Source organism: Castellaniella sp. (assembly GCF_036379515.1).
Lineage (GTDB): Bacteria > Pseudomonadota > Gammaproteobacteria > Burkholderiales > Burkholderiaceae_B > Castellaniella.
Window position 1 is genome coordinate 57,672 of record NZ_DASVGN010000011.1, and the last position, 55,404, is coordinate 113,075.

At 62.5% G+C, this 55,404-nt stretch carries 63 protein-coding genes (2 of these 63 running past the window's edge); 40 read left to right on the forward strand and 23 right to left on the reverse strand.

All coding sequences use genetic code 11. From position 1 onward, the window contains the following. From VF285_RS03665 to xerC, 16 genes are all read left to right on the forward strand, one after another. On the forward strand, window positions 1-828 hold the 3' portion of the coding sequence (locus tag VF285_RS03665) for a lysophospholipid acyltransferase family protein (RefSeq protein ID WP_346951268.1). The gene continues 27 nt to the left of window position 1, outside the view; the window shows 828 of its 855 coding nt (coding positions 28-855); the start codon falls outside the window, past its left edge; its stop codon occupies window positions 826-828. After that, a complete protein-coding gene (locus VF285_RS03670) occupies window positions 825-1,715 on the forward strand; it encodes an acyltransferase (RefSeq protein ID WP_346951269.1) in 891 nt (296 codons plus the stop codon). Before VF285_RS03665 ends, VF285_RS03670 begins: the two co-directional genes overlap by 4 nt. A gap of 228 nt (window positions 1,716-1,943) precedes the next feature. Further along, complete coding sequence (locus VF285_RS03675) at window positions 1,944-2,711, forward strand: SDR family NAD(P)-dependent oxidoreductase (protein WP_346951270.1); 768 nt, start codon at window positions 1,944-1,946, stop codon at window positions 2,709-2,711. Window positions 2,712-2,723: 12 nt separating this feature from the next. Next, window positions 2,724-3,938, forward strand: a complete 1,215-nt coding sequence (locus VF285_RS03680; protein ID WP_346951271.1) for an acyl-CoA dehydrogenase family protein — start codon at window positions 2,724-2,726, stop codon at window positions 3,936-3,938. After that, a complete protein-coding gene (locus VF285_RS03685; RefSeq protein ID WP_346951272.1) occupies window positions 3,925-4,962 on the forward strand; it encodes a phosphotransferase family protein in 1,038 nt (345 codons plus the stop codon). Before VF285_RS03680 ends, VF285_RS03685 begins: the two co-directional genes overlap by 14 nt. After that, entirely contained in the window at window positions 4,959-5,309 is a 351-nt protein-coding gene (locus VF285_RS03690) for a DUF6285 domain-containing protein (RefSeq protein WP_346951273.1), read from the forward strand. Before VF285_RS03685 ends, VF285_RS03690 begins: the two co-directional genes overlap by 4 nt. Before the next feature lie 23 nt (window positions 5,310-5,332). Then, window positions 5,333-6,979: an AMP-binding protein gene (locus VF285_RS03695; RefSeq protein ID WP_346951274.1), complete on the forward strand. Its 1,647-nt coding sequence runs from the start codon at window positions 5,333-5,335 to the stop codon at window positions 6,977-6,979. A 1-nt stretch (window position 6,980) separates the two neighbouring features. Further along, window positions 6,981-7,673, forward strand: coding sequence for a TetR/AcrR family transcriptional regulator (locus VF285_RS03700; protein ID WP_346951275.1), 693 nt, complete (start codon window positions 6,981-6,983; stop codon window positions 7,671-7,673). A gap of 136 nt (window positions 7,674-7,809) precedes the next feature. Beyond that, entirely contained in the window at window positions 7,810-9,030 is a 1,221-nt protein-coding gene (locus VF285_RS03705; protein ID WP_346951276.1) for an ABC transporter substrate-binding protein, read from the forward strand. 4 nt (window positions 9,031-9,034) lie between these two features. Then, entirely contained in the window at window positions 9,035-9,907 is an 873-nt protein-coding gene (locus VF285_RS03710) for a branched-chain amino acid ABC transporter permease (RefSeq protein WP_346951277.1), read from the forward strand. Beyond that, window positions 9,904-10,857: a branched-chain amino acid ABC transporter permease gene (locus VF285_RS03715; protein WP_346951278.1), complete on the forward strand. Its 954-nt coding sequence runs from the start codon at window positions 9,904-9,906 to the stop codon at window positions 10,855-10,857. Before VF285_RS03710 ends, VF285_RS03715 begins: the two co-directional genes overlap by 4 nt. Before the next feature lie 3 nt (window positions 10,858-10,860). Further along, window positions 10,861-11,640 (forward strand): ABC transporter ATP-binding protein, encoded by a 780-nt coding sequence (locus tag VF285_RS03720; protein WP_346951279.1) that lies wholly within the window; start codon window positions 10,861-10,863, stop codon window positions 11,638-11,640. Then, window positions 11,637-12,338 carry an ABC transporter ATP-binding protein gene (locus VF285_RS03725; RefSeq protein ID WP_346951280.1) on the forward strand — a complete coding sequence of 234 codons (702 nt, stop codon included), beginning with the start codon at window positions 11,637-11,639 and terminating at the stop codon, window positions 12,336-12,338. Before VF285_RS03720 ends, VF285_RS03725 begins: the two co-directional genes overlap by 4 nt. Window positions 12,339-12,428: 90 nt before the next feature. Continuing rightward, window positions 12,429-13,304 carry a diaminopimelate epimerase gene (gene dapF / locus VF285_RS03730; RefSeq protein ID WP_346951281.1) on the forward strand — a complete coding sequence of 292 codons (876 nt, stop codon included), beginning with the start codon at window positions 12,429-12,431 and terminating at the stop codon, window positions 13,302-13,304. 28 nt (window positions 13,305-13,332) lie between these two features. Next, window positions 13,333-14,013 (forward strand): DUF484 family protein, encoded by a 681-nt coding sequence (locus VF285_RS03735; protein WP_346951282.1) that lies wholly within the window; start codon window positions 13,333-13,335, stop codon window positions 14,011-14,013. A gap of 7 nt (window positions 14,014-14,020) precedes the next feature. After that, entirely contained in the window at window positions 14,021-14,983 is a 963-nt protein-coding gene (gene xerC, locus VF285_RS03740) for a tyrosine recombinase XerC (RefSeq protein WP_346951283.1), read from the forward strand. A gap of 33 nt (window positions 14,984-15,016) precedes the next feature. Here the strand turns inward: xerC and VF285_RS03745 are convergent, their stop codons facing one another. The 4 genes from VF285_RS03745 to VF285_RS03760 are packed head-to-tail and all read right to left on the reverse strand — an operon-like array spanning window position 15,017 to window position 17,731. After that, window positions 15,017-15,958, reverse strand: a complete 942-nt coding sequence (locus VF285_RS03745) for a metal ABC transporter solute-binding protein, Zn/Mn family (protein ID WP_346951284.1) — start codon at window positions 15,956-15,958, stop codon at window positions 15,017-15,019. A gap of 2 nt (window positions 15,959-15,960) precedes the next feature. After that, window positions 15,961-16,857, reverse strand: a complete 897-nt coding sequence (locus VF285_RS03750; protein WP_346951285.1) for a metal ABC transporter permease — start codon at window positions 16,855-16,857, stop codon at window positions 15,961-15,963. Continuing rightward, window positions 16,857-17,609: an ABC transporter ATP-binding protein gene (locus tag VF285_RS03755; protein WP_346951286.1), complete on the reverse strand. Its 753-nt coding sequence runs from the start codon at window positions 17,607-17,609 to the stop codon at window positions 16,857-16,859. Before VF285_RS03755 ends, VF285_RS03750 begins: the two co-directional genes overlap by 1 nt. Next, window positions 17,588-17,731 carry a hypothetical protein gene (locus VF285_RS03760; RefSeq protein ID WP_346951287.1) on the reverse strand — a complete coding sequence of 48 codons (144 nt, stop codon included), beginning with the start codon at window positions 17,729-17,731 and terminating at the stop codon, window positions 17,588-17,590. Before VF285_RS03760 ends, VF285_RS03755 begins: the two co-directional genes overlap by 22 nt. 59 nt (window positions 17,732-17,790) lie before the next feature. Here VF285_RS03760 and VF285_RS03765 point away from each other — a divergent pair, with 59 nt between their 5' ends. From VF285_RS03765 to hslU, 7 genes are all read left to right on the forward strand, one after another. Continuing rightward, entirely contained in the window at window positions 17,791-18,264 is a 474-nt protein-coding gene (locus VF285_RS03765) for a Fur family transcriptional regulator (RefSeq protein WP_346951288.1), read from the forward strand. A gap of 203 nt (window positions 18,265-18,467) precedes the next feature. Continuing rightward, window positions 18,468-19,175, forward strand: coding sequence for a c-type cytochrome (locus VF285_RS03770; protein ID WP_346951289.1), 708 nt, complete (start codon window positions 18,468-18,470; stop codon window positions 19,173-19,175). Beyond that, the gene (locus VF285_RS03775; protein ID WP_346951290.1) at window positions 19,172-20,098 is read left to right on the forward strand and encodes a c-type cytochrome; all 927 of its coding nucleotides are present in this window, start codon (window positions 19,172-19,174) and stop codon (window positions 20,096-20,098) included. The genes VF285_RS03770 and VF285_RS03775 overlap by 4 nt, the downstream gene beginning before the upstream one ends. A gap of 112 nt (window positions 20,099-20,210) precedes the next feature. Beyond that, window positions 20,211-21,314, forward strand: a complete 1,104-nt coding sequence (locus VF285_RS03780) for a GTP-binding protein (protein WP_346951291.1) — start codon at window positions 20,211-20,213, stop codon at window positions 21,312-21,314. Between the two features lie 30 nt (window positions 21,315-21,344). After that, entirely contained in the window at window positions 21,345-21,785 is a 441-nt protein-coding gene (dksA, locus tag VF285_RS03785; protein WP_346951292.1) for an RNA polymerase-binding protein DksA, read from the forward strand. A gap of 105 nt (window positions 21,786-21,890) precedes the next feature. After that, entirely contained in the window at window positions 21,891-22,424 is a 534-nt protein-coding gene (gene hslV / locus VF285_RS03790) for an ATP-dependent protease subunit HslV (protein ID WP_346951293.1), read from the forward strand. Window positions 22,425-22,433: 9 nt separating this feature from the next. Then, window positions 22,434-23,765, forward strand: a complete 1,332-nt coding sequence (gene hslU / locus VF285_RS03795; RefSeq protein WP_346951294.1) for an ATP-dependent protease ATPase subunit HslU — start codon at window positions 22,434-22,436, stop codon at window positions 23,763-23,765. A gap of 54 nt (window positions 23,766-23,819) precedes the next feature. On the opposite strand, the gene VF285_RS03800 is transcribed toward hslU, so the two are convergent. Next, window positions 23,820-24,122, reverse strand: coding sequence for a copper-binding protein (locus tag VF285_RS03800; protein ID WP_346951295.1), 303 nt, complete (start codon window positions 24,120-24,122; stop codon window positions 23,820-23,822). Between the two features lie 193 nt (window positions 24,123-24,315). On the opposite strand from VF285_RS03800, the gene VF285_RS03805 reads away from it, so the two are divergent. Beyond that, complete coding sequence (locus VF285_RS03805; RefSeq protein WP_346951349.1) at window positions 24,316-24,750, forward strand: GNAT family N-acetyltransferase; 435 nt, start codon at window positions 24,316-24,318, stop codon at window positions 24,748-24,750. A 14-nt stretch (window positions 24,751-24,764) separates the two neighbouring features. Then, window positions 24,765-25,334 carry a cob(I)yrinic acid a,c-diamide adenosyltransferase gene (locus VF285_RS03810; RefSeq protein ID WP_346951296.1) on the forward strand — a complete coding sequence of 190 codons (570 nt, stop codon included), beginning with the start codon at window positions 24,765-24,767 and terminating at the stop codon, window positions 25,332-25,334. Here VF285_RS03810 and lipB read toward each other — a convergent pair. From lipB to VF285_RS03830, 4 genes are all read right to left on the reverse strand, one after another. Beyond that, on the reverse strand, window positions 25,309-25,947 hold the full coding sequence (gene lipB / locus VF285_RS03815; protein WP_346951297.1) for a lipoyl(octanoyl) transferase LipB: 639 nt from the start codon (window positions 25,945-25,947) through the stop codon (window positions 25,309-25,311). The two genes, VF285_RS03810 and lipB, sit on opposite strands and share 26 nt — an antisense overlap. Window positions 25,948-25,955: 8 nt before the next feature. Continuing rightward, window positions 25,956-26,231: a DUF493 family protein gene (locus tag VF285_RS03820; protein WP_346951298.1), complete on the reverse strand. Its 276-nt coding sequence runs from the start codon at window positions 26,229-26,231 to the stop codon at window positions 25,956-25,958. A 56-nt stretch (window positions 26,232-26,287) separates the two neighbouring features. After that, window positions 26,288-27,559, reverse strand: coding sequence for a D-alanyl-D-alanine carboxypeptidase family protein (locus VF285_RS03825; RefSeq protein WP_346951299.1), 1,272 nt, complete (start codon window positions 27,557-27,559; stop codon window positions 26,288-26,290). A 138-nt stretch (window positions 27,560-27,697) separates the two neighbouring features. Further along, complete coding sequence (locus VF285_RS03830) at window positions 27,698-28,342, reverse strand: alpha/beta hydrolase (protein WP_346951300.1); 645 nt, start codon at window positions 28,340-28,342, stop codon at window positions 27,698-27,700. 78 nt (window positions 28,343-28,420) lie between these two features. Between VF285_RS03830 and VF285_RS03835 the strand changes: the two genes are divergently transcribed. Genes VF285_RS03835 through galU form a run of 4 tightly spaced genes read left to right on the forward strand, consistent with a single transcriptional unit; the run spans window position 28,421 to window position 31,195 of the window. Next, window positions 28,421-29,293 carry a biotin--[acetyl-CoA-carboxylase] ligase gene (locus VF285_RS03835; RefSeq protein WP_346951301.1) on the forward strand — a complete coding sequence of 291 codons (873 nt, stop codon included), beginning with the start codon at window positions 28,421-28,423 and terminating at the stop codon, window positions 29,291-29,293. Further along, on the forward strand, window positions 29,290-30,114 hold the full coding sequence (locus VF285_RS03840) for a type III pantothenate kinase (RefSeq protein ID WP_346951302.1): 825 nt from the start codon (window positions 29,290-29,292) through the stop codon (window positions 30,112-30,114). Before VF285_RS03835 ends, VF285_RS03840 begins: the two co-directional genes overlap by 4 nt. 23 nt (window positions 30,115-30,137) lie before the next feature. Then, window positions 30,138-30,359, forward strand: coding sequence for a hypothetical protein (locus tag VF285_RS03845; protein ID WP_346951303.1), 222 nt, complete (start codon window positions 30,138-30,140; stop codon window positions 30,357-30,359). Beyond that, entirely contained in the window at window positions 30,356-31,195 is an 840-nt protein-coding gene (gene galU / locus VF285_RS03850; protein WP_346951304.1) for a UTP--glucose-1-phosphate uridylyltransferase GalU, read from the forward strand. Before VF285_RS03845 ends, galU begins: the two co-directional genes overlap by 4 nt. Before the next feature lie 68 nt (window positions 31,196-31,263). On the opposite strand, the gene VF285_RS03855 is transcribed toward galU, so the two are convergent. Both VF285_RS03855 and waaC read right to left on the reverse strand, forming a co-directional pair. Further along, entirely contained in the window at window positions 31,264-32,610 is a 1,347-nt protein-coding gene (locus VF285_RS03855; protein ID WP_346951305.1) for a 3-deoxy-D-manno-octulosonic acid transferase, read from the reverse strand. A 47-nt stretch (window positions 32,611-32,657) separates the two neighbouring features. After that, window positions 32,658-33,611, reverse strand: a complete 954-nt coding sequence (gene waaC / locus VF285_RS03860) for a lipopolysaccharide heptosyltransferase I (protein ID WP_346951306.1) — start codon at window positions 33,609-33,611, stop codon at window positions 32,658-32,660. A 63-nt stretch (window positions 33,612-33,674) separates the two neighbouring features. Here waaC and VF285_RS03865 point away from each other — a divergent pair, with 63 nt between their 5' ends. Further along, window positions 33,675-34,196, forward strand: coding sequence for a gamma carbonic anhydrase family protein (locus VF285_RS03865; protein WP_346951307.1), 522 nt, complete (start codon window positions 33,675-33,677; stop codon window positions 34,194-34,196). A gap of 47 nt (window positions 34,197-34,243) precedes the next feature. On the opposite strand, the gene VF285_RS03870 is transcribed toward VF285_RS03865, so the two are convergent. From VF285_RS03870 to VF285_RS03885, 4 genes are all read right to left on the reverse strand, one after another. Further along, the gene (locus VF285_RS03870) at window positions 34,244-35,299 is read right to left on the reverse strand and encodes a glycosyltransferase family 4 protein (RefSeq protein WP_346951308.1); all 1,056 of its coding nucleotides are present in this window, start codon (window positions 35,297-35,299) and stop codon (window positions 34,244-34,246) included. A 79-nt stretch (window positions 35,300-35,378) separates the two neighbouring features. Next, window positions 35,379-36,746 (reverse strand): bifunctional UDP-N-acetylglucosamine diphosphorylase/glucosamine-1-phosphate N-acetyltransferase GlmU, encoded by a 1,368-nt coding sequence (glmU, locus tag VF285_RS03875; RefSeq protein ID WP_346951309.1) that lies wholly within the window; start codon window positions 36,744-36,746, stop codon window positions 35,379-35,381. 22 nt (window positions 36,747-36,768) lie between these two features. Further along, a complete protein-coding gene (locus VF285_RS03880) occupies window positions 36,769-37,341 on the reverse strand; it encodes a PhaM family polyhydroxyalkanoate granule multifunctional regulatory protein (protein ID WP_346951310.1) in 573 nt (190 codons plus the stop codon). Window positions 37,342-37,378: 37 nt separating this feature from the next. After that, window positions 37,379-38,221 carry an NUDIX hydrolase gene (locus VF285_RS03885; protein WP_346951311.1) on the reverse strand — a complete coding sequence of 281 codons (843 nt, stop codon included), beginning with the start codon at window positions 38,219-38,221 and terminating at the stop codon, window positions 37,379-37,381. Between the two features lie 258 nt (window positions 38,222-38,479). Here VF285_RS03885 and coxB point away from each other — a divergent pair, with 258 nt between their 5' ends. The 5 genes from coxB (at window position 38,480) to VF285_RS03910 (ending at window position 42,571) form a co-directional block, all read left to right on the forward strand. Further along, window positions 38,480-39,649 (forward strand): cytochrome c oxidase subunit II, encoded by a 1,170-nt coding sequence (gene coxB, locus VF285_RS03890; protein WP_346951312.1) that lies wholly within the window; start codon window positions 38,480-38,482, stop codon window positions 39,647-39,649. A 72-nt stretch (window positions 39,650-39,721) separates the two neighbouring features. Then, window positions 39,722-41,353, forward strand: a complete 1,632-nt coding sequence (gene ctaD, locus VF285_RS03895; RefSeq protein WP_346951313.1) for a cytochrome c oxidase subunit I — start codon at window positions 39,722-39,724, stop codon at window positions 41,351-41,353. Next, window positions 41,353-41,481, forward strand: coding sequence for a cytochrome oxidase small assembly protein (locus VF285_RS03900; RefSeq protein ID WP_346951314.1), 129 nt, complete (start codon window positions 41,353-41,355; stop codon window positions 41,479-41,481). Before ctaD ends, VF285_RS03900 begins: the two co-directional genes overlap by 1 nt. Continuing rightward, window positions 41,478-41,669 (forward strand): DUF2970 domain-containing protein, encoded by a 192-nt coding sequence (locus VF285_RS03905; RefSeq protein WP_346951315.1) that lies wholly within the window; start codon window positions 41,478-41,480, stop codon window positions 41,667-41,669. Before VF285_RS03900 ends, VF285_RS03905 begins: the two co-directional genes overlap by 4 nt. 26 nt (window positions 41,670-41,695) lie before the next feature. Continuing rightward, window positions 41,696-42,571 carry a cytochrome c oxidase subunit 3 gene (locus VF285_RS03910; protein ID WP_346951316.1) on the forward strand — a complete coding sequence of 292 codons (876 nt, stop codon included), beginning with the start codon at window positions 41,696-41,698 and terminating at the stop codon, window positions 42,569-42,571. A 49-nt stretch (window positions 42,572-42,620) separates the two neighbouring features. On the opposite strand, the gene VF285_RS03915 is transcribed toward VF285_RS03910, so the two are convergent. Next, the gene (locus VF285_RS03915; RefSeq protein ID WP_346951317.1) at window positions 42,621-42,827 is read right to left on the reverse strand and encodes a twin transmembrane helix small protein; all 207 of its coding nucleotides are present in this window, start codon (window positions 42,825-42,827) and stop codon (window positions 42,621-42,623) included. Window positions 42,828-42,861: 34 nt separating this feature from the next. On the opposite strand from VF285_RS03915, the gene VF285_RS03920 reads away from it, so the two are divergent. Genes VF285_RS03920 through VF285_RS03940 form a run of 5 tightly spaced genes read left to right on the forward strand, consistent with a single transcriptional unit; the run spans window position 42,862 to window position 46,824 of the window. After that, entirely contained in the window at window positions 42,862-43,659 is a 798-nt protein-coding gene (locus VF285_RS03920) for an SURF1 family protein (protein ID WP_346951318.1), read from the forward strand. Further along, a complete protein-coding gene (locus VF285_RS03925; RefSeq protein WP_346951319.1) occupies window positions 43,656-44,267 on the forward strand; it encodes a hypothetical protein in 612 nt (203 codons plus the stop codon). The genes VF285_RS03920 and VF285_RS03925 overlap by 4 nt, the downstream gene beginning before the upstream one ends. A 9-nt stretch (window positions 44,268-44,276) precedes the next feature. Then, window positions 44,277-45,287, forward strand: coding sequence for a COX15/CtaA family protein (locus VF285_RS03930; RefSeq protein ID WP_346951320.1), 1,011 nt, complete (start codon window positions 44,277-44,279; stop codon window positions 45,285-45,287). Continuing rightward, entirely contained in the window at window positions 45,284-46,210 is a 927-nt protein-coding gene (gene cyoE, locus VF285_RS03935) for a heme o synthase (RefSeq protein ID WP_346951321.1), read from the forward strand. Before VF285_RS03930 ends, cyoE begins: the two co-directional genes overlap by 4 nt. Further along, window positions 46,210-46,824 carry an SCO family protein gene (locus tag VF285_RS03940; RefSeq protein ID WP_346951350.1) on the forward strand — a complete coding sequence of 205 codons (615 nt, stop codon included), beginning with the start codon at window positions 46,210-46,212 and terminating at the stop codon, window positions 46,822-46,824. The genes cyoE and VF285_RS03940 overlap by 1 nt, the downstream gene beginning before the upstream one ends. Here VF285_RS03940 and VF285_RS03945 read toward each other — a convergent pair. The 7 genes from VF285_RS03945 to VF285_RS03975 all read right to left on the reverse strand — a co-directional run. Next, entirely contained in the window at window positions 46,809-49,367 is a 2,559-nt protein-coding gene (locus VF285_RS03945) for a cation:proton antiporter (RefSeq protein ID WP_346951322.1), read from the reverse strand. The two genes, VF285_RS03940 and VF285_RS03945, sit on opposite strands and share 16 nt — an antisense overlap. A gap of 257 nt (window positions 49,368-49,624) precedes the next feature. Further along, entirely contained in the window at window positions 49,625-50,533 is a 909-nt protein-coding gene (rpoH, locus tag VF285_RS03950; RefSeq protein ID WP_346951323.1) for an RNA polymerase sigma factor RpoH, read from the reverse strand. 116 nt (window positions 50,534-50,649) lie between these two features. Continuing rightward, window positions 50,650-51,501: an endonuclease/exonuclease/phosphatase family protein gene (locus tag VF285_RS03955; RefSeq protein ID WP_346951324.1), complete on the reverse strand. Its 852-nt coding sequence runs from the start codon at window positions 51,499-51,501 to the stop codon at window positions 50,650-50,652. Between the two features lie 12 nt (window positions 51,502-51,513). Beyond that, window positions 51,514-53,307, reverse strand: coding sequence for an aspartate--tRNA ligase (gene aspS / locus VF285_RS03960; RefSeq protein WP_346951325.1), 1,794 nt, complete (start codon window positions 53,305-53,307; stop codon window positions 51,514-51,516). Between the two features lie 31 nt (window positions 53,308-53,338). Then, on the reverse strand, window positions 53,339-53,989 hold the full coding sequence (locus VF285_RS03965) for a DUF502 domain-containing protein (RefSeq protein ID WP_346951326.1): 651 nt from the start codon (window positions 53,987-53,989) through the stop codon (window positions 53,339-53,341). An 18-nt stretch (window positions 53,990-54,007) separates the two neighbouring features. Further along, window positions 54,008-54,238, reverse strand: a complete 231-nt coding sequence (locus VF285_RS03970; RefSeq protein ID WP_346951351.1) for a zinc ribbon domain-containing protein — start codon at window positions 54,236-54,238, stop codon at window positions 54,008-54,010. A 104-nt stretch (window positions 54,239-54,342) separates the two neighbouring features. Then, window positions 54,343-55,404, reverse strand: the 3' portion of a protein-coding gene (locus VF285_RS03975; protein ID WP_346951327.1) for a putative Na+/H+ antiporter. Its footprint extends 216 nt past the window's final position; only the last 1,062 of its 1,278 coding nucleotides appear in the window; the start codon falls outside the window, past its right edge — the gene reads right to left on this strand; it ends in the stop codon at window positions 54,343-54,345.

Consider the following 55,404-nt stretch of genomic DNA (forward strand, 5'->3'; position numbering starts at 1 on the left):
GCCTATTTGCCGCTTTCCTGGCTCCAATCACTGGGCCGAGGCCTGGGGCTGCTCGTCTATCTGTTCCCGGGACGCTATCGTCGCCGCCTGCAGGCCAACGCCCGACAAGCAGGCTACACCGACTCCGCATTCGCCCGCCGCGCAGCCGCTGAATCGGGGGCCATGATCCTGGAAATGCCCAAGATCTGGTGGCGTTCGGAACAATGCCTGGCCCGTGTTTACTGCGATGAAGAAGAACGTATCGCTCAAGAGGCTGTCGGCGAGCATCGTGGCATTCTGTACCTCACGCCGCACCTGGGCGGCTTCGAGATCACCGCGCGCTACATGACCAAATACGGGCCGACCACCGTCATGTTCCGGCCGTCGCGCAGCCGCCTGCTCGATCCCATTATCGAATCCGCGCGCGACATGCCCAACATGCGGGCTGTCCCGGCCAATCGCCAGGGCATACGCGAATTCGTGCGCGCCCTGCGGCGCGGCGAAGCCATCGGCATGCTGCCCGACCAGGTCCCCCGTGAGGGCGATGGCATCTGGCTGCCCGTTTTCGGCCGCCAGGCGCTCACGATCACCCTGGCAGCCCGACTGGCCTTGCAGACCGGGGCTCCCGTCCTGCTCGGGGCAGCCGAACGTCTGCCACGCGGACAAGGCTGGCGCATGCACTACCTGCGGATTCCAGAACCCATGCCCACGGAAGTCGAGACCCTGGCAGCCGCCATCAATCAGGCCATGGAAGCCCTGATCCGGCGTTTCCCTGAACAATATTTGTGGAGCTACAACCGCTACAAATGGCCAGATAACGCCCCACCACGTCCAGAGGAATCCGCATGAAATTCGACAAAAAGGCCCTGCTGCGCGCTGCACTGGGCTACTTTGGACGCTGTTCTACACCGACGCGATTGCGCTGGGGTCGGTTTCTGGGGTGGCTCACCCCGCGGCTGTTGCGTTCCCGCGCTCACATCGTCCGAGTGAATCTGGCACTCTGCTTCCCCGATCTGACCCCCCAGGCGCGCGAAGCGCTGGCACGCCGCCATTTCCATCTGCTCGCCCAGTCCTTCGTCGACCGAGGCCTGTGCTGGTTCGGCGACCCGGCACGCATCGAGGACATGGTAGAGCTTCAGGGAGGGGAACTCCTGAAGGATCTGGTCGCCCAAGACCGGCCCGTCCTGATGCTGGCCCCACACTTCGTCGCCCTGGACGCTGCCGCCACTCGGATCGCGATGTATCTGAAGGAGACTGCCTCCTTTTACACGCGGCAGAGCGATCCTGATGTAGACGAGGTCGTGCTCGCGGGGCGCATCCGCTTCAACCGCGTGCATATGGTCAGCCGCCACGATGGCGTACGGGAACTCATCCGCCTGCTGCGCAAGCGCATCCCCGTCTACTACCTGCCCGACATGGACTTCGGCCGCGAGGGCAGTGCCTTCGTTCCGTTCTTCGGCGTTCAGGCCGCGACCCTGTTGTCCACTGCCCATATTGCGAAGGCCAGAAACGCCGTTGTCATCCCGGCCATCACGCATCTGGACTTGGATACGGGACGCTACCACGTGAAAATCGGACCAGTCATAGACAATTTCCCCGGCGACGATTCTCTGGAAGCCGCGACCGCCCGTCTGAACACCCTGATCGAGGACGCAATCCGCCGCGACCCCGCTCAATACTACTGGGTACACCGCCGGTTCAAGACACGACCCGAGGGCGAGGCTGGGTTTTACTGAAGACGCTCGAAAATCGCGGCGATCCCCTGTCCACCACCAATGCACAGGCCTGGGCCACAAAAGCCTCATTGGCTTCAATCACATCCATCTGCTCCAATGACAGGCAGCCCGCTTGAGTGCAGCACGGCAGCAGCGCGCACACCCACGGAAGTGATAGCGCATTGCTGCACTCGCAAATTGAATAAATAGAACGATCGTTCTACAATTATTCCAAGAGGGGATGGGCGCATGGACAACAGATTCGGGCTGACAGGCAAAACTGTCCTGATCACGGGCGCGTCGGGCGGCCTGGGTGCGCACTTTGCACGCACGCTGGGCCTGGCGGGCGCACAAATCATTCTTTCGGGCCGCCATCGCGAGCCACTGGACCAGTTGGCCGAAACACTGACCACGACGGGCATCACCACCTTTGTGCAGCCACTGGACGTAGCCGACGCCGACAGCCTCCGCCATGGGCTGGACGAGGTCCAGCAGCGTGCAGGTCTCATCGACACCGCCGTGTGTGCCGCCGGCATCGCTACCCACAAGCCAGCGCTCGATCTGTCTGTCGAGGATTGGGACCGTGTCATCGCGGTCAACCTGAAAGGCTGCTGGCTGACCGCCCGTGAAATCGCGCAGCGCCTGGTCGCGGCGAAACATCCGGGGTCCATCATCCTGGTGTCCTCCATCCTGGGCCACCGCGTGGCGGGCAACGTGATGCCCTACACCGTGTCCAAGGCCGGGTTGGAGCACATGACACGCGCCCTGGCTCTCGAATGGGCGCGCTATGACATTCGCGTCAATGCCTTGGCGCCCGGCTACATAGACACCGAGCTGAACCACGAGTTCTTCACCACCGAGGCCGGGCACGCCCTGATCCGCCGCATTCCCCAGCGCCGACTGGGCCAGGGGCAAGACCTGGACGGACCCTTGTTGCTCCTTGCCTCAGAAGCCTCCGCCTACATGACAGGCACCTCACTGGTGGTCGACGGCGGTCACCTGCAATCCACTCTATAAGCGGTCATCCCCATGGATTTCACCCTCTCCGACACCGCCCAGGATTTTTGCACCCGCATTCGGCAATTCGTAGACACCGAGCTTATTCCGCTCGAAGCAACCCCGGCCGCGTTCGACGCGCACGAGAACCTAGAACCAGCGCACTTGCAATCGCTGCGTGCCAAGGCACGTGCGCAGGGTCTCTGGTGCCTGCAAATGCCACGCGAACGGGGTGGACAGGGGCTGAGCATGGCCGACATGGCGCCCTGCTACGAAGAAATGAACCGTTCGATCTTCGGGCCTGTGGTGTTCAACTCCGCCGCTCCCGACGATGGCAATATGATGGTGCTGAACAAAATCGCCACACCGGCACAAAAGGACCGCTGGCTGCAACCCATCGTCGATGGCGCCGTGCGCTCTTCATTTGCCATGACTGAACCTGCTCCCGGCTCAGGGTCGGACCCATCGATGATGCAGACACGCGCCACTCGCGAGGGCGACCATTGGCGCATTCGGGGCGTCAAGCATTTCATCACAGGGGCGGGGGTGGCCGAGCACTTCATCCTGATGGCGCGCACATCAGACGACACGCGCAAAGGGCTGACGGCCTTCCTGTTCCACAAAAACGACCCAGGCTGGAAGATCGTGCGGCGCATCCCCATCATGGGCCCCGAAGAACACGGCGGGCACTGTGAACTGCATTTCGACGGCCTGCTCATCCCGGATGAAAACCGGCTCATGGAGGTGGGCGACGGGCTCAAAGTCACGCAGATCCGTCTAGGGCCCGCACGGCTCACGCACTGCATGCGTTGGCTGGGGCTGGCGCGCCGCTCGCTCGAGATCGCCAGCGACTACGTCACGCAACGGCAGGCCTTTGGCCAGACATTGGCCGATCACGAGGGTGTCCAATGGATGCTGGGTGAAGCGGCGCTGCAAATCCGCACGGGACGCCTGCTCACCATGCACGCTGCCTGGAAGCTCGATCAGGGCGACTACGCGCAAGCCGAAGTGTCCATGGCCAAAGTGGCGGTGGCCGACGTCCTGCACAAGGCCGTGGATACGGCCATCCAGCTCTGCGGCGCGCGCGGCTATTCGCGCGACACGCCTCTTGAATGGATTTACCGGTACGCGCGCCAGGCCCGCCTGGTGGATGGGGCGTCAGAAGTCCACAAAATGGTGCTGTCGCGTCGATTGCTGTCCCAGGGCAGCGCCTTTTGGCAGTGGGGAGCCTCACATGGCCACACCTGAATCCTCTCTGGCCACGTTCCTCAGCCATCAATGCAATGCGCAGTCCGTCGATGTCGTCGAATTCACGAGGCTCACAGGCGGCGCCATCCAGAACAATTACGCCCTGACCGTCCGCATGACGGGCGGCACTTATCCGGGGGAACACCGGCTCGTCGTCCGTAGCGACGCCCCTTCCCGCATTGCCTCCAGCCTGGACCGAATCCAAGAGTTTCATGTCCTGAAGGTAGCCCATGCAGCGGGGCTCACAGTCCCCGAGCCTCTGTGGCTGTGCACAGACCCCGCCGTACTGAGCCGCAATTTCTTCATCATGCAACGGGCGGAAGGGTCCAGTGCTCCGCGAACCTTTTTGCGAGATGCGCTCACGGCTGGCCAGGCACAGGCACTGACGCAACGGCTAGGCGAAGAACTGGCGCGCCTGCATCGCGTGCGGCCGCCATTACCCGAACTGGCGTTCCTTCCCATCCCCAAAGAATTACCTGCCCTGCACCGCGTGCACATCTACCAACAGGCCTTGCGACAAATCGACGAGCCGCACCCGGTGCTGGATTGGGCCCTGAACTGGCTGACCGACCACGTACCCACCTCGCACGACTTGGTGCTCTGCCACTGCGACTTTCGAACCGGGAACTACATGGTGCAGAACGGCCGCCTGACCGCGGTTCTGGATTGGGAATTCGCAGCCTGGAGTGACCCTTACGAAGATCTGGGATGGCTCTGCTGCAAAAGCTGGCGCTTCGGGGCCCCCGTGCATGAGGTGGGCGGCTTGGGAGACAAGGCCGATCTCTTCAAAGGCTACACCCGCATCTCTGGCCGCCCCGTAGACGCATCCGCCGTGGCGTACTGGGAAATCATGGGGCTGGTTCGCTGGGCAGTTGTCGCGTTGCAGCAGGCCCAACGCCACCTTTCAGGTGAAGAACCCTCGATAGAGCTTGCACTGACCGGACGCATGGTGCCCGAAATGGAATACGACCTGCTGACACAGATCGAAGGGCTCACCCAAACACCCCCTGGAGCGACATCATGATCAATCAGCCCGACGGCGCTGCCCTGCTGCACGAGGCCCGACGCACCTTGATGGAACAGCTGTTGCCTGCACTTCCCCCGAATCAGGCCTACACGGCTCGCATGGTAGCTCGCGCCATGGGTATCGCGGCACGCGAGTTGCAGTACAAAGACCACACCGCAGCAGCCCTCTCGGACTTCCTGGATGCCTACGGCTTCGATGATCTGCCCGTGAACGAGCGCAGCCTCTGCAGCTTGATCCGCGAGCGAAAACTGACCGATGAAAGCCGACCTTCACTCGTCGCGCTCCTGATGCTGCTCACGCGCAGTAAGCTTGAACTCAGCAACCCCAAGTACTTGCAGTCTTGAATTCCCCCAAGGAAGGGACTTCCATGGCAAACCACCCGTACGACACTGATCTGGACCCGCAGGAAGCCAACTATTCAGCCCTGACTCCCTTAAGTTTTCTCAAACGTTCGGCCTGGGTCTTCCCACAAAAGATCGCCATCATGGACGATGACGGCAATCTCACCTACGCCCAGTTCTATGACCGCTGCCTGCGCCTGGCAAGCGCACTGCAGTCGCTGGGCATCGCCCGCAACGACACCGTATCGGTGCTGTGCTTCAACAATCACGAACTGCTGGAAAGCCATTATTCCGTCCCCATGGCGGGAGCCGTGCTCAATGCTCTCAACACGCGCCTGGACGCAGCGACCATCCGTTTCATTCTGCAGCACGGCGAAGCGCGGGCACTGCTCTACGACACCGAATTCGAACCTCTAGTGGCTGAGGCCCTGCAGGGGTTGGACCAACATCCTATCTTGATTGCGATCGCCCACCGGCAGGCGGCGACCCCGGGCATGGCGGCATACGACTATGAAGCACTGATTGCCTCTGGCAGCCCCGAGTTCAATTGGCAGAAGCCGCACAGCGAGTGGGATGCCATTTCACTGTGCTACACCTCGGGCACCACGGGCGACCCCAAGGGGGTCGTCTACCACCACAGGGGCGCCTACTTGTCGAGCCTGGGCAACGCCATGGCGTTCAACATGACGCCCGACACCGTCTACCTGTGGACCCTGCCCATGTTCCACTGCAACGGCTGGTGCTACACCTGGGCCATCACGGCTGTGGGCGGCACCCACGTATGTCTACGCAAAGTACAGTCCGACACTGTACTGGCTCACTTGCGTGATGACCATATCACCCATATGTGTGGCGCACCAGTCGTACTGAACCTGCTGGTCAACGACTTCAGCCGCGCCGACATTGTGCTGCCTGAAAAGGTTCAGTTTGCCTTGGGGGGCGCGGCACCTCCCAACGCCGTCATTGCCAAGGCTGCCCAGGTGGGGTTTGTAATCACGCACCTGTATGGCCTGACGGAAAGCTACGGTCCTTCGACTGTCTGTGTCTGGCAAAATGAGTGGGAGAGTTTGAATCTGGACGACCTGTCCGCCAAAATGGCCCGCCAGGGCGTCGGGCTTTACGCCATGGACGACGTCCAGGTACTCGACGCCGCCACCGGCGCCCCCGTGCCCGCTGACGGCAAAACCTTGGGCGAGCTGGTCCATCGTGGCAACACCCTTATGAAGGGCTACCTGAAAAACCCAGCCAGTACCCGGAAGGCCTTCCAGGACGGGTGGTTTCACACGGGCGATTTAGCGGTTATGCACCCCGACGGCTACGCCGAGGTCAAGGACCGAGCCAAAGACATCATTATCTCGGGCGGCGAGAACATCTCCAGCAAAGAAGTCGAAGATGTGCTGTATCGCCATCCTCAGGTGCTGGAAGCCGCCGTAGTCGCCCGGCCCGATGACCACTGGGGCGAAGTCCCTTGTGCTTTCGTCTGCCTGAAGGACGACGCCCCGACCACCAGTGAACAGGACATCGTGGACTTCTGCCGCAAAGGAATGGCCTCGTTCAAGGTCCCCAAACAGGTCGTCTTCGGCGCATTACCTAAAACGTCCACCGGTAAAATTCGCAAGAACATCTTAAGAGATCAGGTGCGAGGCCAACCGCCAGGAACCCCCCATCGCTGATATGACAGCAGACTACGAGAGCTTCCGGGCGCGACTGAGCCTGACCCGGAACGACATCTATGCGGCCCTCCTGCAAGAGAACCAGGACCACATCCGCATCAAAAAACCGGCCGTCGCGATCAAGGGCCTGGGCAACATCGTCGAAGCCACGCTGCGCCTGGCAGCCTCAAGGGGCTTTCACGCCATGTCGCTGCGCGACCTATGTGCAGAATCCGGGTTCAGCATCGGGGGCATCTACGCCTACATCAAGAATAAAGATGATCTGATTCGCCTCATCCAGAACTACGGCTTTCTGCTGACCCACAGAACACTACTCGCCGCCATACAAAATCAATCGCCCGGGACAGGGAAACTGCAAGCAGCCATCTGCACGCACCTGTTCCTCAGCGAAATGATGCCCGACTGGTTCAGCTTTTCTTTCATGGAAGCCAAGAACATGCCTCCACGGGAGAAACAGGAGGCCATCCGCGCCGCGCGCCAGATCGAAGACATCTTCTTCGACATCCTGGAAGAAGGTATTGCAGCGAATGCCTTTGGGCCCGTGAACACACGACTGCTGGCGTCCTTGATCAAGGCACTCATGCAAGACTGGTACCTCAAACGCAGCAAATATCGCCGCCAGAAGATTGACGTAAATGCCTATGCGCAAACGGTTTGCAACTTACTCGGATCTTATCTGCAAAGCCCACTCTGAATTTTGCCCACAATCTTTGACTTTAGCGAACAAGTGTTTTATTGTTTTCTGGCAATAAGGCCACATTCATAGTGGCCGCACTTTCACGCACTAGCTGGGTTCACCAGCCACCCGTGCAAAGACAGAGGAGACTTTCATGAACAAATTTTCGCCTTCCATGGTGCTGGGCGCGCTTGCGGTTGCAGGCATGCTCTCCAGCGCTCCCGCACAAGCCCAAGACCCCATCCGCATCGGCGGCATCTACCTGATGTCCGGCAGCGCCGCCACCTATGGCGAATTCGCCAAACAGGGAGCCACGCTCGCCATCGACGAAGTCAATGCCAAGGGCGGTGTGCTCGGCCGCCAGCTGCACCTTCAGCTCGAGGACGGCCAAGGCAAGGCTGCCACAGCCATCCAGCTCGCCCGCAAAATGGTCTACCAGGACAAGGTCGACTTCATGATGGGGCTGGATAGCTCCGGGGTCGCGCAAGGTCTGGTACCCGTACTGCCCGAACTGGGCAAGCCCTTCATCATCACTCACGCAGCCACACCCGACGCAACCGGCAAGCTCTGCAACAAATACACATTCCGCGATAGCGTCAACGTTGCGCAAATGATGGCGGGTGGCGCAGAAATCGCAGCCAAGACGGACGCCATCAAATGGACCACCATCGGGCCCGACTACGCCTTCGGTCACCAGTCCTGGGAATACTTCAGCGACAATCTGAAAGCGCACAATCCAAAGGTCGTCCTCATGAGCGACCAGCTTGCTTTCCCGCGATTCGGCGCTGAAGACTACACCCCCTTCATCAACAGCGTCATGCAGAGTAAACCCGATGGCGTGCTGATTTCACTCTGGGGGGGCGATCTGGTGAACTTCGTGCGCCAGGCCAATGAGCGTGGCTTCTTCAAGCAGGGCTACAAGGTCTTCATGAACGTTGGTGCCGCCACCGAGGTCCTCACGGCCCTGGGCGACCAAATGCCGGCAGGCGTGTGGCTGGGCACGCGGTACTGGTACGCATCATGGGACAACCCCATGAACAAGCACTTTGTCGAAGCCTACAAAAAAGCCTACAACCACCCGCCCAGCTATAACGCCGAAGGCGCCTACACGGCCATCTACGCGTTCAAGGCAGGCATTGAAAAGGCTGGCTCGGTGGACAGCGAAAAATTCATCAACGCACTGTCCGGCTTGACCATCCAGGCGCCTACCGGCAACCTGACCTTCCGCAAGGGCGACCACCAGGCACTTATCGGACCAACCTGGGGGCTGACGAGCGCCATGAACACTGAAGACAAGATTCGGTCGCTCACGCAGATCCATAACTTCGACGGTGCAAAGGTCACGCCACCCGTCGACCCAGCCTGCAAGCTGTGACGACATGGGGGGCCTCGGTCTGGCGCTGCTGAACAGCCTGGATATCGGCCTGCTGCTCTTCATCATTGCAGTAGGCCTCAATATCATCTTCGGCGTTCTCAACGTCATCAACTTCGCGCATGGTGCACTCTACATGTTGGGTGCGTATCTGGCCTATACATGCATCGTCAGCCTGGGGTTCCCATTCTGGCTGACGCTGCTGTTCGCGCCGCTGATAGTGGCCGCCCTGGCAGTCGCCATCGACCGAGGCATGCTGCGCTTCATCTACCAACGTGAAGTCACCGACAGCCTGCTGCTCACCTTCGCATTGCTGCTCATCCTCAACGAAGCCACGCGGCTCATCTGGGGGCCCGGAATCCACATCATCGACCCCCCTGCAGTGCTACAGGGTGCCATCCAACTTGGGGGCGATCTAAGCTACCCACGCTACAGCGCCTTCGTACTGGTGGTGGGGGGACTGACGCTGCTGGGGCTGTGGCTGCTCTTTAACCGCACACGCATCGGCAAGATCATGCGCGCGGCGGCTCTGGATCGCGAAATGGCTCAGGTGCTGTGCATCAACACGCGGCTGATGATCACCGGGGTCTTCGCCTTCGGTGCCTGGCTGGCCGCCGTTGGCGGGGTTGTTGCAGCCCCCATGCGGGCCATAGACCCCGGCATGGGGGACAAGATCATCATCGAAAGCTTCATCGTGGTGGTGATCGGCGGGCTGGGCAGCTTTCCGGGCGCCCTGCTGGGGGCCATCATCCTGGGCCTCATTCATGGTTTAGGAGGGCGGTATTTGCCCGATATCAACTTGGTGCTGCCTTTCATCGGTATGGCACTCGTGCTGCTCATCAAACCCCACGGCCTGCTGGGGTCAAGGAAATCGGCATGAATACGCTCACGGGCCGTATCGGGCTCGCCATCTTGCTGGCCCTGCTGGTCGCCCTACCCTGGATCGCTCCCTTCTTCTATATTTTCATCGCGACGCAGATCCTCATCCTGGGGCTGTTCGCTGCCAGCTTCAATCTCATCTTCGGCTATACCGGCATGTTGAGCTTCGGGCATGCCGCGTTCTACGGCATAGGCGCCTACGCCACGGCTCTGCTGCTGCAATCACTGCACTGGCCACTGCTCGCCTGCCTGCTGGTATCTTTCCTGGCGGGCGCCGTTCTGGCCCTGATCATCGGTTTCTTCTGCGTACGTCTGGACCAAGTCTATTTCGCCATGCTGACACTTGCCTTCGGCATGATGGTGTTCGCCGTGGTGCATCAGTGGCGCTCGGTCACCAACGGCAGCGACGGCATCTCAGGCTTCACAGTGGGCTCACTTGGCCTGGGCTTGAATGTCACCCTGGGCAATCCTGCCGTGTATTACCACGTCGCTCTTATAGTGGTCGTGGTCGCCGGGCTCGTCCTGTACCGAATCTGCGGTTCGTCCTTTGGCATGGTTCTGCGCGCCATCCGCCAGAACCCGGAGCGAGTCGCTTTCTGCGGTCTCAACGTACGCCGCTATCGGTTGGCCGCGTTCACCATCGCTGGCGGCTTTGCAGGGCTCGCAGGTGGGTTGATGGCGCCTTTCCTGCGCATCGCCAGCCCTGAACTCGCCCACTGGACGATGTCGGCCGAACCGGTCCTCATGACGATTCTCGGCGGCAGCGGCTACTTCCTGGGGCCATTCCTGGGTGCCGGCATTTTCGTGTTGCTCGAGACCTGGATCAGCAGCCTTACCCAGGCCTGGATGCTGTTTCTCGGCATCATCCTTGCGCTCATGGTGATGTTCTTCAGAAACGGGGCGCTGGGTGTGGTCATGGGCGCCCTGCAGGCGCACCGGAACAAGGGCTAGGCCATGGCACACGACTGCATCCTGCGCATCCAGCACCTGAGCAAACACTTTGGCGGCGTGAAGGCCGTCACGGACATCGACCTGGACGTCGATACGGGCGAGACCCTGGCCATCATAGGCCCCAACGGAGCGGGCAAGACCACCTTCTACAACCTGCTGTCAGGGCGGCTTGCACCCAGCAGCGGCAGCATTCAGTTCAAGGGCCGCGACATCACGGGGCTGCCGCCTCACGTCATCAGTCGCCTGGGCATCTCACGTTCTTTCCAGATCAACAACATTTTCACCGAGATGACAGTGCGTGAAAACGTAGAGGTCGCGGTAACCGCGCAGCGACGCGAAGGCGGGCGTTGGGCCAACCGCGCCGCCACGAATGGCGCCGTCCAGCACGAAGCCGACGCGCTCCTCACCAAGCTGTCACTTGCTCACCTGTCGGACCGCACCGCAGGCACCATCAGCTATGGTGACAAACGCCTGGTTGAAATTGCCATGGTGCTCGCCACGCAGCCTGAGCTGGTGCTGCTGGATGAGCCCACCGCCGGCATGACACCCGACGAAACCGGGCGAGTCGTCGAGCTCGTCCGCACCCTCGCCCGCACGGGTGATTACACATTCCTGGTCACCGAACACGACATGGGGGTAGTGTTCGACCTGGCTGACCGCATCTTGGTCATGCACCATGGCAGCCGTCTTGCTCTCGACGCGCCCGCCGTTGTGCGGGCCAACCCCGAAGTCCGCAAAGCCTATCTGGGCGACGAAGCGGCCGACATGGTGGAACCGGCATGATCCTCGACGTCCAGAACATCCACACTTATTATGGCGAGAGCCACGCACTGCAAGGTGTTTCTCTCTCTCTGGAGGCTGGCGAAACTGTCTGCCTGCTGGGGCGCAACGGCGCAGGCAAAAGCACGACCCTGCGCAGCATCATGGGCCTCACGCCGCCGCGACAGGGCCAAATCTTATTCGATGGCAAAGACATCGCAGGCCACGCGGCCTGGCGCATCGCCCGTCAGGGCATAGGCCTGGTTCCCGAAGACCGGCGTATTTTCCCAGGGTTGTCCGTCCGCGAAAACCTTGAGATCAGCGAATACCACCGCCCGGGCAGCACCCGCACCTGGAGCACGGAACGCATCTTCGACCAATACCCCATGCTGGCAGAACTGGCCGACCGCGACGGCGGCAATCTGTCAGGAGGGCAGCAACAAATGCTGGCGGTGGCGCGCTCACTCATGAGCGAGCCGCGCGTTCTTCTGCTCGACGAACCCAACGAAGGCCTGGCCCCCGTCATCGTCAAGCAAATCGGCGAGCTCATCGACACACTCTCCAAGACCACCACCATCCTGTTCACTGATCAGAGCGTGCACTTCGCGTTGCGCCACGCGCGCCGCGCCTACATCCTCGAAAAGGGTCGCATCGTGCACACGGCCACCAGCGGTGACCTGTTGCAAGACACTGATACCCAACACCGGTATTTGTCGGTTTAAGCTTTAGCCCGATTTGCAGGATAATCCGTAGGCGACGCACTGACACGGTGCGTGCAAACCGACGTTCATCGATGAAAGGATCGGCAGCTCATGATCTGGAATTTCACGAAAATGCACGGCGCAGGCAATGATTTCGTCGTGCTCGATGGCGTGAGTCAATCCATAGATCTCACGGCAGAACGCGCACGGGCGCTGGCCGACCGGCATTTCGGGGTGGGCGCCGACCAGCTCCTGCTTGTAGAGCGGGCACGCCAGCCCGACACCGACTTCCGCTACCGCATCTTCAATGCAGACGGCGGCGAGGTCGAACACTGCGGCAACGGTGCGCGCTGCTTCGTGCGTTTCGTGCACGAGCAGGGGCTATCGCAACGCAATCCGCTGCGCGCCGAGATCGCAACCGGGGTCATCGTGCTCCACGAATCCGTGAACGGGGACGTCACGGTCGAGATGGGGCGCACGGGCTTTGGCCCGGAACGCGTGGCTTTCGATGCCTCGAACCTGCCCACGCGCCCCAGTGGAAACGACACGCAATACGGTCTGGACCTGGAGGGTGAAGCCGCTCCCGTCTGGTGCTCGCTGGTCGCCATTTCAAACCCCCACGCGGTGGTGCAGGTCGAAAACGTCGAGACCTACCCGGTGCACCGCATCGGACCGCTCATGGAGCAGCACGTGCGCTTCGCGCATCGGGTCAACGCAGGGTTCATGCAGGTGTGTGATCGCCATCACATCCAACTGCGTGTGTACGAACGCGGGGCAGGCGAAACCCTGGCCTGCGGCACAGGGGCTTGCGCCGCCGTCGCTGCGGGGATTCGCCGCGGGTTGCTGGACAGCCCGGTACGGGTGGACACGCACGGTGGCACGCTGCAGGTAGAATGGGACGGTGACAATCTGCACCTGAAAGGTCCGGCCACGACTGTCTTTCAGGGCCAGATCGACATCGACACCCTTACGAACCCCAAACCCTAGCCGGCGACTGCCGCTGCACCAAATTCCCATGACCCAGGACACCCTGACAGCTGAAGCCATCGCCGACTACCTCAGCCAGAACCCCGATTTTTTCGAGGCTCATGCTGACGTCTTCGCCAACCTGAGCGTGCCGCACCCGCACCAGGCGCGAGCCATTTCACTAGGCGAGCGGCAGATCCTCACCTTGCGCAGCCGCTTGCGCGAGTACGAGCAGCGTCTGAAGACGCTGCTGCAGAACGCCGGCAGCAACGAACGCATCAATCTCGACGTCATGCAGTGGTGCGCGCGCATGCTGGGCGAGCCCGATGCCACGCAGATTCCGGCGCACATCATCCGCAGCCTGGGTGATCAATTCGACCTCAACGCCATCGCGCTGCGAGTCTGGGATTTGCCACGGCTTGCCGACAGCGAATTCACCGAAGACGTGACGCCTGCCATCCGAAACTACGCCAAAGCGCTGGAACACCCCTATTGCGGGCCCCTCAAAGACCAGGAAGCCGCTGCCTGGCTGGGCTCACAGCCGGCCTCATTGGCCATTGTTCCGCTACGCACGCTCAACAGAGCAGAGCCGATAGGGCTCCTGGTGCTGGGGTCCGACGAACCCCAGCGCTTCGCGCCCGACATGGGCACCACGTTCCTGGAAATGATCGCCACGCTGGCAGGTGCAGCGCTGGGGCGCCTGGCCACCGCGGCGCCCGAGGTCGCCTGACTCGTCCATGGCTGACGCGACCGACTCCAGCTGCATCCAGACCTGGTTGGCCGAGCTCGCCGGCCAGCAACGCTACTCGAGTCACACCGTCGACGCCTACCGCCGCGACCTGCAGTCGCTACAAGAATGCTTTCCCCAACGTTCGCTCGATACCTTGCGCGAACTCGACATCCGCCAGGCGCTGGGGCGCCTGCACGCGCAGGGGCACCAACCGCGCAGCCTGGCCCGGGCGCTGTCTGCCTGGCGCAGCTACTTCGAATGGCGGGCGCCCAAAGCAGGGCTCGCCTGCAACCCGGCACATGGAGTCCGCGCGCCCAAGATTCCACGCAGCCTGCCCAAGGCACTGTCGGTCGACCAGGCGCAGGCGCTGCTGGACCGTCCACAAATGCCCCCTGCCGAGACACCAATCGAACGGCGCGACATGGCGATGTTCGAAGTGCTGTATTCCAGCGGCCTGCGGCTTTCTGAGCTCGTCAGCCTGGATTGGCAGCCTCTGCGCGAACGCGACTACGAGTCCCACAGCTGGATTCAACTGGATGAGGCCGAGGCCACGGTGCTGGGCAAGGGGCAGAAAACCCGCGCGGTGCCGCTGGGGCGCCATGCGATTGCCGCGTTGCAGGCCTGGCTGCAGGTGCGTGCGCAGCTGCTGCCTCCAGAGCCCGACGCCAACACACGGGCTGCTCTGTTTCTGGGCGCGCGCGGCCGACGCATCAGCCCCCGCGTGGTTGAGCTGCAGCTGGACCGCCTTGCCAGGCAGGTGGGTCTGCCCATGCACGTGCACCCCCACAGCTTGCGGCACAGCTTCGCCAGCCACCTGCTGCAATCGGCCCAAGACCTGCGCGCCGTGCAAGAGTTGCTGGGGCACGCCAACATCTCGACGACCCAGATCTACACGCGATTGGATTTTCAGCACCTGGCCACCAGCTACGACCAGGCGCATCCGCGCGCGCACCGAAAATCCAAGGATTAGTGTGCCGTTTGGTTAGTGCGTGCAGCAGGCGCGTTACTGCGCCGTGAACGCCTTCAACAACAGGCCGGTATTCCAGCGAAACATGCCCAGATAGGTCGAGGCCTTGTGTCCCGGGGTATCCAGGGTGTCGGCAAACAGCTCGCCGCCTATTTTCACGCCGGTTTCAGCAGCGATCTGATTCATCGCTCGGGTATTGCTGCCGTGCTCGAGAAACAGGGCACGAATATGATGTTTGCGAATCTGGCGGACCAGATCAGCCATCACCCGCGCCGAGGGCTCGGCCTCGGACGAGACCCCCACGACAGACAGGACGCGAATGCCGTACGCCGCCCCAAAGTAGCCGAAAGCGTCGTGAGACGTCGCCAGCACGCGACGATCAGAAGGAACCGACGCCAACTGCTCGCGCCACTGCGTGTCAGCCGTTTTCAGGCGAGCCACATACGCCTGCGCACGGGCTTCATAGGCAGCCGCATGGGTGGGGTCGGCCTGCGAGAGGCCGCCCGCAATGTTCTGCACGTAGAGCATGCCATTGCTCAGGTCCTGCCAGGCATGAGGGTCCAGCGTCCCCCCCTTCACGGCAGCGTGCGCGGGCGCCAGAATTTCATGCTCATTTCCGCTGTCGTCGTCTTTCAGCTCGCGGGCATGCACGCCTTGCGAGGCCACGATCTTCAAGCCGCCAAAGCCCGATGCCTGAATCAGGCGTGGCATCCAGGATTCGAACCCCAGGCCGTTGACCACCAACACCTTGGCCGCCCCCAGTGCCCGCGCATCCTTGGGGGACGGCTCGAACGTATGCGGATCTCCGAGAGGCGGGACGATCACCGTGACATGAACGTCGTCGCCGCCGACTTCGCGCACCATGTCCCCCAGAATCGAGAACGAGGTCACCACCGGCAGCGGGGAAGCCGCCACCGCGGCCTGCGCGAACGCGGGCATGCAGAGCGTTACAAGCGCGCCCACCCAGAACTTTTTCATGATCATTCCTCCAGGGATTGCAGCAGGCGCAAACGCCGCGCACGTGCCTGGCGAGCCACCTGCAACACCCCGCCAAACGGTCCAAACGCGACTGAGATGAAATAGGCAGCGCCTGCAGCCAGAATGATGGCGGGCGATGCAGGCACGTTCGTGTAATACGAAGCCAGGAGCCCTGCATACGAGGCGGCCGCCCCCAAAATGGCGGACAGCACCATCTGTGCCCCCACAGCCCGCACCCAGAAGCGTGCAGCCGTGGCCGGCAACATCATGATGCCCACGACCATGAGCGTGCCCAGCACTTGAAACCCCGCCACCAGATTCAGGACCAGCAACAGCAGAAACCCGATATGGGCCCAGGCGCCTGCCCGCCCCTGGGTGCGTAGAAACTGGGGGTCCAGGCATTCGGCGACCAGCACTCGGAACAGACCGGCCAATGCCAGCAGCGTGATACTGCTGACCGCCGTGACCAGGAGCAAGGCGGCGTCGCCCAGACCCAGCACCGTGCCAAAGAGCACGTGGATCAGATCCATGTTGCTGCCTTTGAGCGAGACAAGGAGCACCCCCAGCCCCAGCGAAACCAGATAGAACGCCGCAAAGCTTGCGTCCTCGCGCAAAGGCGTCAGGCGCGACACCAGGCCGGCCAACACTGCGACCACCACGCCTGTCACCAGCCCGCCGACCATCATGGCGGTCATGGACAGGCCCGCCGTGAGAAACCCGACGGCCACTCCAGGCAAGATGGCGTGCGCCATGGCGTCGCCCATCAGGCTCATGCGCCGCAACACGAGAAAGACCCCCAAGGGCCCAGCCGCGAACGCCAGCGCCCAGGACCCCGCCAACGCGCGGCGCATAAAGCTGAAGTCGATGAAGGGCTGAACCATGAAAGACCAGAAATGCATCACGCCCCCCCCGTCGCGCACAGGTGGCGCGCCAGATGAAGGTTGGCCGACGTGAGCACCTCGGCACTGCCCCCCCAGGCCACGACCTGTCCAGCGAGCAAGAGCGCACGCGGAAAATGGGACCGCACCATGTCCAGGTCATGCAGTACCGCAATCAGCGTCCGGCCTTCTGCATGCCATTGGTGCAGCAAGCCCAGCAGGTCTTCCGTCGTTGCGCGGTCGACGGCCGCGAAGGGTTCATCAAGCAGGATGACCTGAGCATCGCGCAACATGAGGCGCGCGAACAAGGCCCGCTGCAATTGCCCCCCCGAGAGCGTAGACACGGATTGGCGCCCCAGGCCGGCGAGGCCTACGGCCTCCAGCGCAGCCTCGACTGCATCGCGACCCGTGCGATCCATCCCCCGCCAGGCACCCATTTGATGCCAAGCCCCGAGCGCCACCAGATCGAAGGTGCTGATCGGGAAACTCAGATCCAGCTCCGCGCGCTGAGGCAGGCAGACCAGGTGACGGCCGACCGTTGGCGCAATGCGAATGCGTCCCCGCATGGGGCTGAGCTGCCCGGTCATGGCCTTGACCAGCGTCGACTTGCCCGCCCCGTTGGGCCCCACGATGGCCGTCAGAGAGCCTTCGTCGAATGTGCCGCTGGCATCACGCACGGCAACGCGGTCATGCCATCCCAGCCATACTTGCTGCAATTCGACCGCCACGCGCGCAGCGGGCCGCGCATCGGTCACCACCATTGCATGGCCCATCCGGTCAGAAGCCACAACCCCAGCACCACCAGCACCACACGCCCCATCCGCCGTCCGGCGGACGACAATAGGGCAGAACCCCGATAGCGATCGGAGCGAGGAGACAGGGGAAACAACGGCATGAAGGGACGATCCGTAAGGGATCAACGAGACCAATTTGTTATGTTATAACATACTCATCATGAACCATCCGACTCATTCGTCGAACGAGACACTGACGACCCGGCGCCTCGCGTTGGCCGAGAACCTGTGTGCACAACGGGGGTCTCGACTGACCCCGCTACGCCGTCTGGTACTGGAAACGCTGCTGCGCCACCCTGGCAGCCTCAAGGCCTACGAGTTGCTGGACGCCTTGCGGCCTGTACAGCCCAACGCAGCCCCACCCACCGTCTACCGGGCGCTGGAATTCCTGACGGCTCAGGGGCTGATCCACCGCCTGGACGCCCTCAATGCCTGGAGCGCATGTACCGACGCTGGCGGGCACCCCCATGACGTCCTGGTGGTGTGCACGCGCTGCGGCAGCGTGGCCGAGCTCTCCGATCCTTCACTCAGCGAACAGCTGACGCAGTGTGTGGCGCAGGCCGGCTACGTGCTGGACGGCCACCTCACCGAGCTCAAGGGCCTGTGCCCCCGATGCCAGCAGGCCGAGGCCTAGTGGCCCATTCGGCCAATTCAAATACGTATTTTCGGCGCTTGAACTCGCCATAGCGTTGGCCACCTCACCGCTTGCAAGCAGTTCGGATCCGCCAGGCTGCGGCGGCGCAAGCCTGCCGTGAGGTGCGCGACTTGCCGCAGCAATAACGCTTATTGGATAATGGTATTTCTAAAAGAAATAAGCTTATTCTGGAGTGGAATACCATGAATTTTTCGCACAGGCGCGCGAATGCCTGCTGGGCTTCTCTGCTGGCGGCCGGCTTGCTGGTCGCCAGCACCGGGCTCGCACAGGCCGAATCGGCCATTGACCAAGGCAAGCAGATCTACACCCAGGGCACCCAAGGCGCTACCGCCTGCATCACCTGCCACGGAGCCCAAGGCCAGGGAATGGCGGCAGCCAACTTCCCGTACCTGGCAGGCCAGGGCTCGGATTATCTGGAGGCACAGCTGCAGGCGTTTGCCGATGGCGCACGCAGCAACCCTATCATGCAGCCCATTGCCTCGGCCTTGTCGACACCGCAACGCGCGGCCGTCGTCGCCTACATCGACACCTTGCCGCGCCCCTGGGATGCCGTCAAACTGGCGGCACAGGCCACGACACAACCAGACGCCAAAGACATGGGGGCCTGGATCGCCAGTCGAGGGGACTGGGCACACGACGTTCCTGCCTGTACTCAATGTCACGCAGCCGGCGGCACGGGCGTCGCCCCGCACTTTCCAGCCATCGCGGGGCTGAGCAAGAACTATATCGTCGAGCAGTTCACGCAATGGCGCAACGGTCACCGTCCAGCGGGCCCGCAAGACCTCATGGGCACCATCGCCAAGCACATGGACGAGGCCCAGATCGATGCCGTCGCCACGTATTTCTCTGCCTTGCCCCAAGCCGCCGCCTCGACCGAAGGAGCCAAATGATGAACCGGACACTTCTTTCGACAGGCATTGCCCTGAGCACACTGCTATTGACCGTGACGGTCGCCCGCGCGGCCGAGCCAGCTGTCACCACGACGCCGCAATTCACCCCGCAGCCGGCCAGCGCCATCCCCAGTGGCCCGTTCGGCGATGCGGTCCGCCTCGGGCAAAATATCTTTCTGAACCCGCAAAAATACGCCGGTCAATTCGTGGGCAACTCCATGAACTGCGCGAGCTGCCACCTGGATGCGGGCCGCAAGGCCGATTCGGCTCCCATGTGGGCAGCCTATGTGCTGTACCCGGCTTATCGATCCAAGAACGGCCACGTCAACACGCTGGCTGAACGCTTGCAGGGGTGTTTCGCCTACAGCATGAACGGCAAGATACCGCCCGCCACCAGTGAAACCATCGTGGCCCTCGAAAGCTACATGTACTGGATGGCCAAGGGTGCTCCCACCGGCGTGAAGCTGGCTGGCCAGGGGTTCCCCGCATTGAAGGAACCGGCCCAGGCCCCCGACTACGTTCGGGGCGGCAAGGTCTATACCCAGCATTGTGCGCTGTGCCACGGCGCCAACGGTGCAGGTCAGCATGACGCCACCGGCCGTGCCGTGTTCCCTGCGCTGTGGGGCGATGACTCCTACAACTGGGGCGCGGGCATGCACTCGGTGAAGACGGCTGCAGCGTTCATTCACGCCAACATGCCCTTGAGCCAGGGAGGCACGCTCAGCGAACAAGAGGCCTGGGACGTGGCTTACTTCGTCGACGGCCACGAGCGCCCGCAAGATCCACGCTACGCCGGTGACTTGCAGGCGACCATCAAGGCACATCACGGCGGAAAATACGATCTTTACGGAAAAACGGTGAACGGGGTAGTGTTGGGGGCGCATTCCACGCCTTCCACCAGCCAACTCGCTGCAAAACCGTAGCAACCGACAGCCCATTTGCCCTTGTGGCTGCACTATGATGTAATCGGTCGTTTATCGTCTGCACGGTGGCTGGTTTCGGTCGAGGCCGCCCGTGCGGACTCAGAGAATGGCCATGAATGCTGCAAACCCTTCTGTATCCGTTGACACCCTGATTCCCGTGACCGTGCTCACGGGATTTCTGGGTGCGGGCAAGACCACGCTGTTGCGCCGGATTCTCACGGAATACCACGGTCAGCGCATTGCCGTCATCGAAAACGAATACGGCGAAGAAAACATCGACAACGACGTGCTCGTGCAAGACAGCGAAGAGCAGATCGTGCAGCTGAGCAACGGCTGCGTCTGCTGCACGGTGCGCGGCGATCTGGTCAACGCGCTCAACGACCTTGCCGTGCAACGCGAGGCGGGCACCCTGCACTTTGACCGCGTCATCATTGAAACCACCGGCATGGCGAACCCGGGCCCGGTGTGCCAGACCTTCTTCATGGACGACGACGTAGCCGAGACATACAAGCTCGACGCCGTCGTCACGGTGGTGGATGCCAAGCACGGCATGGCCACCCTGGATCGCCAGGAAGAGGCGCAGCAGCAGGTGGGCTTTGCCGACCGCATCCTGATTTCCAAAAAAGACCTGGTCAACGACGCCGACTACGAAGCGTTGCGTTCACGCATCATGCACATCAACCCGCGTGCGACCATCGCGCCGGTTAATTTCGGCGAAACCGACCTGCACACGCTGCTGGACGTGAGCGGCTTCAACATCGACGACATCCTGAACATCGACCCGGAATTCCTGAGCGAACAGGACGAAGACCACCACGATCATGAGCACCACCACCATGATCACGGTCACGACGACGAAGACGGGCACCACGAATGCGGCCCCAGCTGCAGCCACGATCACCACCACTCTCACCACGACGACGCCATCGGGACCTTCCTGTTCCGCTCTGACCGGCCCTTTGATCCCGAGCGCCTGGAAGACTTCCTGAGCGGCATCGTGCAGGTCTATGGCACCGACCTGCTGCGCTACAAGGGCATTCTGTACATCAAAGGCATCAAGCGCCGCATGGTGTTCCAGGGTGTCCACATGCTGATGGGAGCCGAGCCCGGCAAGGCTTGGCAAGCCAGTGAAAAACCGAATACCCGTATGGTGTTCATCGGCCGTAAACTGCCCCGAGAGATCTTTACTCAGGGGCTCGAACAATGCCTGGCCTAACGGGGCCAGGCACACAAAGAGGGACGCAACATGGCTAGCAAATCCAGCACCAAATCCCCGGTCCGGCTGCTGACCGAAACCGAACTGTTGGCAATGCCGGAAAAGGACTACATGAACGAGGCCCAGCTAGCGTTCTTCCGCGACCGCCTGCACCAGCTCGAACACGAAATCCTCACCAACGCGGGCGCCACCACCGAAAACCTGCGCGAAACCCAGTACGTTCCCGATCCCGCCGACCGCGCCACGATCGAGGAAGAGCACGCGCTCGAACTGCGCACGCGCGACCGCGAACGCAAGCTCCTGAAAAAGGTCCAGCAGGCCATCGCCCGCATCGACGCCGGCGAATACGGTTACTGCGAAGAAACCGGTGAACCCATCGGCATCGCCCGGCTGTTGGCACGCCCCACGGCCACTCTGTCACTCGAAGCGCAAGAGCGTCGCGAGATGCGCCAGAAGCTCTACGGCGACTGACCTCGCGCATCCTGCACACAGAACCTTACAAGAGAAGCCCAGGCGGCTTCTCTTGTATTTTGGCGCCTCGACCCCCATATGCTGTTCTCAACACTCGAGAACCCTATGGAACAATTTCACGCCACCACCATCGTCTGCGTTCGTCGCGGTGACGCCGTTGCCTTGGGTGGCGACGGCCAGGTCACCCTGGGCAATATCGTCATCAAGGGCACGGCACGCAAGATTCGCCGCCTGTATCACGACAAGGTGCTCGCGGGTTTTGCCGGGGCTACGGCCGACGCCTTCACGTTGCAAGAGCGTTTCGAGGCCAAGCTCGAAAAGCACCAGGGTCACCTCATGCGCGCCGCCGTCGAACTCACCCGAGACTGGCGTACTGATCGGGTGCTGCGCCGGCTGGAAGCCATGCTCATCGTGGCCGATCAGGAACACACGCTGATTCTTTCCGGAAACGGTGACGTGCTGGAGCCCGAACACGGCATTGCCGCGATCGGATCAGGGGGAGCCTATGCCCAATCGGCCGCACGGGCCCTGCTTGAAAACACCGAGATAACGCCGGCAGAAGTCGTCAAGAAGTCACTGGAAATCGCAGGTGACCTCTGCATCTATACCAACCAGAACCACATCGTCGAAACCCTATAGGCCCCCGCTATGTCCGCCACCAACATGACTCCCAAAGAAATCGTTTCGGAACTGGACAAGCACATCGTGGGCCAGGAAAAAGCCAAGCGTTCCGTGGCAGTCGCGCTGCGCAACCGCTGGCGCCGCCAGCAGGTTGCTGAGCCGCTGCGCCACGAAATTGTGCCCAAGAACATCCTCATGATCGGCCCCACCGGGGTGGGCAAGACAGAGATCGCGCGGCGCCTCGCACGCCTGGCCAACGCCCCCTTCATCAAGATCGAAGCCACCAAATTCACCGAGGTAGGCTACGTAGGACGTGACGTGGATACCATCGTCCGCGATCTGGTCGAGGTCGCCGTCAAGCAGACACGCGAAAGCGCGATGCGCCAAGTGCGGTCACTGGCGGAAGACGCCGCCGAAGACCGCATTCTGGACGCTCTGCTGCCCTCTGCACGCAACGCCCATGGCGAGCCCGAGCGCGAAGAAAACAACACGCGCCAGATCTTCCGCAAACGCCTGCGCGAGGGCAAGCTCGACGACACCGAACTCGACATCGAGGTGGCCCAGACTGCGCCGCGCATGGAAATCATGGCCCCTCCCGGAATGGAGGAAATGACCGAGCAATTGCGTGGCATGTTCGCTGGCCTGGCACAAGGCAAGACGAAATCGCGCAAGCTCACCGTCAAGGAAGCCTTTCGCCTCATCACGGAAGAAGAAGCCGCCCGACGCATCAACGAAGAAGAGTTGCGGACCCAAGCCGTCACGCTGGCTGAACAGCACGGCATCGTCTTTCTGGATGAAATCGACAAAATTGCCTCGCGGCAAGAGCAAGGCGGGGCCGACGTGTCACGTCAGGGCGTGCAGCGCGATCTGTTGCCCCTGGTCGAAGGCACCACCGTCAACACCAAATACGGCACGGTGAAGACCGACCATATCCTGTTCATCGCCTCGGGTGCCTTCCACTTGTCCCGCCCGTCGGACCTGATCCCGGAGCTGCAAGGTCGCTTCCCCATCCGGGTAGAGCTCGACTCGCTCAGTGCCGAAGATTTCGTGCGGATTCTAAGCGCCACCGACGCCTCGCTGACCAAGCAGTACACCGCACTGCTGGCTACCGAGGACGTGACGCTGGACTTCCATGAAGACGGCATTCGCCGCCTGGCGGAACTGGCCTTCGCAGTGAACGAAACCACCGAGAACATCGGCGCCCGCAGGCTCTACACCGTGATGGAAAAACTCCTGGAAGACCTGTCGTTCGAGGCTGCCAGCCCCGGGGAACAGACTGTCGTGATCGATGCCCATTACGTGGATGAGAAGCTCTCGGAGACGGCCGGCAGTCAGGATCTCGCGCGCTACGTGCTGTAATTCGACCCACGCTGTGCATCATGCAGGCGGTCACGCACCTTCAGTGCGTGGCCGTCATTTCTTGAGCGCCACGATGCGATACTGGCCGCCCGCGCGCTCGGCCGTGAAGCTCACGGAATCGCCTACCGCAATGCCGTTGAGCAGCGCCGGGGCGACGTGATACACCAGAATCATGGCCGGCAGGTTCAGGGCCGAAATCGCGCCCTGGCGCACGGCCAGCTTGCCTTGCACAGCGTCGATGCGCACCACCGAGCCGTGCCCTTGTGCCTGAACGGGCTGCGCGGCCGCTGCCAACACCGGGACGCCGAGTGCCGCAAGCACTGCGGAAGTCAGGACGCCCGCCAATGAAGAACGCATGGAATACACTCCTGCCTGAAAGAACCCTGTCCCCCATCCCAAGGATCAGGGCATCTGTTCCAGCATAACCGCTTTGCGGCCCGCCCCGCGCGACGGGCCCAGGACACGACGAAGGACTCTCTTGCCTACACCCATTCCCGGCTATTGCCTGCGCGCTGCGCGCGAATCCGACATTCCGACGATCCACGCCCTGATGCGCGAAATGGCTGAATTCGAAAAGCTCACGGACACTTTCAAAGCGACCCCCCAGAGCCTGCACACCAGTTTCTTCGGTGCCCACCCGGCAGCCCACTGCCTGGTGATCACAACTGAAAACGCACCAGACACGGCCATTGCCTACATCATGTGGTTCCATAACTACTCCAGCTTTCTGGATCGGCGCGGCCTGTATCTGGAAGACGTCTACATTTCGCCCGCTCATCGAGGAAAAGGTCTGGGCGGCTGGGTGCTCAAGCACCTGGCCGCACTGGCCCTGGAGCTGGGGTGCGGTCGCTTCGAATGGGTGGTGCTGGACTGGAACGACAACGCCATCGAGTTCTACAAACACCACGGGGGCCAGATCCTGCACGACTGGCGTGTCGTACGCGTCACAGGCGAAGCGTTGCAGCAGCTTGCCACCCGCGACTGAATCCAGGAGCCAGCATGTCCATTCGAGTTTCCATCGTCAGCACACGCACCGGGGATGACGGCACCACAGGCCTGGGCGACAAACGCAGGGTGCCCAAGGACGCACCCCGCATCGCCGCGCTGGGTGAAGTGGATGAGCTCAACAGCGCACTGGGTCTATGGCGCACCCAGACCCTGCCGGCCGCGATTGACGCCCTGCTCGATCAGATCCAGCAAGACCTCTTCGATCTGGGCGGGGAACTGTGCATTCCCGGCACGCAGGTCTTGTCGGAGAATCAAGTGCACGCGCTGGATGAGGCTCTGACGCATTACAACGCCGAACTGGGACCGCTGACGGAATTCATCCTGCCGGGCGGCACGGCTGCGGCGGCGCACGCCCACATGGTCCGCACTGTGGCACGCAGGGCAGAGCGATCCGTCGTAACCCTGGCGCGTGAGGAATCGGTGAACGCCCCCGTGCTGCACTACCTGAACCGGCTGTCGGACCTGTGTTTCGTGCTGGCGCGTTTTCTCAACCGATCCGCGGGGGTTACCGACGTGCTGTGGAGAGGCCCGACGGCTAAGCCCACGCCTGAGCAAACCTGAGGGCCAATGCGTCGCCGGTCGCCACCAGACCGGCCTCCACCCCGCACGAACGCATGTCCACCGTCTGCAGGCCCACGTAGCCGCACGGGTTGATGCCTGAAAAGGGTGAAAGGTCCATGTCCACATTCAGCGCCACACCGTGATAGGCGCAGCCGTGGTGGACCTTCACGCCCAGCGCAGCGATCTTGGCCAGCGCCACGCCCTGCGGGTGTTGCAGCGCGGATTGCGGCACATAGACGCCCGGCGCACCAGGCTTGCGGCAAGCGCCCGCCACCCCGGCCTGCGCCAGGACGTCCAGCACGCACTGTTCCAGCAGATGCACGAACTCTTTCACGTAAATGCCATGGCGACGCAAGTCGACCAGGGTGTAGAGCACCACCTGACCAGGGCCATGATAGGTGACCTGACCGCCGCGATTGCAGTGCACGACCGGAATGCCATGGGGATTCAGGATATGTTCCTCACGCCCTGCCTGACCCAGCGTGTAGACCGGTGCATGCTCCACCAGCCACAGGACATCGTCGGTCTCGGGCGTACGGCCTTCGGTGAAGGCCTGCATGGCCTGCCACACCGGCCGGTAAGACGCCGGCCGCTCCAGCCACCGTATCTGCATGGCCACGCCTACAACACCACCGAGACCATCTCGTGGCCGTGCAAGGCGCGATACAGATCGTCCAGCTGCGCGCGCGAATGCACACGTACCGTCAGGGTCAGCCCCACGTAGCGTCCACCCGAGCTGGCACGGACCTCGATGGTATCGGCGTCAAACGCGGGATCAAAGCCACTCACGACCTCAGCCATCGCCGGCAGGAATTCGTCGCGCGCCGGCCCCATGACCTTGATCGGAAAGTCACAGGGATAAACAATCAGGGAATCAGCGGGTGGCGAAATCGGCATGACAGGGTCGTCGACAGCCGCTGCCGGCGAAACGAGACATGCGCCGGCAACGACCATCACTTGAACATCAGGTGGATCTTGTCGATCATACGACCAAAGAAGCCCGCCTGGGGCACGCTCTGCTGAACCACCAGTGGTTCCTGGCGCAGCGTCTTGTTACCCAGCGTGACGACCAAGGTCCCGGCACGAGCGCCCGCCGTCAGCGGTGCCATGAGCGGCTGGGTATAGCGGGCCTCGGTCTTGAGGTCGTCTGCCTTGCCGCGCGGCACCGTTACCCACAGCGGCTTTTCCACGCCAAGGCCGACCGTGTCACTAGTCCCTTCCCACACGCGGGCCGACACTGCCGGTTTGGTCTTGTCCAGCAGCTTGACCGTGTCGAAATTCTTGAAGCTCCAGTTCAGCAGCTTCAGGCTGCTTTCGGTGCGCGCCGCATCGCTGGGCGTGTCGACCACGACCGTCACCACACGGCGACCATCTCTCAGCGCCGTCGCAATCAGGCAGTAGCCAGCCGACTGGGTATGGCCCGTCTTGAGCCCGTCGACCGTCTGGTCCGCCCACAGCAAGCGGTTGCGGTTGCTCTGCTTGATGTTGTTCCAGGTGAAATCCTTCTGGCTGAAGTAATGCATGTACTGCGGGAATTTCTGCACCAACGCCCGCGAAAGAATCGCAAGATCTTGCACCGTCGTGTAATGATTCGGATCAGGCAGGCCCGTGGAATTCACATAATGCGTGTGCGTCATGCCCAGCTTTTGCGCCTCTTGATTCATGAGCGCCGCAAAGGCGGACTCGCTGCCCGCCACGGCTTCCGCCAGCGCCACCGTCGCGTCGTTGCCCGACTGCACGATCATGCCCTGCAGCAGGTCGTTGACGTCGACATCGGTGTTGGGCTTCACGAACATGCGTGAACCTTCGGTCTTCCAGGCCTTCTCCGAAATATGCACCTTCTGGTCGAGTTTGAGCCGGCCGCTATCGAGCGCCATGAAAATGACGTAGTCGGACATCAGCTTGGTAAGCGACGCCGGTTCCACGGCCTCTTGCGGGTTCTGTGCCGCAATGATCTGGCCGCTGGTCGCATCCAGTGTCAACCACGCCTTGGCTGACAACGCCGGAGCCGGAATGTTGGACAGCGCACTGACCATGTCCAGCGCAGGTTCCGCCTTTTGCGCTGCCCCCGGAGCAGTGGCTGGTGCCGCTGCCGCCGGGCTGGAGCTGGGCACAGGCGCCTTCTGAGCCCAGGCGGCTCCAGGGACGGCAAGCGCCAGACTCACGGCAAAAGCGACGGCAGACAGGCTGCGATGAAACGAAGGGTGGGAATTCAAGGGCGTCATGAGCGGATAACCCGGGGAACACAATCAAGAATCGCTCATTATAGGCAGCAGCCCACACCACAACCTGAAGCACGGGCCGCAAATCGCGACAAAACGCAAGCAACTGAAACGTCCTGGATCGCTCTGATGCATCTGCCCTCAGAGTCCCGCAAGGCTGTTGTGCACCACCTGACGCAGCATCAGCAATTTGCCGTGGAAGAAGTGACTGGCATCGGGAATCACCGTCATGGGCAACTGATGCGCACGGGCAAACTCCATGCTCTCAGCCAGGGGCACCACTTCGTCGATCTCGCCGTGGACCATCACCGTTTCGAGCGGCAGCGTGAGCGCCCGATAGCGAAACCGTTCGACCGCGCAGCCAATGAGCATCAGACGCGCCGGCAAAGGTACGTTGCGATCGGCCAGCTCGGCATAGAGTTGAGCCGCCACGGCAGTCCCAAAGGAAAACCCGGCAAGCACCCAGGGGCCGGCAACCGCCTGTGGCCAGGTCTGGCGAATCTGCTCGACACAGCGCACCATGTCGGCGGTTTCACCCACAGCCCGGTCGAAGCTGCCCTGTGACGCCCCCACTCCCCGAAAATTGGGGCGGACACACAGCAGACCGGCCTGGACGCAGGTGCGACTGACGGTGGTGACGACCTTGTTGTCGCGGGTGCCCCCATAGAGCGGGTGCGGATGCAGCACCAGCGCCCACCCCAGCGGATCGCCCTCGGGATAATCTACAGTGCATGCAATAGTGCCCGCCAACCCCTGGCAGGTCCACTGTTCTGTACGTAAACTCATGCAGTATCCCGCTTCATTCGTTTTGCACGGTTGCCCTGTTCTTTTCCAGGGTTGACGAGCTTCCATTCTACCTACGCGATGCCCGATTCTTCCTACGACCCGACTCAGCTCATGCCTTCTTGCGAGATCATGGCGCTTGAGCTCAAGGCAGCTTTGCCCCATTTTTCTCGCGTGGACTGGATCGAGGAGACAGGCTCGACCAACGCAGATCTGCTCACCCGGGCGCGCAATCCCGAAGGCCCCGTCAGCCGCCCCTGGCTTCTGGGCTGCCACCTGCAGACGCAAGGTCGCGGGCGCGCCGGCCGCACCTGGCAAAATCGTTCGGGGGCCAATCTGATGTTTTCCTGCGCCTTCGACGTCTTTCTGTCGGCCCGCCAGCTACCCACACTGGCGCCGCTCATCGGCCTGTCCACCTGCACGGCACTGCGACTGTTGATCAGCGCCTCGACGCGCGCGCGCCTGACCATGAAATGGCCCAACGATCTGCTCTGGAACCAAGCCAAGCTCGCGGGCATTCTCATTGAAAGCACGCGCTCAGGCACGGCCCAAGCCGCAGACCACCACCTCATCATCATCGGCATAGGCCTCAATCTCCAAGACGCGCGGGCCCTGTCTGCCTCGCTCGATCGACGCATTGCCGATTGGGCCGAGATCGCCGCCATAGACGCCAGTGCACGACAAATCACGACGCCGCAGATCGTTGCTCGTCTCGCAAATGGGTGGTTCGACGCCCTCAATGAAGCCACGGCACGCGGCTTCGTCGACCTCCCTGAACGCTACGCGCAGGTCGATGGCCTGAGCGGCAAGATGCTCGACGTGCTCGACGACGGGCGGCTGCTGAAAACCGGGGTGGCCTGCGGCATCGACAACCAGGGTCACTTGCTGCTACGCAACAACCAAGGCATCCACGAAATTTCCGTGGGAGAAATCTCGGTGCGAGTGCGGCCATGATGCTGCTGATCGACATCGGGAACACCCGCGTCAAGCTGGCGTGGCTGGGGCCTTCAGAAGTCCTGTGCAGCACCCAGCCTCAGTCGCTGGATTACGCCGACCTCGCCCGCTTCGTCGCGCAATCTCCCCAGGTGCCAGACCGGATTCTGGGGTCCAACGTAGCGGGGGACGTCATCGCGCAGGCACTGCAAGCCGCGTGCCTGCATCACTGGAACCTGCCCGTTCAATGGTGCGACGCTCGAACCGGGGCCCAATGGCTGCACAACCCCTATGCGCGACCGGAACGCCTCGGGTCCGACCGCTGGCTGGGGATGCTGGGGGTCCTGCACCGGGTTCGGCATCAACTCGACTGGCAACAGGGTGCCCCCTGTGTGCTGGCGAGCTTCGGCACGGCCACGACCGTAGACACGCTGGTACGGGCCGATCCGGCGACTTCAGAGGCCGAAGCCCAGTTCCTCGGAGGACTGATCCTGCCCGGGGTCACGCTCATGGCGCACAGCCTGGCCGACGGCACCGCGCGCCTTCCGCTCGCGGGCGGGCCCTGTGTCGAGTTCCCGATCGATACGCACGCCGCCATCACCAGCGGCATCGCGGCGGCCCAAGGCGGAGCACTGCTGCGGCAGTGGCGGCTTGCGCAACGCCTGAACCCACGCCCACCCCGGCTTTTCGTGACGGGAGGCGGTTGGCCCTCGGTAGGTCCGGACATCTGCGAGGCGCTGGCGCGTGCACAAGCAGACCTGCATCTGCCAGAACAGGTCCCACAATGGCTGGACGCCCCGGTGCTGGACGGCCTGGCTTGTCTGGGGCGTCACCCAGGCTGAACTGATACGCCGCCTGGAGCCCGGTGATTGATATACTGGGTCCGTTTCGCTTCTCAAGCCGCCGCTCCATGCGCTTCCTGCTCAGCCTCGCCGTCGTGGCCAACCTTGCCTTGCTGGCCTATGGTCAGGGTTTCTTTGGCCCACCGCCCGCCGAGCAGGGCCGTGATCCCCGACCACTTTCACAGCGCAATCAGCAATCCCTGGTTCTAGGCACCCCTGTGCCGCCCGAAATCACTCAACAATGAAACCCATTCGCAAAGCCGTTTTTCCAGTTGCCGGACTGGGCACCCGTTTCCTGCCCGCCACCAAGGCCATGCCCAAGGAAATGCTGCCCATCGTCGACCGGCCGCTGATCCAGTATGCCGTCGAAGAAGCCCTGGCCGCCGGCATCACCGAATTGATCTTCATCACGGGGCGCAACAAGCGAGCCATCGAAGACCACTTCGATCGTGCCCCCGAACTCGAATCCGATCTTGAATCCAAAGGCAAGATAGCCCTGCTCAATGTCGTGCGCGACGTATTGCCCAGCCACGTCAACTGCATTTACACGCGGCAATCCCAGCCCCTGGGCCTGGGCCATGCGGTCCTGTGCGCCGCGCCCATCGTGGGCAACGAGCCGTTCGCCGTGCTGCTGGCCGACGATCTGCTGGATGCCGACACCCCGGTCACCCGTCAGCTGGTGGATGCGGCACACCAGCACAATGGCAGCGTGCTGGCGACCCAGACGATAGACATCCAGAACTCGTTCAAATACGGGATGGTGGCCGGCACGGCCGTTGACGCTCGCAACACGCGGGTGGATCGCATCGTGGAAAAGCCTGCGCCCGAAGACTCCCCTTCTGATATGGCGGTCGTAGGCCGCTACGTGCTTGAGCCCGAAATCTTCGACATCCTGCGCCGCACTCAGGCCGGGGTTGCTCAGGAAATCCAGCTCACGGATGCGATTTCGGCCCTGCTCGCCCAGCGCCCCGTCTTCGCGCACCGCTACGTCGGCGACCGTTACGACTGCGGCAGCAAAGAAGGCTTCTTCAAAGCGACCGTCGCCTTTGGCCGCAAATATCACAACCTGAGGACGGATTAGCCGTCTGTCTGCCTGGCGGGTGCGTGCACCCCATTCGACGTACTGACTCGAACGAGCCAAACGGGACGCTACGCCAACAGGCCTTCGATTCCAGCCATGACTCGCGCTACCGCGCCTGTGTGCTGGCCGACCCAATGCCGCGACGCGTCGCCCAGGCGCGCGCGCAAAGGGCCATCATCCAGCCACTGAAGAGCCTTTTGCAAGGCTGCCTCAGGGGTATTGGCCTGGCCGATAGCCCCAGCCTGCAGGGCATCTGCCACGGCCTGCTCGAAGTTGTCGGTATGCGGACCGACCACCACGGGGCACCCCAGCGCACTGGCTTCAATGAAGTTCTGCCCCCCCAGGGGGGCGAAACTGCCCGCCACGATGGCCACCTGGGCGCAGCCGTAATACCAGGCCATTTCACCCAAGGTGTCGCCGAGGACCACTGCCGCTTTGCGGCAGACGTCGACGGCCGACCCGGAGGCATCTCCCAGGCGCAGGAGTTCAGTCCGCCGGACGACGGACAGCCCCGATTCGGCCAGGAGCCGAGCGGCATCCTCGAAGCGCTGCGGATGCCGTGGAATCAGGAAGAACAACGGCTGCTGCCCCGCACCGACTCCCTGTACCTGCCAGCGTTGCACCTGGCGCAAGATGGCTTGAACGAACCCTGGGTCCTCGCCCTCACGGGTACTCGCAATGACCACGACAGGTCGCCCCACACGGGCAGCAAACAACCGCCCGCGCGCCACGCGATCACCATCCGGATGAAGATCGAACTTGAAGTTCCCGGACACACTGACGTTGCTCGCCCCCATGCGCTCCAGCCGCTGGGCATCGGCCCAAGACTGGGCATAGGTGGACGTGAGCCCCGCATAGGTCTCGCGCATCAGGCGCCCCAACCGCAAATTCTGTCTCAGAGAAGACTCGGACATGCGGGCGCTGGCAAGGATGAGTGGCACGCCCGCACGACGCACGGCATGCACCAGATTGGGCCAGAGTTCACGTTCGATCAGCACGCCGACGACAGGACGAAAATGCGCCACAAAACGGCGCGTGGCCCACGGAAAATCATATGGCTGCCAAGCCTGCTGCAACTGCCCGCTCGCCAGTTCCGAGGCAAACAGACGCCGCCCTTCTGCCCGCCCCGTGGCGGTGAAGTGGGTCAACAACACTTGATGGCCACGATCCAGCAAGGCGCGCACCAAGGGCTGCGCCGCACGGGTTTCACCCAAACTGACAGCATGAACCCAGATCGCACCCGCCGTGGCTCTCTCACCCTGAAACCGCCCAAAACGCGCGCCACGCCAGACGTCCCATTGGCCTCCCGAACGTCGCGCGCGCAGCGCGAGCCACGCCAGCAACAAGGGCGAACACAGCAACAGCAGCACGGAATACAGCCAGCGGATCACGAAATTCCCTGGAAACACGGACATGCCACCATTCTAATGGCCGTCACGACATGCCACGCAGTCTGACCGGTTCACGCGCCCAGCGCCTGGGCGATGGCCGCACACACGCTCTGCGCATCCGGGGCCTGGCCCCGCTCACCCAGGCTGGCCGTGTACGCGGACCCCTGCAATGGGGTCCGAACCGGTGTCGAGGCGCGGTAGATGCCGATGGTAGGCCGCCCCAAGCCTGCGCTCAGATGCGTGAGGCCGCTGTCGAGTCCCACCATGATGCACGCCCGGGCGAGCTCTCCAGCCACTTCACGCAATCCCATGCGCGGCAACACCTGAGCCTGATCGCGCCCCTGGATCAGCTCGCGTGCCCGCGCCCGCTCCGCCTCGTTGCCCGCCAACAGGCGCAGCGCCAGCCCCCGCCCTTGCAGGTCATCGAACACCCGTTGCCAGTCTTCGGCAGGCCACAGCTTGTCGTCACGGCTGGCAGACGGCATGACGAGCGCCGCCGGCTCGACGGTGACGTGGTCCGTGAACGCCTGCAGGCCAAAATCGGGCGCCCCCTGAACCTCGTAGCCAAAGGTCGCGGCCGCCAGTGCGCGCTGACGAATGATCGCTGGCTGCCAGAACTCGATGCGATGCTTCACGTCGTAGAAGAGCGACGCCAGCGGCTCGCGTGCCGATTGCCAATCCAGTCCATGCCGCACCCCATGCGTTTGCCGCACCAGCCAGACCGACTTCATGAGCGCCTGCATGTCCAGCACCACGTCATATCGACGCGCGCCCAACAGCTCACGCAGGGCAGCGCGTTCGCGCCGGGTCTGGGCCGACCACCAATGCTTGCGCCAGCGGCGATGGGCGACACGAATCACCTCATGCACGGCCGGATGCCAGCTGGGAATTTCGGCGAAACTTTCTTCGGCAATCCAGTCGATACAGGCGTCTGGCACATGGGCCGCAATGTCGCTCATGGCCGGCAGCATGTGCACCAGATCGCCCAGGGAAGAGGTGCGTACGATGAGGATGCGGGTCGTCATGGCGCGATTATAGGCATGCTACGATCCAAATCGCGTTCCTACCTTTTCCCTGGAGACTGCACCATGACCTGTTACGCGTTGGACGACGTAGAACCCAGCCTGGACCCTTCGGCCTTCGTCGCCCCGGGGGCTACGCTGATCGGCGCCGTCACCCTGGAAGCCGGCAGCAGCGTCTGGCCGGGGGTCGTGATCCGGGCCGACAACGAACCCATCACCATTGGCGAGGGCAGCAACGTCCAGGAAAACGCCGTAATGCATGTGGATCAAGGCTATCCGCTACGCGTGGGACGCCACGTGACGATAGGCCACCAGGCCATGCTGCACGGCTGCACCATCGAAGATGGCGCGCTCATCGGCATCCAGGCCGTGGTGCTCAACGGCGCGGTCATTGGCCGCCATTGTCTGGTGGGTGCTGGAGCGCTGGTCACGGAAGGCAAGGTCTTTCCGGAGCGCTCGCTCATCCTGGGCGCACCTGCGCGGGTCGCTCGCCCACTCACCGACGAAGAAGTGGCCGGGCTGGAGCACAGCGCCCAGGGCTACTCGGCACGCGCGGCACGGTACCGCAAGGGGCTGCGAGAACTTTGACCGAAAAGGCCATTGGCCAGCCGGATGCCCTCTGAAGCCGAGGCGATTCAGCGCGCCACCAGACGACGATACAGGCGCTCGTAACTGGCCACCATGCCGGGCACTGAGAACTCCTGCTCCACATAGGCTCGCGCCCGCGTGCCCATGGCCTGCGCCGCAGCCGGGTGCGTCAGCACCCAGACAATCCGCCGCGCCAGCGCTGAAGCATCGCCCGCCGCCACCAGCAAACCACGATCGGGTGCCAGAATCTCGGCATGACCACCCACCTCAGTCGCGACCACAGGAAGACCGGCCAGGCAGGCATCCAGCACACTGGTCCCCAAGGCTTCGAAGCGGGAGCTGCTGACATAGACATCGGCCAGTGCAAGCGCATCGGCCACATGAGGTTGAAACCCGGCGAACAGATAGCGATCCTGCAGGCCCAGCGCCTCGACACGCGCACGGGCATCGGCCGCCGCCGCCCCATCAGCCCCACAATGCAGGCACGACACGTCGGGGAACTGCTGGCAGACATGAGCCACGGCCTCGATCAGGGTCTGGGGGTCTTTTTCGGGGCTGAGTGCGGCAGCCGTCACCAGCACCCTGCGCCCCTCGAGAGCAAAGGTCTGCTGCAACGCCGCCACGCGTCCGGGGGCTGGCTCCACGGCTTGAACAGCGCTAGGGATCACGCTGACCGGCAACCCGAGGTCCTGGGGTGCCTGGGCAGCCGCCTGGCTGATGGCGACCAAGGCATCGGCACGCGCCCATTTCCAACGCCGGGCGCGCTGACTCCCCGAAGACGCAAACGCCGTGCGGCGCGTGAACACAAGAGGCACCCGAAGCACGGGCCTGAGCAATGCGGCCACGCTCATGGCCTGAGCCGTCTGCGCGTGCCAGACGTCATAACGACCTCCCTGGCTCAAGAGGAAGGACGCCAATCCCGGCCCACCTCTGCAAGCATGCACGGGAACGCCTGCCGCTTCGGCACGCTGCGCCAAGACGCCACCCGCACGCGCCACGAGCGCGGGAGCATGCCCCAGCGCCTGCAGGCCTTGCAGCGTCAGCAGCGTCTGGCGCTCGCCTCCACGCCATCCGCGCTCGAGATTGATCTGCAAAATGCGCACGGCCCTTCCTTCAGAACACGCACGAAGGCCTGCAGCACGCAAGCATCAGTGCCCCGTTCGGTTAGTTTGTGTACTTGAGTCAGGATTTGCGCTTCGGGCGCTTCCAGCCCGGCACGGCCACCTGGGAGGGACGCGAGAGCGTCAACTGGTCTTCAGGGGCATCACGCGTGAGTGTCGTGCCGGCACCCAGCGTGGCGCCACGCCCCACGGTCACCGGGGCCACCAATTGCGTATCTGAGCCAATGAACGCGTCATCGCCGATCACGGTCTGGAACTTGTTCACGCCATCGTAGTTGCAGGTGATGGTGCCCGCGCCAATATTGACGCGCTCGCCAATGACGGCATCGCCCAGGTAGCTCAAGTGGTTTGCCTTCGAGCCGCGCCCCAGGCGCGTCTTTTTGAGTTCGACGAAATTGCCCACGTGAGCCTCGGCACCCACCTCGGCTCCAGGCCGCAGGCGCGCATAAGGCCCAATCCGCGCGGATGCGCCAATGAGGGCACCCTGCACATGGGAATAGGCCTCCAGCTCGGTTCCCGCCCCGATCTCGGCATCGCGCACGACGCAATGCGGCCCTACCCGAACGCCGTCGGCCAGGTGGACGCTGCCTTCGAATACGCAGCCCACGTCGATGAATACGTCACGCCCGCAGTGCAGTTCACCCCGCACATCAAAGCGGGCTGGGTCAGCCAGTGTGACGCCTTGCTCGAGCAACTGGCGAGCCTGCTCGCCCTGCCAGATGCGTTCGAGCTGGGCCTGCTGCACGCGACTGTTGACTCCGAGCGTTTCCCACGCCGAGGCCGGCTGGGCATGCGCCACAGGCATACCGTCGCGCACCGCCAACCCTACGATGTCCGTCAGATAGTATTCGCCCTGTGCATTGTGGTTATCGACCTGCGACAGCCACCGGCGCAAGGCCGCCGTGGGGGCCGCCAGAATGCCCGTATTGATCTCGGTGATGGCCTGCTCCTGAGCAGAGGCATCTTTCTGTTCTACGATGCGGCGCACGCGCCCTTGTGCATCGCGCACGATGCGGCCGTAGCCGATCGGGTCGGCCAGAGTCTGAGTCAGGAGCGCAAGGCCCTCACCCCGCGCCTGCAGCAAGGCCCCCAAAGTATCTGCTCGCACCAGCGGCACGTCACCATACAGCACCAGGCAGGCATCATCGGCAGCCCCTTCGAGCACCAACGGCAAGGCCTGCATCACCGCATGGCCCGTCCCCAGCTGCTGGGCCTGCGGCGCAAAAGCCACATCGTCCGCAGCAAAGGCCTCACGCACGCGCTCAGCGCCATGCCCGACCACCACGATGATGCGATCAGGAGAAAGCGCCCGCGCCGTGCGCAAGACATGGCCCAGCATGGGCGTGCCTGCAATGGGGTGCAAAACCTTGGGCAGGTCGGATCGCATGCGCTTGCCCAGACCTGCCGCCAAAATGATGATGTTCAACATGAAGAGATCGCGAAAGGATGAATCAGGAGGGTGATTTGTGCTTCAACGGGCGCGAGGCCGTGCGGCTCGAGGCTGCCGCCTTGCGAGGGGCAGCCTTGCGCGCCGACGCTTTGGGTTTCGCAGCCGGCTGCGCCGCTGCCTGGGCTGCATCCGCGACACCTTGCAGGCTGGCCGTCGTGGCCGCCGCCAGGTCATCGAACTGTTGTTGAATCAGTTTCCACCAGTCTTCGGCCGCCTGTGAGCCTGGAGCAGAAGCACCTTGTGCGCTCGCCTCGGAGCGTGCAGCCCCCTGCCCGGCAAAGGATTTGAGCGTGGCCAGCGTGCTGCGCTGGATCTCGAGCCCCTGAATCGTGTTGGCCAACATGGTGGCATTCAGCTGCAGCCAGTTCTGGACCGTTTGCAGTTCGCGAATGCGTTGATCAAGGTCTTCGAGTGACATGGGAGGCATGACGGCGGCATCCAGGCGCCCCGCACCGGCCATGTTCTGCCAGGCCTGGCGCATCATCTCGAGCCCGGCAAACAGCGGGTTCTTCGCGGCCTCACCCTGCTGACCAAAGCCAGGGAGCACGAAAGGATTGCTTTTTTCTTGTGCCATGGAAGTGTCTCCGCCGGCACGGTGCCGGCACTGTGATCTAGGAGGAAACAGAGCCCGACACCCCCTGCAATCGACGCCGAAGAGAATCGAGAATGCAAAGCTCCGCCTCTAGTGTAAAGGCGCCATGAAGGATCATGTCCCAGAGTTCGGACAGGTCGACACAGCGAAATTCCAGCACTTCGCCATCCAGGTTCTTAGGGACGGCACCCGCATCGAGCACGCAATCGCTCAGGAGCACGTTCTCGACCTGGTAACCGTCGTCCAGGCGACGACGCATGCGTAGTACGGTTCGCAGGGGATCGTGAGCCGCCAACGCCACGGCTGGCAGGCCCGCTTCTTCATGGCTTTCGCGCAGCAAGGCCGTGTCGGGGTCTTCGCCCGCCGCCACGAGCCCGCCGGACAAGGTATCCCAAAGCCCCGGATCGGTCGATTTGTTCAAGGCCCGGCGGGCGACCCACAGACGCCCATCGGGTGCCCAACCGTTGAGGTGCACCGCTTGTGTGAGCAAGCCCAACGGACGCACGGCACCACGCTCGATGCGCGCCAGCACGCGGCCCTCGGCCACCACATCGATGAGTTCGTCGCGCCAGGCGCGAATGCAACCCGCCAGCTGCAGCGCCTGCGCCACACTTTGCAACACGGCATCAAGGCCCAGGCGTTTGGCCACCGCGGCACGAAAATGAACGGCTTCGTTCTCGACATCGACCCCAGGAAGCGCACGAACCGCCGCGAGAGGCGTCGGCGCGATCCAGCCCCCGACCCGTCCCGCAATCGTCACGGGCCGCGCCCCCGCCGGCGGAAGCTGCTGCGCACGGCGCACCAAACGGGCGCTGCGCACAATGAGGTCATCCAGGGCGAAGGCAGTGGAGGTCGAATCCATGCGGTGATTGTAGTGGAACCACAAAGGGGATTGGTAAAAACCCGGAAAACCCCGGAAATGGAGCGCGTCCAGCCTGTACAGGGCGCGTCCTTCGCTATAATCCCCTGCAAGCTTATAAGGAAATCACAGGCTCGGGCGCCAGCGCCCGCTCGAAGGCCTGATGATCCGATGATGTGTGTTCTGGGCTCGTCGCCCTTTCGCCGCTGTCCGACGAAGGTCAACCTGTCCCCGGAAACACACTACAACCAGAGGGACAGCATGAAGATGGTCAGAGGGTTGTTGGGCATGGTCGCGTGGTTCTGGGCGACGCTTGCGGTGGCCGAAGTCAAAGACATGCCGGGCGGGCCGAAGGTCGATCAGCTCAACCTGCCTTGGGGTGTCACCCCTATTGCGCACGACATCTATGACCTGAACTGGATGATCATGATCATCTGTACGGTCATCTTCATCGGCGTGTTCGGCACGATGCTTTATTCCATCATCGTGCACCGAAAGTCCAAGGGCTTCAAACCAGCCAAGTTCGAAGAAAACATGGCAGTCGAACTTGCCTGGACCATCGTCCCCTTCCTCATCATCGTCAGCATGGCCATTCCGTCCACACGCACGGTCGTGTCCATGAAAGACACCAGCAGCGCCGACCTGACCGTCAAGGTCACGGGCTATCAATGGAAATGGGGCTACGAATACCTCGATGGCCCGGCCGCCGGGGTGCACTTCCTGTCCAATCTGTCGACGCCCGAAGCGCAGATCAACAACCTGGAACCCAAGAGCAACACCTACCTGATGGAAGTTGATCACCCGCTAGTGGTCCCCGTTAACAAAAAAGTCCGCGTCATCGTCACGGCTGACGACGTGATTCACTCCTGGGCGGTCCCCGATTTCGGCGTCAAACAGGACGCCATTCCCGGCTATTTGCGTGACACCTGGTTCCGCGCCGAAAAGGTCGGCACCTACCGCGGTCAATGTTCTGAGCTCTGCGGCAAGAACCACGCGTACATGCCTATCGTGGTCGAGGTCAAGTCAGACGCTGACTATGCGCAGTGGGCCAAGCAGCAAAAGGCCGCCATGGCCGCCGCCACCGAAGACCCCAACAAGACCTGGAGCAAAGAAGACCTCATCGCCAAGGGGAAAGAAGTCTTCACCACCACCTGTGTCGCCTGCCACCAGGCCAACGGCATGGGCATCCCGGGCACGTTCCCGGCGCTGAACGGCGACACGAAATTCGTGCTGGCTCCCATGAAAGGCCAGATCCTGACCGAACTCAACGGCCATCCGGGGACGGCCATGCCGGCCTTCCGCGACCAGCTCTCCGATACTCAGCTGGCAGCCGTCATCACTTACACCCGCAACGCCTGGGACAACGCCGGCAAGGGGCCAGACCCCGTCGTGCAGCCCAAAGACGTGCTGGCCCTGCGCGGGTCGCACTGATCCAGGTCACGAAACCAATACGATATTTCCTCGCTCCGCTCACAGGCGGCACGATCCAGGAAGGAGGCATTCATGAGCAGCGTCACGGTTGATCAAATCCCACCCAGTGTGGGGCACGAAGAACACGCCCACCCCATCCCGCACGGGTGGCGGCGCTGGGTGTTCGCCACGAATCACAAAGACATCGGGACGATGTACCTGATCTTTTCGTTCTGCATGCTCCTCGAAGGCGGCACGCTCGCCCTCATGCTGCGGACCGAACTCTTCGAACCCGGCCTGCAGTTCTTCCAGCCGCAGTTCTTCAATCAGCTCACCTCGATGCACGGGCTGATCATGATCTTCGGCGCCATCATGCCGGCCTTCGTGGGTTTCGCCAACTGGATGATCCCGTTGCAGATCGGGGCCTCCGACATGGCCTTTGCGCGCATGAACAACTTCAGCTTCTGGTTGCTGCCCGTGGGCGCCATCCTGATGACTGCGTCGTTCTTCGTGCCCGGCGGCGCCAACGCGGCGGGCTGGACCATGTACGCGCCACTGTCGCTGCAGATGGGTCCGGGCATGGACTTCGCGATCTTCGCCATCCACATTCTGGGGGCGTCGTCCATCATGGGGGCGATCAACATCATCGTCACCATCCTGAACATGCGCACCCCAAAAATGACGCTGATGAAGATGCCGCTGTTCTGCTGGGGCTGGCTGGTTACGGCCTACCTGCTGCTGGCCGTGATGCCGGTTCTGGCCGCTGCCGTCACCATGCTGCTCACCGACCGCCACTTCGGCACGCACTTCTTCAACGCAGCTGCCGGCGGTGACCCGGTCCTGTATCAGCACATCTTCTGGTTCTTCGGTCACCCCGAGGTCTACATCATGATCCTGCCGGCCTTCGGGATCGTTTCACACGTCATCCCTGCGTTCGCCCGCAAGAAGCTCTTCGGCTACACCTCCATGGTGTACGCCATCTGCGCCATCGGCATTCTGTCCTTCCTGGTGTGGGCCCACCACATGTTCACCACGGGCATGCCCGTGACGGCGCAGCTGTTCTTCATGTACTCCACCATGCTGATTTCCATCCCCACGGGGGTGAAGGTCTTCAACTGGACGGCCACCATCTGGCGCGGTTCGCTCACATTCGAAACCCCCATGCTGTTCGCGATCGGCTTCATCTTCGTGTTCGTGATCGGCGGCTTTACGGGCCTGATCGTGGCCTCGGCACCAATCGACATCCAGGCACAGGACACCTACTACGTGGTGGCGCACTTTCACTACGTCATGGTGGCGGGGTCGCTGTTCGGGATGTTCGCGGCCGCCTACTACTGGATGCCCAAATGGACGGGCACCATGTACGACGAGCGCCTGGGCAAGATTCACTTCTGGTCGAGCATGATCTCCTTCAACGTGGCGTTCTTCCCCATGCATTTCCTGGGTCTGGCCGGCATGCCACGTCGTTACGCCGACTACGCCGCGCAGTTCACGACCTTTCACCAGATCGCCACCATTGGTGCATTCTGGTTCGGGTTCTCGCAGCTGCTGCTGATCTACATCGTGATCAAGGCGGTGCGCGGCCAAGGTGCCAAGGCCCCGGCCTGCCCCTGGGAAGGCGCCGAGGGCCTCGAATGGACGGTACCGTCGCCTGCGCCGTACCATACGTTCATCACGCCGCCCGACCTGGACGGTACGCCACTGGTCATTGAAGGCAGCCACTGATGGATTCGAAGCAAACCCCCGAACAGCGTCGGCGTAACCGCCGCCTGGGACTGGTGCTGGCGCTCGTCGCCGTGGCACTCATGGCCTGGACGTTCGTGCGCGCCAACCTGTGGGGGATTACTTCTTGAATCTGTCGGGCCCGTTCTTACGCTCGATTCGCACGGCAGCATGGGCATTTCTGGGTTTGCGCAAACGCGCCGGCCATGACGAAGACCTGGCGCACATCCGCCCCGTTCACGTCATTACCGCAGGGTTGCTGCTGGGTTTGGTTTTCGTCTTATTGCTGATGTTGGCTGTGCACCTGGTGACGGCCTAGCGCTGGATACTGATGAGGAGATCACGATGACAACAGGTCAGATGGCACTTGCCACAAAGGCCCCCTATTACTACGTTCCCCCACATTCCGTCTACCCGATCCGGGGCAGCATGAGCATGCTGGCCACCCTCTTCGGCGCAGCGCTCTGGGTCAATGACTACACGGTGGGGCCTTACCTGTGCATCGCGGGCATCATCTGCCTTCTGCTCACACTCTACGGCTGGTTCGGGGATGCCATCCATGAATCCGAAGGCGGCCTGAACAGCAAGCGCATCGACGTCTCGTACCGCTGGAGCATGACCTGGTTCATTTTCTCCGAGGTCATGTTCTTCGGAGCGTTCTTTGGCGCACTCTGGTACACGCGTGAAGTCTCTACCCCGTGGCTCAGCACGCTCGATTCCCAGACCCTGCTGTGGCCGGGCTTCGCTGGAACCTGGCCCAATCTCGGACCGGCCGGCATCATCGCACCGTTCAAGACCGTGAGCCCCTTCTGGCTGCCCACGATCAATACGGCCTTGCTGCTGTCGTCGGCAGCGGCCGTCACCATCGCGCACCATGCACTGCGCAAGGCAAACCGCTCCCGCACGCTTTTCTGGCTGGGGCTGGGCATTCTCCTGGGCTTCACCTTCGTGGCCTGCCAGGCCTACGAATACCATGAGGCCTACACGGAACTCAACCTGCGCTTCACCTCGGGTGCGTTTGGTGCCTTGTTCTTCATGCTGACGGGCTTTCACGGGTTTCACGTCATCATCGGTGCCACCATGTTGTCCGTCATCTGGCGGCGTCTGCTGCGCGGCGACTTCACGGCCGACCACCACTTTGGCTTCGAAGGTGCAGCCTGGTACTGGCACTTCGTGGACGTGGTCTGGCTGGGCCTGTACGTCTTCGTCTATTGGCTGTAATGCAACGCGTGCTCCTGCGGTCGCCGCAGGAGCACTTCAACCCCTGAAGTTACCGCACCTGAATGCCGGTTGCGTCGATCCAGCCCAAGCCATGGGCGACCAGCAGGAACAGAAACAGCAGAATCGATAGCCCGACCCGCCAAGTCAGCGCCCACACCATCCGATCAGACGTTCCGCGGTCTTGCATCAGATAGACCAGCGCTGAACCCAGGCTCGCCAAGACCCCCAGAAACATCACGACAATCAGGATTTTCATGGGATTTCCCTGGAAATCTATTCGTAGACCCACAATGACTGCATCACCGACCCGTTCGCACACCAAGGCCCTCGTGGGCATCGTGCTGCTGATTCTGCTGGGCAGTGTGTGCCTTCAAGCGGGTCGTTGGCAGCTCGGGCGGGCAGGCCAGCGAGAAGCGCTGTCGGCCGCCATGCAGGCAGGGCGCGTAGCGCCCCGCATGATACTGGACGCCCAGCACCCCCAAGGGCCCGACTGGCACCCTGCTGCTGCCACTGGCCACTGGCTCAACCAATTTACTGTACTCCTCGACAACCGCAACCTCCAAGGAGAACCCGGCTTCTGGGTGGCCACGCCGCTGGCACTCACCGCTACGCCCCACACGGCCCTGCTGGTCCTGCGCGGCTGGGTTCCCCGCCCCCTGCCCCCGGCCACGCTGCCCGACCTGCGCACAGCGGACGGCTCTGTCACGGTGGACGGCACGATGCTCAGCCACGTACCACGCATCTTTGATCTGGGGAGCATCACAGGCCACTACGACACCGCTCTGCCTTCCAGCTGGCCAGCTGCCGACGGACACCTCCCAAGAGTCCAAAATCTGGCATTATCTGATCTGCAACGCGCGACGGGGCTCACGTTCCTGCCAGTGGTGCTGGAACAATCGCCAACGCACGACGCAGGGCTCGTCCAGGACTGGCCGGGTCCCTCGCTCAACGCCACGCAGAACTACAACTACGCGGGGCAGTGGTTCAGCTTTGCGACCATCGCTCTGCTGGCCGCCGCCTTCATGACGTGGCGCATCTGGCACCCACGCTCTTCACCCGCTTCACCCAAGGCTCCCCCGACGACATGACTCCTGCTTCTCCAACGCTTCGCTCCCGCGCCCCCGTCTTCGCCATCTTCTTCATCTGTCTGGCACCGGTACTCCTGGCAGTGTTGGCCTACTATGTGCCCTCGCTGGGCCTGCGTTCAGCCGTCAAAACGCATTACGGGCAGCTGATCGAGCCGCAACGCCCCGTGCCGGCCAATCTGAACGTGCGCGACGAGCAAGGGAAAGCCTTCGATCTGAGCCAGTTCAAGGGCAAGTGGCTGCTCATCAGCACGGGACCGGGCGCCTGTCCCGAAAGCTGTGTCAAAGGCCTGTTCGTACTGCGTAATTCTCACGCCAGCCAAGGAAAAGACGTCAACCGCATTGAACGCCTCTGGTTTGCAACGGACGACGCCCCCATCTCACCGGTGCTCCACCACGCCTATGTCGGCACGCACGTCCTGCGGGCCAACCTCAATGCGCTTGAAGCCTGGTTAGTCCCGGGTGCGGCCGATCCTGCCGCGGCCTTGGCCACACGCTTGTGGATCGTCGACCCGCTGGGCCACCTGATGATGCAATTTCCCGACACGAACAATCCTGAAGGCGTGCGTGACGATATTCGGGCGCTGCTGAAGATCTCGTCCATCGGGTAGGCCGCGCTCATGCTTCGCTCCGTGTTGCGCTACCGCAAACTGGTTTTCCTGACCTGGTTCCTGACGCTCGACCTCATTATGTTCGGCGCTTTCGTGCGCCTGACGGATTCCGGCCTGGGGTGCCCCGATTGGCCCGGCTGCTATGGCCACTTCAGCCCGCTCGGGGCCAGCACCCACATCCGTGAAGCACTGGCGGCCATGCCCTACGGCCCCGTCAGCGCATTTCAGGCCTGGATGGAGATGATCCACCGTTACGCGGGCGCAACGCTGGGCACCCTCATCATCCTCATCACCGTGCTGGCATGGCGCTACCGCCGCACGCTGGCACACGGTCCCGCACTGGCCACCACCCTGCTGGCCATGGTGTGCCTGCAGGGCGCCTTCGGCGCCTGGACAGTCACCCACAAGCTCATGCCCGTGGTGGTCAGCACGCACCTGGTGCTGGGAATGGGGCTTTTGGCCCTCATGACCTGGCTCGCCGCGCGCGAAAAGCCGCATGACGCCGTGCCGGCTTCCGCCATTCACGGTCGGGCCTGGATGATTCTGGGCCTGGCCGTGCTGTTCCTGCAGATCGCGTTGGGGGGTTGGGTGAGCACCAATTACGCGGCGCTCGCCTGCATGGATTTCCCGACCTGCCACGGGCAGTGGATACCGCCCATGGACTTCCGCGACGGCTTCGCTCTGCTGCGCGGCCTGGGCAAGCTGTCCTCGGGTGCCATCATCCCTCAGGACGCTCTGACGGCCATCCATTGGACCCACCGCAATTTTGCGTTCATCGTGCTCGTCCTGCTCGGGTCACTAGGCTGGCACTGGCGTCGCACCCCCGGACTGGCTGGTCCGGCACGCCTGTTGCTGGCGCTGCTGGCGTTGCAGCTGTTCACAGGACTCACCACAATTTTCTTCCAATGGCCGCTGGTCATCGCCGTGATGCACAATGGAGGGGCCGCAGGCCTGGTCCTGGTAAGCGTCACGCTGCTGTGGCGGCTATCCAGAGCCGGAAAACCCCAGGGACAACCATGACAAGCGCCACTGCCACGCGTCACCATTCTCTGCTGCATCAGTATCTGGTGCTGACCAAACCCCGTGTCACCCAGCTGGCCGTGTTCTGTGCTGTCATCGGCATGTTTCTTGCAGCTCCCGGGGTTCCTGACCTCTGGCGGGTAGCGACCGCCACCATCGGCATCTGGTTGCTGGCCGCGGCAGCCTTCTCGATCAACTGCCTGATCGAACGCGAGTCCGACGCGCTCATGGCGCGCACCGCGCGCCGTGCCACGGCATCAGGCGAGATCACGCCTCCCCAGGTGCTGCTCATGGCCGGCGTGCTCGGCGGCGTCGGCATGTGGGTGCTGTATCTCTGGGTGAACCCACTCACCATGTGGTTGACCTTCGCCACTTTTGTCGGATACGCCCTGATCTACACGGCTATTCTCAAGCCCCTCACGCCCCAGAACATCGTGATCGGCGGGCTGTCGGGCGCCATGCCGCCCGCCTTGGGATGGGCGGCCATCGCCAATGCGGTCCCTGCCGAAGCCTGGGTGCTGGTGCTCATCATTTTCATCTGGACCCCGCCCCACTTCTGGGCGTTGGCGCTCTACAAGCACCGTGAATACGAAAAGTCGGGACTGCCCATGCTGCCCGTGACGCACGGCATGCAATTCACACAACTGCACGTGCTGCTCTACACCGTGCTGCTCTTCGTAGCCTCGATCCTGCCTTATATAGTGCGCATGAGTGGCCCGCTGTATCTGGTGGCAGCCTGTGCGCTGAGCGGGCGTTTTGTCTGGCAGGCCTGGGTGCTGTATCGTAATTACAGCGATGCGCGGGCGCGCAAGCTGTTCTTTTACTCGATCCTCTATCTCGCGCTGCTGTTCGCGGCGTTGTTGGTGGACCACTGGGTTAGTCTCATCCTGAGCAATCTGGTGTTCTCCGCAGGACCTGCATGATGGCTGTATATTCTTCAACCCGCCGCTCTCTGCTGGTCGCGGCGATAGCTTCCTTGCCACTGGCGCTCGCCGGGTGCGGCGACAAGGCTGACAGCAAGCCCCTGGCCTTCGAGGGCGGAAACGACATCACTGGTACCCATCTGGGCAGTGACCTCGACATGGTGAGCACCGACGGCCAGGCACGCACGCTCGCAAGCTTCCGGGGCAAAGTCCTGCTGGTGTACTTTGGCTATACCCATTGCCCCGATGTCTGTCCTACGTCCATGGCCATGGCAGCCCAGGCGCTGGCGCTGCTGGGGCCCAAAGCCAAGGACGTGCAGGTTGCCATGGTTACCGTCGACCCGCAGCGCGACACACCCAAAGTGCTGGCCGCCTACGTTCAGGCCTTCAACCCCACCTTCGTGGGGCTCACCGGCACGGCGGACCAGCTGGCACGCACGGCACGCTCATTCAAGGTGTCTTATGCCAAAGAGGCCGGTCCCACCCCGCAGCAGTACGCCATGAGCCACTCCTCGGCGTTCTACCTGATCGACCGCAAGGGCGAAACCCGGGCGCTCATCAGCGCCAATACCACGCCACAAGACATGGCGCACGACATTCAGCTGCTGCTCTGAGGCGCAGGCCCTTCGGGCTCCAGCGGCGGCAGAGGCTCGTGCTGGCGCTCGCCTGATTGAAACTGCTGCCAGACTTCCACCGCCCGCAGCCGCTGCGCGGCAATGGTATCAATCTTCTCGCGAAGATCAGGCAAATTCTGCAAGAGGCGCTTGAAGTCGCGCTCGTGCAGCATGAGCAGGCGGCTGTATCCCAGCGAATGCACCTTGGGCTGAAAGTCATGCCCCAGCACCAGGGCCATCTCGCCAAAGATCTGGCCACTGCCCAGCTCGGCCGTCGTGCCGTCATCCAGATCCAGAACCACGGCCCCGGACGCCACGAAATACATGGCGTGGCTGCGTCCCAGCCGGGTGTGGATCTCTTGACCCGGCACGGCCAACCTGGGCTTGAGCACACGCTGGACGGCCTTGAGCGTCGCCGCATCGGCGCCCTCGAACCACGGCACGCGTCGGATCAGCGCCTCGGCACTCAGCGTGATGTCCAGTTCACCCGTTTTCTCAAGGTACTGCCAGCGCATGTCGACCTGGTGAATCAAGTCGGCGTAGGTTTCACCGCTGATCAGATTCTGCTTGAGCATGTCGCGGTAGCGCATGCGTTCCATGGCCCGTGCCATCCGCGCGAGATACTCCTCTTGCAAATACTGGGCGTAACTGGGGTATTGCAGGGCCAGCGCCTGGAGCGCACCCTCCAGCAAGGTCAGACGGCGTTCATGCGCAGCGATGATGATGTCGGTCACTTCAGGCCCCAGCAAGGGCTGCACATCGGCCCGCGCAAAGCGGATCAGTCGCCCGGCCACGGCCCACTTGCACATCAGGTTCGTGAAGCGTTGGGTCAGTTCGCGCCCCAGCCAGAACTGCCATCCCGTCACGAAGTGCAGCCACAGCGCCGCCCGCAGGCCCAGCGAATAGCGCATGTCTCGTTCTATTGCGGCCTCAAAACCCGCCAAGCCCCCGGTACGCACGGCATCACCCAGCCGCTCGGCACGCGCCAGCAGAGATTCTGCCGTACGCCAGTCCACCACCTGCGCCTTGAGTGTCTCGAAGAACATTTCTTCTTCACGTCCGGCCAGAATGCTCATGCCGACCGCCACCTTCTGTTCCTCGGCCAGCTGTCGCACCTGCCCGGCGCCGACCCCAGCCTGCCCCGCATCAAACACCGCGTGCAGCCGGTCCATGACTTCCTGGCCAATATGCTCATTACGGGCGATTTCGTCGATTTTCAGACGCAGCGCGTCGAGCTCGACCACCTGGGCCTGATCCCGCAGCGTACGATCCACAGGCCCGAGCTGATTCAACCCCAGCCGATAAATGAGGGGCCGCAAGGTGAGGCCATTGATGAACAGTGTCATCAGCACGAAACCTGTGGTGGCCACGGCAATGAACTGCCGGGCTTCGTGCGGGACCGCAGGCTGTTCCGTGACGGCCAGCGCCAAAGCCAGCGACACAGCGCCCCGCAGCCCGCCGACCAGCATGACCACCCGATAAGATCGGCTCACCTGGGTGCTCAGGCGCAAGCGACCCAGCAGCGGCAACAAGCCATAGACGATCACGGCACGCGCGCACAGCGTCACGATGAACACCACAAGGATGAGCAGGACTTCCATCCAGGTGATTTCGGCCATCATGCGGGGGATGAGCATGGCAGCGAAAATGAAAATCAGCGAATTGGCCCAAAAGCCGAACTGGGACCACGCCCCTTCGAGCTGCTCGAAGGTGGTGGGCGACATGCGCGTACGCCCGGTTGAGCCCACGACCAACCCCGCCACCACCGTCGCCACTACGCCGGACACTCCCAGATAATGCTCGGCGACGAAAAATGTCAGGTAGGCAATGGCCACCGTGAGCGTCACTTCGGCGGCCGGCCAGCCCCGCAGCCAGCGAAACAGAAACCCCGTGAGCCGGCCCATGACAAAGCCCGCGACCCCGCCGCCCACGAAGCCAAACAGAAAGCTGCGTGCGACCTCGGTCACCGAGAGCGTTCCTCCCGTATACAGCATGCTGAGCAGCACCGAGTACAGTGCGATCGATGCGGCATCGTTAAACAGTGACTCGCCTTCGACCAAAGTGGTGAGACGGCGCGGAGCCCCTACTTCGCGAAAGATGCCCACTACTGCCACAGGATCGGTCGTGGCGACGATGGCGCCCAGCATCAGGCAGACCACCAGGCCGTAAGGAGAAATCGCCGCCAGCGTGAACCCGACCGCCACCGTGCAGGCCACCACCGCCACGATCGCCATCACCAGGATGGGGCTGATGTCATCGAGCAAGCGCCGGATGTTCATGGCCAGGGCGGTCTCGAACAAAAGCACCGGCAGGAAGACGTACAGGAAGGTCTCGGAAGAAATCTCGAAGTGCTGCAGGGTATCCAGAAAATCAGCCACGACTCCTGGAGCCCAGCCATGAACGTGGATCACGACGCCCAGCACGAAACCCACGATGGCCAGCAGCACCGAATAGGGCAGCCGCAGACGCCCCGCCAGCGGCGGCATGAAAGAGATCAGCGCGAGAAGTCCGGCCAGACCAAAAACCAGCAGGCCTATTTTCATGTCGAGAGAGTCAGCAAGGAAACCTTTTTAGAATAGCGGTTTTATCCGACGCCATGGCGCGCAGGCAAAAAAAAGGATGCCTGAGAGGCATCCTGGGAACATCCGCTTCGATAGGGAGGGGAAGAGGAGAAGCTGAAGCGGACGACAGAACAATGCGACCGTAGGTCAAGCATCAGTTCATAGTGGTTTGTCCTATAGACATCCAAAAAGTTCTGGCGTCGCACCTCAGAAAGATGCAATGATTTGTGTCAGCCTGCTTAGGCAGCATCCTGAAGATCGTCGGCAGCTCCCGCCAGCGCCAGGCGTAATTTCTTCAAGGCTGCGGCTTCTACCTGGCGGACCCGTTCGGCTGAAATGCCGTATTCGGCTGCCAATTCGTGCAGCGTGGCACCGCCTTCATCGGCCAGCCAGCGTGCCCGCACAATATGCTGCGAGCGGTCGTCCAGCGACTGCAAGGCCGCTTCGAGCTGCTCTCCTTGCAGGCTGTCCAGCCCACGACGGGCGAGAACCTGCGCAGGCTCCTGAGAGGCATCGGCCAACCAGGACGCCGGGGCAAAGCGGTCTTCGCTGTCGACTGGCGCCTCGAGCGCACAATCACCGCCGGAAAGGCGGACTTCCATCTCGGCCACTTCCTCGGGTTTGACGTTCAGCGTCTTGGCAATGTCGGCCATTTGTGCCGGCGCCAGGCTGGTGCCATCCGGACGCATCCGCCGCAAGTTGAAGAACAGCTTGCGCTGCGCCTTGGTCGTAGCGATTTTGACCAGGCGCCAGTTGCGGACCACGTATTCATGAATCTCGGCGCGAATCCAGTGCACGGCAAACGACACCAGGCGCACCCCCCGGTCGGGATCAAAGCGGCGCACGGCTTTCATCAAGCCAATATTGCCCTCTTGAATCAAGTCAGCGTGAGGCAGGCCATAGCCCAGGTACTGCCGCGCCACTGACACGACCAGCCGCAGATGAGACAGAATCAGTTCACGGGCGGCATCCAGGTCGTTATGGTCGCGCAGACGGTGACCCAAAGCGACCTCTTGCTCGACCGTGAGCAGGGGCAGGCGGTTCACTGCACCCACGTACGCCTCGATCGACCCGAGAGATCCAGGGTTCGAAATCGCCAGCGCAAGCTGCGCAGGTGCCAAGGTGGTAGTGGACGAAGCAGCAGTCATCGTGACAAAGTCCTCGTGAGTCATTGCAGGGATGTTAGCACTCTACAGCTTAGAGTGCTAACCGCTATTTGACGGGAAAGCACCGTCGAAGTTCCTGAAAAATCAGGTGGATTTCGTCAGGGCAGCTCGAGCTCGGCGACCAGGGGCGCATGATCCGAGAGCCGCTTCCAGGGCGCCCCATGCAGCACTCGCGCACGGCGCACGGCAAATCCGCGCTGATAGATGCGATCGAGCCGCAGCCACGGAAAAATGGCCGGGAAGGTGCGCGGGGGAGGTGTCAGACGAGCATGGCCATGGAACCCCAAGGTTGGCACCAGCGACTGCGACTCGGCCATGTGCCACGGGAGCCGTTCGCGCAGGCGGCTCACGGTGCGCCGCAGGCGATACACCTCGTCCGCCCCTTGCGGAGCAACGGCAAAGACCTCTGACAAGCCCAGCTGCTCCACGAACAGGGGAGCCAGCTGGTTGGTCCAATCGTTGAAGTCGCCCGCAATGAGCAAAGGTTCGGTATCGGGCACCAGACGGCGGATGCGATCAGCCAACGCGGCGACCTGACGCACACGCCCACTCGCGAACAGCCCCAGATGGATGACCATGCAATGCACAGGGACTTCGCCTACCTCGACTACGCAGTGCAGCAAACCTCTCTGCTCCAGCTTATGGTCGGAGATGTCCTGATTCTCGTGAAACAGGATCGGGTAGCGCGACAGCAGCGCGTTGCCATGATCAGTCGCCGCCCGCACCGCATTGCGGCCGTACGCCACCTGCAGATGCAGCGCTGCCGCCAAGGACTCGTGCTGCGCATCGAGGCTGCCGTGAATCTGGTTGCGCCCCTGCACCTCTTGCAAAAACAACAGGTCGGGACGCAGACCATATAAGCCCAGCCGCAGATCAGCCAGCGACTCGCGTCCACCCGTCGCAGAGCGACCTTTGTGGATGTTGTAGCTGACGACCCGCACGATGGGCACGGTGAGGCCTCCTTATTTGGCCTCCGTCTGGCGCAGGCGGATGTGCAGCTCACGCAGCTGCTTTTCGTCGACGGGCGACGGCGCATGCGTGAGCAGATCCTGTGCACGCTGGGTCTTGGGGAACGCGATCACGTCACGGATCGACTCGGCACCGGCCATGAGCGTGACCAGGCGATCCAGCCCAAAGGCCAGCCCGCCATGCGGTGGTGCGCCATACTGCAGGGCATCGAGCAGGAAGCCGAATTTCAGGCGGGCTTCTTCTTCGTCGATCTTCAGCGCCTTGAACACTTTGGTCTGGACGTCGGCGCGGTGGATACGCTCGGAACCGCCGCCGACTTCCCAGCCGTTCATGACCATGTCGTAGGCGCGCGCCAGCGCCTGCTCGGGATGCGTCTCGAGCAGATCTTCGTGACCCGGCTTGGGGCAGGTGAACGGGTGGTGTGCAGCCGTGTAGCGGCCTTCGGCTTCGTCGTATTCGAACATCGGGAAATCGACGACCCACAAGGGCTTCCAACCCGCCTCGAACAGGCCATGCGTACGGCCGAATTCAGACAAGCCGATCTTCACCCGCAGGGCGCCCATGGCGTCATTCACGACCTTGAGGCGGTCGGCCCCAAAGAAGATCAGGTCGCCATTCTGCGCGCCCGTGCGCTCGATCAACGCACGCAAGGCGTCGGCGTGGATGTTCTTCACGATGGGCGACTGCAGGCCCTCTGGGATGGCCGTGGCATCGTTGACCTTGATATAGGCCAGGCCCTTGGCACCGTAGATGCTGACGAACTGCGTGTAGGCATCAATCTCGCTGCGGGCAAGTTCGTTGCCGCCTGGAACCCGCAAGGCAGCCACACGACAAGCCGGGTCGTTGGCAGGGCCAGAAAAGACCTTGAAGGCGACGTCACGCATCAGGTCGGCAATGTCGGTGAGTTCGAGCTTGACCCGCAGATCGGGTTTGTCGGACGCGTAGAGCCGCATCGCTTCACCCCAGGTCATGACTGGGAACGGATCGGGCAGCGCCACGTTCAGCACTTGCTGGTAAATGGACCGCACCATGCCTTCGAAGATCTCACGGATCTGGACCTCGTCGAGGAACGAGGTTTCGCAATCGATCTGGGTGAATTCCGGCTGGCGATCGGCCCGCAGGTCTTCGTCGCGGAAGCATTTGGTGATCTGGTAGTAGCGGTCGAACCCCGCCACCATCAACATCTGCTTGAAGAGCTGCGGCGACTGCGGCAGTGCGAAGAATTCGCCCGGGTTCACGCGGGAAGGCACCAGATAATCGCGCGCCCCTTCCGGGGTGCTGCGGGTGAGCATAGGCGTTTCAATATCGATGAAGCCCAGCGCATCCAGGTAATTGCGCGCCACCATCGACACGCGATAGCGCAGCATCAGGTTGCGTTGCATCTGCGGGCGGCGCAGATCGAGCACCCGGTGCGTCAAACGCGTGGTCTCGGACAGATTATCGTCATCGAGCTGGAATGGGGGCGTGACCGAGGGGTTCAGGATTTCGATCTCGCGGCACAGAATTTCGACGTCACCGGATTGCAGTTCAGGATTGCGCGTGCCTTCTGGGCGCATGCGGACCAGGCCCGTGATGCGCAGGCAGAATTCATTGCGGATACGCTCCGCCGTGGCAAAACCCTGCTGATTATCGGGGTCCACTACCACCTGAGCCAGCCCGGCGCGATCCCGCAGGTCGATGAAAATTACGCCGCCATGGTCGCGGCGGCGATGCACCCAGCCGAACAGGGTCACGGTCTGGTCAAGGTGAGCTTTGGACACCTCGCCGGTGTAGCAAGTGCGGTTCAAGAATGGCTCCGTCTGTGGAAAGAGTGGAAGATCAATGAGTGTCGGGAGACACTGGCGCGGCAACAGGCAATGCATGCCGATGCAGCCGGGCTGTACTGGCCGGGGCTGCAACGCCCATGGAAACAATGTACTTGAGAGCGGCCTCGACCGACATGTCGAGCATCTGCACGTCGGCGCGTGGCATCATGAGAAAAAACCCGGAAGTCGGATTGGGAGTGGTCGGGACATAGACGCTGATGAAATCCCCTTGCAGCAGGCCTGCGACTTCGTCGCAAGGAGTGCCGGTCAGGAATGCGATCGTCCAGGAGCCCCGACGAGGATACTGAACCAGGACAGCCTCGCGAAAAGCCTGCCCGTTAGGGGCAAACAAGGTGTCGCTGACCTGCTTGACCGAATTATAAATGGAGCGGACCAGGGGGATACGCCCCAGCAACGCCTCCCATCGCGACAACAGCGCGCGGCCAATGAAATTGGCGAACAACAGTCCCGTGAGAAGGATGATCAGCAGCACGAGCACGAGCTCGAAGCCCGGAATCCGGCGTCCGAAGAGCGCCTCGGGCGACAAGAACGACGGGACCAACGCTCCCAGCGTGTTCGCCAAAGTCAGCAACACCCAGACTGTCGCGATCAGCGGCAGCCAGATGAGCAGGCCGGTAATGAAATAGCGCTTGAAGAATCGCATGAATCCGTCGCCGGTGCGTCAGCCCGGCGTTGCGGCAGAAGAAGAACCGCCGGCCGTGCCACTGCTGTGCGTAGACGTGCCAGACGACGAGGGTGAAGCGCCCGAAGCATGGCTGGTATGCGGCCCGCCTCCGCGAAAATCGGTTTCGTACCAACCAGAGCCCTTAAGGCGAAACCCCGCCGCAGTCACCTGCTTTTCATAGGTTTCTTGCCCACATACCGGGCAATGGGTCAGCCGTGGATCGGACATCTTTTGCAGCACGTCTTGCTGATGCCCGCAGTGGCTGCAACGGTACACATAAATAGGCACAACTTACGTCCCTTAATACTCAGTCAACTGGATTTTAGTCCTTTTTAACTGAAGGAATTCGGTAGAAGAAACAGAATGACTGCGACTAGTGTCGGCACGGCCGCCGCCAGGAAAAGCTTGAGCGGCGCAATCGTGCCATCTGAAAAGCAACCCTTCAGGATGGAAAACCCGGCAGGATTGGGCGCATTGGCGATCACGGTGAGCCCACCCCCCGTGACGGCGCCCGCGACCAGCATGTAGCGCCACAGCTCGCTGGTCCCATCGACCAGAGATCCCAGATAGGTCAGGGCGGCATTGTCGGTGATGGCCGTCAGTGCGGTAGCGCCAAAATACAGAACAACCGGCGACAGTTTCGCCAAAAGATCTTGCAGCCACCACTGCTGCAACCCCCCCAGCACCACCAGACCCGCCAGGAAGAACCCGACCATCAGCCCTTCACGCAGAAGCAGGGGCGATTGGTGTGACTTGTAGGCCTGTGTATAGCCAATGAACAGCACCAGCAGCCCCATGAAAATGTGGATGTGATGAGACGCCAGCACCACTGCCAACAGAAACAGCACGTGCACCCCCATCACAACGGGGGAACACGGCGCCCGAGGCGAAGACTCATCGCGGGATTGTCCGATTTCGCCACTGAGCAGAAATGGCCGGCAGATGAGCGTCAGCACCAGGCTGTTGAAGACCACGGCCGACGCAGCGCGCCAGCCGAAATGCGTCGCCATGAAGGCGGTGCCCCAGCCAAAGGTCTGTGCAACCATCAGCACGGGCGGGGCCGCATAGGCCGTCAGCACCCCGCCGATGGAGACGTTGACGAACAGCACCCCCACGGTGAGGTATTTGAAACCGTCTTGCCCGGGACGGCTGAAGTAGGAATCGCGCAGCAGCAAAGCGGCCAAGGTCATCGCCGCCGGCTCGGTGATGAGGGATCCCGACAGCGGCACGAGCGTCATGACCACGAAGAACCGGGCCAATGCCGTGGGGACCGGCAGCACACGGGCCACCCCATCGACCACCCCGCGCACTAGCTCGATGATGGGTCGGCTGGCCGCCACGACCATGATGACGAAGACGAACGCGGGCTCGGTGAAATTACGGGTATCCAGATA

Bases quoted from the DNA above. Each gene is read 5' to 3' on its own strand.
- VF285_RS03670 (WP_346951269.1), top strand. From the start codon at position 825: ATGAAATTCGACAAAAAGGCCCTGCTGCGCGCTGCACTGGGCTACTTT.
- VF285_RS03675 (WP_346951270.1), top strand. From the start codon at position 1,944: ATGGACAACAGATTCGGGCTGACAGGCAAAACTGTCCTGATCACGGGC.
- VF285_RS03680 (WP_346951271.1), top strand. From the start codon at position 2,724: ATGGATTTCACCCTCTCCGACACCGCCCAGGATTTTTGCACCCGCATT.
- VF285_RS03685 (WP_346951272.1), top strand. From the start codon at position 3,925: ATGGCCACACCTGAATCCTCTCTGGCCACGTTCCTCAGCCATCAATGC.
- VF285_RS03690 (WP_346951273.1), top strand. From the start codon at position 4,959: ATGATCAATCAGCCCGACGGCGCTGCCCTGCTGCACGAGGCCCGACGC.
- VF285_RS03695 (WP_346951274.1), top strand. From the start codon at position 5,333: ATGGCAAACCACCCGTACGACACTGATCTGGACCCGCAGGAAGCCAAC.
- VF285_RS03700 (WP_346951275.1), top strand. From the start codon at position 6,981: ATGACAGCAGACTACGAGAGCTTCCGGGCGCGACTGAGCCTGACCCGG.
- VF285_RS03705 (WP_346951276.1), top strand. From the start codon at position 7,810: ATGAACAAATTTTCGCCTTCCATGGTGCTGGGCGCGCTTGCGGTTGCA.
- VF285_RS03710 (WP_346951277.1), top strand. From the start codon at position 9,035: ATGGGGGGCCTCGGTCTGGCGCTGCTGAACAGCCTGGATATCGGCCTG.
- VF285_RS03715 (WP_346951278.1), top strand. From the start codon at position 9,904: ATGAATACGCTCACGGGCCGTATCGGGCTCGCCATCTTGCTGGCCCTG.
- VF285_RS03720 (WP_346951279.1), top strand. From the start codon at position 10,861: ATGGCACACGACTGCATCCTGCGCATCCAGCACCTGAGCAAACACTTT.
- VF285_RS03725 (WP_346951280.1), top strand. From the start codon at position 11,637: ATGATCCTCGACGTCCAGAACATCCACACTTATTATGGCGAGAGCCAC.
- dapF (WP_346951281.1), top strand. From the start codon at position 12,429: ATGATCTGGAATTTCACGAAAATGCACGGCGCAGGCAATGATTTCGTC.
- VF285_RS03735 (WP_346951282.1), top strand. From the start codon at position 13,333: ATGACCCAGGACACCCTGACAGCTGAAGCCATCGCCGACTACCTCAGC.
- xerC (WP_346951283.1), top strand. From the start codon at position 14,021: ATGGCTGACGCGACCGACTCCAGCTGCATCCAGACCTGGTTGGCCGAG.
- VF285_RS03745 (WP_346951284.1), bottom strand. From the start codon at position 15,958: ATGAAAAAGTTCTGGGTGGGCGCGCTTGTAACGCTCTGCATGCCCGCG.
- VF285_RS03750 (WP_346951285.1), bottom strand. From the start codon at position 16,857: ATGCATTTCTGGTCTTTCATGGTTCAGCCCTTCATCGACTTCAGCTTT.
- VF285_RS03755 (WP_346951286.1), bottom strand. From the start codon at position 17,609: ATGGGCCATGCAATGGTGGTGACCGATGCGCGGCCCGCTGCGCGCGTG.
- VF285_RS03760 (WP_346951287.1), bottom strand. From the start codon at position 17,731: ATGCCGTTGTTTCCCCTGTCTCCTCGCTCCGATCGCTATCGGGGTTCT.
- VF285_RS03765 (WP_346951288.1), top strand. From the start codon at position 17,791: ATGAACCATCCGACTCATTCGTCGAACGAGACACTGACGACCCGGCGC.
- VF285_RS03770 (WP_346951289.1), top strand. From the start codon at position 18,468: ATGAATTTTTCGCACAGGCGCGCGAATGCCTGCTGGGCTTCTCTGCTG.
- VF285_RS03775 (WP_346951290.1), top strand. From the start codon at position 19,172: ATGATGAACCGGACACTTCTTTCGACAGGCATTGCCCTGAGCACACTG.
- VF285_RS03780 (WP_346951291.1), top strand. From the start codon at position 20,211: ATGAATGCTGCAAACCCTTCTGTATCCGTTGACACCCTGATTCCCGTG.
- dksA (WP_346951292.1), top strand. From the start codon at position 21,345: ATGGCTAGCAAATCCAGCACCAAATCCCCGGTCCGGCTGCTGACCGAA.
- hslV (WP_346951293.1), top strand. From the start codon at position 21,891: ATGGAACAATTTCACGCCACCACCATCGTCTGCGTTCGTCGCGGTGAC.
- hslU (WP_346951294.1), top strand. From the start codon at position 22,434: ATGTCCGCCACCAACATGACTCCCAAAGAAATCGTTTCGGAACTGGAC.
- VF285_RS03800 (WP_346951295.1), bottom strand. From the start codon at position 24,122: ATGCGTTCTTCATTGGCGGGCGTCCTGACTTCCGCAGTGCTTGCGGCA.
- VF285_RS03805 (WP_346951349.1), top strand. From the start codon at position 24,316: ATGCGCGAAATGGCTGAATTCGAAAAGCTCACGGACACTTTCAAAGCG.
- VF285_RS03810 (WP_346951296.1), top strand. From the start codon at position 24,765: ATGTCCATTCGAGTTTCCATCGTCAGCACACGCACCGGGGATGACGGC.
- lipB (WP_346951297.1), bottom strand. From the start codon at position 25,947: ATGCAGATACGGTGGCTGGAGCGGCCGGCGTCTTACCGGCCGGTGTGG.
- VF285_RS03820 (WP_346951298.1), bottom strand. From the start codon at position 26,231: ATGCCGATTTCGCCACCCGCTGATTCCCTGATTGTTTATCCCTGTGAC.
- VF285_RS03825 (WP_346951299.1), bottom strand. From the start codon at position 27,559: ATGACGCCCTTGAATTCCCACCCTTCGTTTCATCGCAGCCTGTCTGCC.
- VF285_RS03830 (WP_346951300.1), bottom strand. From the start codon at position 28,342: ATGAGTTTACGTACAGAACAGTGGACCTGCCAGGGGTTGGCGGGCACT.
- VF285_RS03835 (WP_346951301.1), top strand. From the start codon at position 28,421: ATGCCCGATTCTTCCTACGACCCGACTCAGCTCATGCCTTCTTGCGAG.
- VF285_RS03840 (WP_346951302.1), top strand. From the start codon at position 29,290: ATGATGCTGCTGATCGACATCGGGAACACCCGCGTCAAGCTGGCGTGG.
- galU (WP_346951304.1), top strand. From the start codon at position 30,356: ATGAAACCCATTCGCAAAGCCGTTTTTCCAGTTGCCGGACTGGGCACC.
- VF285_RS03855 (WP_346951305.1), bottom strand. From the start codon at position 32,610: ATGTCCGTGTTTCCAGGGAATTTCGTGATCCGCTGGCTGTATTCCGTG.
- waaC (WP_346951306.1), bottom strand. From the start codon at position 33,611: ATGACGACCCGCATCCTCATCGTACGCACCTCTTCCCTGGGCGATCTG.
- VF285_RS03865 (WP_346951307.1), top strand. From the start codon at position 33,675: ATGACCTGTTACGCGTTGGACGACGTAGAACCCAGCCTGGACCCTTCG.
- glmU (WP_346951309.1), bottom strand. From the start codon at position 36,746: ATGTTGAACATCATCATTTTGGCGGCAGGTCTGGGCAAGCGCATGCGA.
- VF285_RS03880 (WP_346951310.1), bottom strand. From the start codon at position 37,341: ATGGCACAAGAAAAAAGCAATCCTTTCGTGCTCCCTGGCTTTGGTCAG.
- VF285_RS03885 (WP_346951311.1), bottom strand. From the start codon at position 38,221: ATGGATTCGACCTCCACTGCCTTCGCCCTGGATGACCTCATTGTGCGC.
- coxB (WP_346951312.1), top strand. From the start codon at position 38,480: ATGAAGATGGTCAGAGGGTTGTTGGGCATGGTCGCGTGGTTCTGGGCG.
- ctaD (WP_346951313.1), top strand. From the start codon at position 39,722: ATGAGCAGCGTCACGGTTGATCAAATCCCACCCAGTGTGGGGCACGAA.
- VF285_RS03900 (WP_346951314.1), top strand. From the start codon at position 41,353: ATGGATTCGAAGCAAACCCCCGAACAGCGTCGGCGTAACCGCCGCCTG.
- VF285_RS03910 (WP_346951316.1), top strand. From the start codon at position 41,696: ATGACAACAGGTCAGATGGCACTTGCCACAAAGGCCCCCTATTACTAC.
- VF285_RS03915 (WP_346951317.1), bottom strand. From the start codon at position 42,827: ATGAAAATCCTGATTGTCGTGATGTTTCTGGGGGTCTTGGCGAGCCTG.
- VF285_RS03920 (WP_346951318.1), top strand. From the start codon at position 42,862: ATGACTGCATCACCGACCCGTTCGCACACCAAGGCCCTCGTGGGCATC.
- VF285_RS03925 (WP_346951319.1), top strand. From the start codon at position 43,656: ATGACTCCTGCTTCTCCAACGCTTCGCTCCCGCGCCCCCGTCTTCGCC.
- VF285_RS03930 (WP_346951320.1), top strand. From the start codon at position 44,277: ATGCTTCGCTCCGTGTTGCGCTACCGCAAACTGGTTTTCCTGACCTGG.
- cyoE (WP_346951321.1), top strand. From the start codon at position 45,284: ATGACAAGCGCCACTGCCACGCGTCACCATTCTCTGCTGCATCAGTAT.
- VF285_RS03940 (WP_346951350.1), top strand. From the start codon at position 46,210: ATGGCTGTATATTCTTCAACCCGCCGCTCTCTGCTGGTCGCGGCGATA.
- VF285_RS03945 (WP_346951322.1), bottom strand. From the start codon at position 49,367: ATGAAAATAGGCCTGCTGGTTTTTGGTCTGGCCGGACTTCTCGCGCTG.
- rpoH (WP_346951323.1), bottom strand. From the start codon at position 50,533: ATGACTGCTGCTTCGTCCACTACCACCTTGGCACCTGCGCAGCTTGCG.
- VF285_RS03965 (WP_346951326.1), bottom strand. From the start codon at position 53,989: ATGCGATTCTTCAAGCGCTATTTCATTACCGGCCTGCTCATCTGGCTG.
- VF285_RS03970 (WP_346951351.1), bottom strand. From the start codon at position 54,238: ATGTCCGATCCACGGCTGACCCATTGCCCGGTATGTGGGCAAGAAACC.